Source organism: Pseudoalteromonas sp. 13-15 (assembly GCF_001468205.2).
Lineage (GTDB): Bacteria > Pseudomonadota > Gammaproteobacteria > Enterobacterales > Alteromonadaceae > Pseudoalteromonas > Pseudoalteromonas marina.
In genome coordinates, this window is record NZ_CP019163.1 from 230,686 (window position 1) to 288,356 (window position 57,671).

Annotated in this window: 55 protein-coding genes (2 of these 55 only partly in view); 25 read left to right on the forward strand and 30 right to left on the reverse strand. The window is 40.2% G+C overall.

Going from position 1 to position 57,671, the window contains the following annotated elements; translation table 11 throughout:
* On the forward strand, positions 1-1,834 hold the 3' portion of the coding sequence (locus ATS72_RS16560; RefSeq protein WP_058429308.1) for a S9 family peptidase. Its footprint begins 500 nt before the window's first position; the window shows 1,834 of its 2,334 coding nt (coding positions 501-2,334); the start codon falls outside the window, past its left edge; it ends in the stop codon at positions 1,832-1,834.
* 168 nt (positions 1,835-2,002) lie between these two features.
* Here the strand turns inward: ATS72_RS16560 and ATS72_RS16565 are convergent, their stop codons facing one another.
* Positions 2,003-2,977, reverse strand: a complete 975-nt coding sequence (locus ATS72_RS16565) for an alpha/beta hydrolase (protein ID WP_058429309.1) — start codon at positions 2,975-2,977, stop codon at positions 2,003-2,005.
* Between the two features lie 437 nt (positions 2,978-3,414).
* Positions 3,415-3,726: a hypothetical protein gene (locus tag ATS72_RS16570; protein ID WP_058429310.1), complete on the reverse strand. Its 312-nt coding sequence runs from the start codon at positions 3,724-3,726 to the stop codon at positions 3,415-3,417.
* Positions 3,727-3,835: 109 nt separating this feature from the next.
* Here ATS72_RS16570 and nhaR point away from each other — a divergent pair, with 109 nt between their 5' ends.
* The 3 genes from nhaR (at position 3,836) to ATS72_RS16585 (ending at position 7,283) form a co-directional block, all read left to right on the forward strand.
* Positions 3,836-4,729 (forward strand): transcriptional activator NhaR, encoded by an 894-nt coding sequence (nhaR, locus tag ATS72_RS16575; RefSeq protein WP_058429311.1) that lies wholly within the window; start codon positions 3,836-3,838, stop codon positions 4,727-4,729.
* Positions 4,730-5,236: 507 nt separating this feature from the next.
* The gene (locus tag ATS72_RS16580; RefSeq protein ID WP_058429312.1) at positions 5,237-6,211 is read left to right on the forward strand and encodes a DUF1852 domain-containing protein; all 975 of its coding nucleotides are present in this window, start codon (positions 5,237-5,239) and stop codon (positions 6,209-6,211) included.
* Between the two features lie 31 nt (positions 6,212-6,242).
* A complete protein-coding gene (locus ATS72_RS16585; protein ID WP_058429313.1) occupies positions 6,243-7,283 on the forward strand; it encodes a methionine synthase in 1,041 nt (346 codons plus the stop codon).
* 512 nt (positions 7,284-7,795) lie between these two features.
* Here the strand turns inward: ATS72_RS16585 and ATS72_RS16590 are convergent.
* Positions 7,796-8,602: a collagen-like triple helix repeat-containing protein gene (locus ATS72_RS16590; RefSeq protein WP_058429314.1), complete on the reverse strand. Its 807-nt coding sequence runs from the start codon at positions 8,600-8,602 to the stop codon at positions 7,796-7,798.
* A 454-nt stretch (positions 8,603-9,056) separates the two neighbouring features.
* Between ATS72_RS16590 and ATS72_RS16595 the strand changes: the two genes are divergently transcribed.
* Positions 9,057-9,728, forward strand: coding sequence for a haloacid dehalogenase type II (locus ATS72_RS16595; RefSeq protein ID WP_058429315.1), 672 nt, complete (start codon positions 9,057-9,059; stop codon positions 9,726-9,728).
* Between the two features lie 74 nt (positions 9,729-9,802).
* On the opposite strand, the gene ATS72_RS16600 is transcribed toward ATS72_RS16595, so the two are convergent.
* Positions 9,803-10,669 carry a LysR family transcriptional regulator gene (locus ATS72_RS16600; RefSeq protein WP_058429316.1) on the reverse strand — a complete coding sequence of 289 codons (867 nt, stop codon included), beginning with the start codon at positions 10,667-10,669 and terminating at the stop codon, positions 9,803-9,805.
* Between the two features lie 114 nt (positions 10,670-10,783).
* Between ATS72_RS16600 and ATS72_RS16605 the strand changes: the two genes are divergently transcribed.
* The 3 genes from ATS72_RS16605 (at position 10,784) to ATS72_RS16615 (ending at position 12,473) form a co-directional block, all read left to right on the forward strand.
* Positions 10,784-11,284, forward strand: a complete 501-nt coding sequence (locus tag ATS72_RS16605; RefSeq protein ID WP_008130525.1) for a lactoylglutathione lyase family protein — start codon at positions 10,784-10,786, stop codon at positions 11,282-11,284.
* 199 nt (positions 11,285-11,483) lie between these two features.
* Entirely contained in the window at positions 11,484-11,927 is a 444-nt protein-coding gene (locus ATS72_RS16610) for a GNAT family N-acetyltransferase (RefSeq protein ID WP_058429317.1), read from the forward strand.
* 57 nt (positions 11,928-11,984) lie between these two features.
* Entirely contained in the window at positions 11,985-12,473 is a 489-nt protein-coding gene (locus ATS72_RS16615) for a GNAT family N-acetyltransferase (protein WP_058429318.1), read from the forward strand.
* Between the two features lie 208 nt (positions 12,474-12,681).
* On the opposite strand, the gene ATS72_RS16620 is transcribed toward ATS72_RS16615, so the two are convergent.
* From ATS72_RS16620 to ATS72_RS16635, 3 genes are all read right to left on the reverse strand, one after another.
* Entirely contained in the window at positions 12,682-12,888 is a 207-nt protein-coding gene (locus ATS72_RS16620; RefSeq protein ID WP_006793268.1) for a zinc ribbon domain-containing protein, read from the reverse strand.
* Between the two features lie 325 nt (positions 12,889-13,213).
* On the reverse strand, positions 13,214-13,903 hold the full coding sequence (locus ATS72_RS16625) for a hypothetical protein (protein ID WP_006793269.1): 690 nt from the start codon (positions 13,901-13,903) through the stop codon (positions 13,214-13,216).
* A gap of 993 nt (positions 13,904-14,896) precedes the next feature.
* Positions 14,897-15,577 carry a hypothetical protein gene (locus ATS72_RS16635; protein ID WP_058429319.1) on the reverse strand — a complete coding sequence of 227 codons (681 nt, stop codon included), beginning with the start codon at positions 15,575-15,577 and terminating at the stop codon, positions 14,897-14,899.
* A 107-nt stretch (positions 15,578-15,684) separates the two neighbouring features.
* On the opposite strand from ATS72_RS16635, the gene ATS72_RS16640 reads away from it, so the two are divergent.
* The 3 genes from ATS72_RS16640 (at position 15,685) to ATS72_RS16650 (ending at position 18,522) form a co-directional block, all read left to right on the forward strand.
* Positions 15,685-16,560, forward strand: a complete 876-nt coding sequence (locus tag ATS72_RS16640) for a LysR family transcriptional regulator (protein WP_058429320.1) — start codon at positions 15,685-15,687, stop codon at positions 16,558-16,560.
* 461 nt (positions 16,561-17,021) lie between these two features.
* Entirely contained in the window at positions 17,022-17,645 is a 624-nt protein-coding gene (locus tag ATS72_RS16645; RefSeq protein ID WP_008130517.1) for a fused MFS/spermidine synthase, read from the forward strand.
* Entirely contained in the window at positions 17,638-18,522 is an 885-nt protein-coding gene (locus ATS72_RS16650) for a spermidine synthase (RefSeq protein ID WP_058429321.1), read from the forward strand. The genes ATS72_RS16645 and ATS72_RS16650 overlap by 8 nt, the downstream gene beginning before the upstream one ends.
* 53 nt (positions 18,523-18,575) lie before the next feature.
* Here ATS72_RS16650 and arfB read toward each other — a convergent pair whose 3' ends face one another.
* Entirely contained in the window at positions 18,576-18,989 is a 414-nt protein-coding gene (gene arfB, locus ATS72_RS16655; RefSeq protein ID WP_006793276.1) for an alternative ribosome rescue aminoacyl-tRNA hydrolase ArfB, read from the reverse strand.
* 211 nt (positions 18,990-19,200) lie between these two features.
* On the opposite strand from arfB, the gene ATS72_RS16660 reads away from it, so the two are divergent.
* Positions 19,201-19,770: a hypothetical protein gene (locus ATS72_RS16660; protein WP_058429322.1), complete on the forward strand. Its 570-nt coding sequence runs from the start codon at positions 19,201-19,203 to the stop codon at positions 19,768-19,770.
* A 62-nt stretch (positions 19,771-19,832) separates the two neighbouring features.
* On the opposite strand, the gene ATS72_RS16665 is transcribed toward ATS72_RS16660, so the two are convergent.
* Genes ATS72_RS16665 through ATS72_RS16685 form a run of 5 tightly spaced genes read right to left on the reverse strand, consistent with a single transcriptional unit; the run spans position 19,833 to position 24,431 of the window.
* Entirely contained in the window at positions 19,833-20,579 is a 747-nt protein-coding gene (locus ATS72_RS16665; RefSeq protein ID WP_170865589.1) for an SDR family oxidoreductase, read from the reverse strand.
* A gap of 10 nt (positions 20,580-20,589) precedes the next feature.
* Positions 20,590-21,294 (reverse strand): histidine phosphatase family protein, encoded by a 705-nt coding sequence (locus tag ATS72_RS16670; RefSeq protein ID WP_058429323.1) that lies wholly within the window; start codon positions 21,292-21,294, stop codon positions 20,590-20,592.
* Positions 21,294-22,367: a phosphotransferase family protein gene (locus ATS72_RS16675; protein ID WP_058429324.1), complete on the reverse strand. Its 1,074-nt coding sequence runs from the start codon at positions 22,365-22,367 to the stop codon at positions 21,294-21,296. The genes ATS72_RS16670 and ATS72_RS16675 overlap by 1 nt, the downstream gene beginning before the upstream one ends.
* Positions 22,368-22,379: 12 nt before the next feature.
* Positions 22,380-23,201: an SDR family oxidoreductase gene (locus ATS72_RS16680; RefSeq protein WP_058429325.1), complete on the reverse strand. Its 822-nt coding sequence runs from the start codon at positions 23,199-23,201 to the stop codon at positions 22,380-22,382.
* A gap of 9 nt (positions 23,202-23,210) precedes the next feature.
* The gene (locus ATS72_RS16685) at positions 23,211-24,431 is read right to left on the reverse strand and encodes an acyl-CoA dehydrogenase family protein (RefSeq protein WP_058429326.1); all 1,221 of its coding nucleotides are present in this window, start codon (positions 24,429-24,431) and stop codon (positions 23,211-23,213) included.
* A 115-nt stretch (positions 24,432-24,546) separates the two neighbouring features.
* Here ATS72_RS16685 and ATS72_RS16690 point away from each other — a divergent pair, with 115 nt between their 5' ends.
* Positions 24,547-25,455 carry a LysR family transcriptional regulator gene (locus ATS72_RS16690; RefSeq protein WP_008132852.1) on the forward strand — a complete coding sequence of 303 codons (909 nt, stop codon included), beginning with the start codon at positions 24,547-24,549 and terminating at the stop codon, positions 25,453-25,455.
* A 58-nt stretch (positions 25,456-25,513) separates the two neighbouring features.
* Here ATS72_RS16690 and ATS72_RS16695 read toward each other — a convergent pair whose 3' ends face one another.
* From ATS72_RS16695 to ATS72_RS16705, 3 genes are all read right to left on the reverse strand, one after another.
* Entirely contained in the window at positions 25,514-26,386 is an 873-nt protein-coding gene (locus tag ATS72_RS16695) for a bile acid:sodium symporter family protein (RefSeq protein WP_058429327.1), read from the reverse strand.
* Position 26,387: 1 nt separating this feature from the next.
* Positions 26,388-28,379 (reverse strand): AMP-binding protein, encoded by a 1,992-nt coding sequence (locus tag ATS72_RS16700; protein ID WP_058429328.1) that lies wholly within the window; start codon positions 28,377-28,379, stop codon positions 26,388-26,390.
* Positions 28,380-28,505: 126 nt separating this feature from the next.
* Positions 28,506-29,312 carry a class II aldolase/adducin family protein gene (locus tag ATS72_RS16705; protein WP_058429329.1) on the reverse strand — a complete coding sequence of 269 codons (807 nt, stop codon included), beginning with the start codon at positions 29,310-29,312 and terminating at the stop codon, positions 28,506-28,508.
* Positions 29,313-29,402: 90 nt separating this feature from the next.
* Here ATS72_RS16705 and ATS72_RS16710 point away from each other — a divergent pair, with 90 nt between their 5' ends.
* Positions 29,403-30,332, forward strand: a complete 930-nt coding sequence (locus ATS72_RS16710) for a LysR family transcriptional regulator (RefSeq protein ID WP_058429330.1) — start codon at positions 29,403-29,405, stop codon at positions 30,330-30,332.
* On the opposite strand, the gene ATS72_RS16715 is transcribed toward ATS72_RS16710, so the two are convergent.
* From ATS72_RS16715 to ATS72_RS16730, 4 genes are all read right to left on the reverse strand, one after another.
* Positions 30,316-32,700, reverse strand: a complete 2,385-nt coding sequence (locus tag ATS72_RS16715) for a TonB-dependent receptor (RefSeq protein WP_058429331.1) — start codon at positions 32,698-32,700, stop codon at positions 30,316-30,318. The genes ATS72_RS16710 and ATS72_RS16715 overlap by 17 nt on opposite strands.
* A 162-nt stretch (positions 32,701-32,862) precedes the next feature.
* The gene (locus ATS72_RS16720; protein ID WP_058429332.1) at positions 32,863-33,600 is read right to left on the reverse strand and encodes a phytanoyl-CoA dioxygenase family protein; all 738 of its coding nucleotides are present in this window, start codon (positions 33,598-33,600) and stop codon (positions 32,863-32,865) included.
* Positions 33,600-34,187, reverse strand: coding sequence for a uracil-DNA glycosylase family protein (locus tag ATS72_RS16725; protein WP_058429333.1), 588 nt, complete (start codon positions 34,185-34,187; stop codon positions 33,600-33,602). Before ATS72_RS16725 ends, ATS72_RS16720 begins: the two co-directional genes overlap by 1 nt.
* A gap of 150 nt (positions 34,188-34,337) precedes the next feature.
* Positions 34,338-34,694, reverse strand: coding sequence for a VOC family protein (locus ATS72_RS16730; RefSeq protein WP_058429424.1), 357 nt, complete (start codon positions 34,692-34,694; stop codon positions 34,338-34,340).
* 222 nt (positions 34,695-34,916) lie between these two features.
* Here ATS72_RS16730 and ATS72_RS16735 point away from each other — a divergent pair, with 222 nt between their 5' ends.
* The 3 genes from ATS72_RS16735 to ATS72_RS16745 are packed head-to-tail and all read left to right on the forward strand — an operon-like array spanning position 34,917 to position 37,184.
* Positions 34,917-35,255, forward strand: a complete 339-nt coding sequence (locus ATS72_RS16735) for a hypothetical protein (RefSeq protein WP_058429334.1) — start codon at positions 34,917-34,919, stop codon at positions 35,253-35,255.
* Positions 35,252-36,850 (forward strand): PepSY-associated TM helix domain-containing protein, encoded by a 1,599-nt coding sequence (locus ATS72_RS16740; protein ID WP_058429335.1) that lies wholly within the window; start codon positions 35,252-35,254, stop codon positions 36,848-36,850. The genes ATS72_RS16735 and ATS72_RS16740 overlap by 4 nt, the downstream gene beginning before the upstream one ends.
* Positions 36,843-37,184, forward strand: a complete 342-nt coding sequence (locus ATS72_RS16745) for a DUF3325 domain-containing protein (protein WP_058429336.1) — start codon at positions 36,843-36,845, stop codon at positions 37,182-37,184. Before ATS72_RS16740 ends, ATS72_RS16745 begins: the two co-directional genes overlap by 8 nt.
* 238 nt (positions 37,185-37,422) lie before the next feature.
* On the opposite strand, the gene ATS72_RS16750 is transcribed toward ATS72_RS16745, so the two are convergent.
* Complete coding sequence (locus tag ATS72_RS16750) at positions 37,423-37,944, reverse strand: lipocalin family protein (protein ID WP_006793295.1); 522 nt, start codon at positions 37,942-37,944, stop codon at positions 37,423-37,425.
* A 120-nt stretch (positions 37,945-38,064) separates the two neighbouring features.
* Here ATS72_RS16750 and ATS72_RS16755 point away from each other — a divergent pair, with 120 nt between their 5' ends.
* Genes ATS72_RS16755 through ATS72_RS16765 form a run of 3 tightly spaced genes read left to right on the forward strand, consistent with a single transcriptional unit; the run spans position 38,065 to position 39,474 of the window.
* On the forward strand, positions 38,065-38,520 hold the full coding sequence (locus ATS72_RS16755) for a YaiI/YqxD family protein (RefSeq protein ID WP_004588273.1): 456 nt from the start codon (positions 38,065-38,067) through the stop codon (positions 38,518-38,520).
* 1 nt (position 38,521) lies between these two features.
* Positions 38,522-39,064, forward strand: coding sequence for a DUF6942 family protein (locus ATS72_RS16760; RefSeq protein ID WP_058429337.1), 543 nt, complete (start codon positions 38,522-38,524; stop codon positions 39,062-39,064).
* A 17-nt stretch (positions 39,065-39,081) separates the two neighbouring features.
* Positions 39,082-39,474: an ACT domain-containing protein gene (locus ATS72_RS16765; protein ID WP_058429338.1), complete on the forward strand. Its 393-nt coding sequence runs from the start codon at positions 39,082-39,084 to the stop codon at positions 39,472-39,474.
* A gap of 71 nt (positions 39,475-39,545) precedes the next feature.
* On the opposite strand, the gene ATS72_RS16770 is transcribed toward ATS72_RS16765, so the two are convergent.
* The 7 genes from ATS72_RS16770 to ATS72_RS16800 form a co-directional block, all read right to left on the reverse strand.
* Positions 39,546-39,938 (reverse strand): hypothetical protein, encoded by a 393-nt coding sequence (locus ATS72_RS16770; RefSeq protein WP_006793298.1) that lies wholly within the window; start codon positions 39,936-39,938, stop codon positions 39,546-39,548.
* A 128-nt stretch (positions 39,939-40,066) separates the two neighbouring features.
* Entirely contained in the window at positions 40,067-40,513 is a 447-nt protein-coding gene (locus ATS72_RS16775) for a hypothetical protein (RefSeq protein WP_058429339.1), read from the reverse strand.
* A 145-nt stretch (positions 40,514-40,658) separates the two neighbouring features.
* On the reverse strand, positions 40,659-41,318 hold the full coding sequence (locus tag ATS72_RS16780) for a class I SAM-dependent methyltransferase (RefSeq protein ID WP_058429340.1): 660 nt from the start codon (positions 41,316-41,318) through the stop codon (positions 40,659-40,661).
* A gap of 20 nt (positions 41,319-41,338) precedes the next feature.
* Positions 41,339-44,989, reverse strand: a complete 3,651-nt coding sequence (locus ATS72_RS16785; protein ID WP_058429341.1) for an AAA family ATPase — start codon at positions 44,987-44,989, stop codon at positions 41,339-41,341.
* On the reverse strand, positions 44,986-46,233 hold the full coding sequence (locus ATS72_RS16790) for an exonuclease SbcCD subunit D C-terminal domain-containing protein (RefSeq protein WP_058429342.1): 1,248 nt from the start codon (positions 46,231-46,233) through the stop codon (positions 44,986-44,988). Before ATS72_RS16790 ends, ATS72_RS16785 begins: the two co-directional genes overlap by 4 nt.
* A gap of 78 nt (positions 46,234-46,311) precedes the next feature.
* Complete coding sequence (locus ATS72_RS16795) at positions 46,312-46,548, reverse strand: hypothetical protein (RefSeq protein WP_006793303.1); 237 nt, start codon at positions 46,546-46,548, stop codon at positions 46,312-46,314.
* Between the two features lie 133 nt (positions 46,549-46,681).
* A complete protein-coding gene (locus ATS72_RS16800) occupies positions 46,682-46,918 on the reverse strand; it encodes a hypothetical protein (protein WP_039037299.1) in 237 nt (78 codons plus the stop codon).
* A 284-nt stretch (positions 46,919-47,202) separates the two neighbouring features.
* Between ATS72_RS16800 and ATS72_RS16805 the strand changes: the two genes are divergently transcribed.
* The 4 genes from ATS72_RS16805 to ATS72_RS16820 all read left to right on the forward strand — a co-directional run bounded on the left by ATS72_RS16805 (position 47,203) and on the right by ATS72_RS16820 (position 51,931).
* Positions 47,203-49,650: a M1 family metallopeptidase gene (locus ATS72_RS16805; RefSeq protein WP_058429343.1), complete on the forward strand. Its 2,448-nt coding sequence runs from the start codon at positions 47,203-47,205 to the stop codon at positions 49,648-49,650.
* Positions 49,650-50,144, forward strand: coding sequence for a DUF6702 family protein (locus ATS72_RS16810; RefSeq protein ID WP_058429344.1), 495 nt, complete (start codon positions 49,650-49,652; stop codon positions 50,142-50,144). Before ATS72_RS16805 ends, ATS72_RS16810 begins: the two co-directional genes overlap by 1 nt.
* A gap of 312 nt (positions 50,145-50,456) precedes the next feature.
* A complete protein-coding gene (locus ATS72_RS16815) occupies positions 50,457-51,074 on the forward strand; it encodes an HAD family hydrolase (RefSeq protein WP_006793307.1) in 618 nt (205 codons plus the stop codon).
* Between the two features lie 131 nt (positions 51,075-51,205).
* Positions 51,206-51,931: a YebC/PmpR family DNA-binding transcriptional regulator gene (locus ATS72_RS16820; protein WP_008132889.1), complete on the forward strand. Its 726-nt coding sequence runs from the start codon at positions 51,206-51,208 to the stop codon at positions 51,929-51,931.
* Between the two features lie 272 nt (positions 51,932-52,203).
* Here the strand turns inward: ATS72_RS16820 and ATS72_RS16825 are convergent, their stop codons facing one another.
* The gene (locus tag ATS72_RS16825) at positions 52,204-54,384 is read right to left on the reverse strand and encodes a malate synthase G (protein ID WP_058429345.1); all 2,181 of its coding nucleotides are present in this window, start codon (positions 54,382-54,384) and stop codon (positions 52,204-52,206) included.
* 234 nt (positions 54,385-54,618) lie between these two features.
* Between ATS72_RS16825 and ATS72_RS16830 the strand changes: the two genes are divergently transcribed.
* Positions 54,619-56,220 (forward strand): isocitrate lyase, encoded by a 1,602-nt coding sequence (locus tag ATS72_RS16830; protein WP_006793310.1) that lies wholly within the window; start codon positions 54,619-54,621, stop codon positions 56,218-56,220.
* Positions 56,221-56,821: 601 nt separating this feature from the next.
* Here ATS72_RS16830 and ATS72_RS16835 read toward each other — a convergent pair.
* Positions 56,822-57,671, reverse strand: the end of a protein-coding gene (locus tag ATS72_RS16835; RefSeq protein WP_058429346.1) for a S9 family peptidase. It continues 1,175 nt past the right edge of the window; the window shows 850 of its 2,025 coding nt (coding positions 1,176-2,025); its start codon lies beyond the right edge, outside the window; it ends in the stop codon at positions 56,822-56,824.

A 57,671-nucleotide genomic window follows, 5' to 3' on the forward strand; every position in this document is an offset into this window, starting at 1 on the left:
TAACCAATTACAGCAACTTGGTGGTAAAGACGTTGAGCCAACTACGTTAATGTTTGCTAAGTTCTCGCCAGATAGCTCAAAAGTAGCTTACGTTCGCGACAACAATATTTATATGCAAGCGGTTGGCAATCACGATGTAACCGCGCTCACAACCGATGGTAACGCCACCATTGTTAACGGTAATTTTGATTGGGTATACGAAGAAGAATTTACTATTGCTGATGGTTTTCGTTGGAGCCCCGACAACAAATCAATCGCCTATTGGCAGCTTGATACCAGTGACGTTAAATTTTTCACTATGATCAACAACACCGATGAGCTCTACCCTACCCTTAAAAAATTCCCTTATCCTAAAGCGGGTGAAACCAACTCTGCCGTGCGTGTTGGTGTGGTAAGCCTTAGCGACAAACAAACCCGTTGGGCTGAGCTTGAAGGCGATAACCGCGACCGTTATATTCCGCGTATTAGCTGGGCAGGCACCGGTAATGAGTTAATGATCCAAGACTTAAACCGCCCACAAAGCCATAACAAAGTGTGGTTGTTTGATTGGAAAAAGCAGCAACTGACCAAGATTTTAGAAGACAAAGACGATGCGTTTATAGAATGGTTTTATAAAGCCAACTGGTCAAAAGACGGCGAGTTTTTTATTTGGCATAGCGAACGCGACGGTTGGCGCCATCTTTACCGTGTATCGCGCGATGGCAAAACTATTATCGACCTAACCCCAGGTGATTACGACATTATTGATATGCTGAGCATCAATGAAGACAAAAACGTAATGTATTTTATTGCCTCGCCAAACGATCCTGGTCAGCGTTATTTATACAGCACACCGCTTGATGGCAGCAGCAAACCGGTACGGGTAACACCTGCTGAGTTTGAGGGCTCAAACAGCTACTACATGTCAAAAGATGCCTCGTGGGCTATGCACACTTACTCAAAATTTGGTACGCCACCGACTAAAGAGATCATTAAAGTAAGCGATCATAGTAATGTAAAAACCTTAGTTGAAAATACAAAGCTCAAACAAAAGCTTGCTGAGCAAAGCTTACCAAAGCATGAATTTTTTAAAGTAAACGCGCAAGATGGCACCGAGCTTGACGGCTACATTATGTTCCCAGAGAACATGGATAAAAGTAAAAAATACCCGATTGTTTTTTACGTATACGGCGAACCATGGGGCTCTACTGTGCAAGACCGCTGGGAAGGCAACAGTTACCTGTATAAATCACTGTTAACGCAAAAAGGCTTTATTGTGGCATCGGTTGATAACCGTGGTACACGTGCACCAAAAGGCCGCGATTGGCGCAAATCGATTTATAAAAAAATTGGCTCAATTACCGTGCAAGACCAAGTAGACGCCCTAGATGCTATGGCTAAACGCTGGGATGTAATAGACACCGACCGTGTTGGCGTATGGGGACACTCTGGGGGCGGTAGTTCAACCCTTAACTTACTTTTCCGCCATGGTGATAAATTTAAAGTGGGGATTGCTTCAGCACCCGTGCCAGATATACGTTTGTACGACACCATTTACCAAGAGCGTTATGCGGGCAACCCAAACACAGACCCAGAGAGTTACGATAACACCTCGCCGATTACCTTTGCTAAAAACCTAACTGGTAAGCTATTGCTTATTCACGGCACTGGCGATGATAACGTGCATTACCAAGGCTCAGAGCGCTTAATTGACGAGCTCGTTAAACACAACAAACAGTTTGAGTTTTTCTCATACCCAAACCGCTCACATAGCTTACGTGAAGGCAAAGGAACCACCTTGCATTACCATACTATGATGGCTGACTTTTTTGAAAAGCACTTACTAACCAAGTAACCGCTTTAAAAAGTAAAATACTAAAGCCGCACACTCATTATTAGTGTGCGGCTTTTTTAATCAAAATGGTGCGGGGGTTTACAAAGCGTAAGTTGGATAGAGTACAACGAAACCCGACAACAATAAAAAATGACTTATACACTCAATGTCATCTAAAATAGCGAAGGCTCACCATGTTATTAGCCAGTTTTCAATTTCGATAACATCATCACGATCAAACACCATTAAACTTGAATGAGAGCGAGCATTAAAAGTTATTTTTTTTACTAACTCATTTTGTATATATGAAAAGTAAGCCGGTGGGGATAGAGAGTCAACATCTGAGTTAATTAACAATACAGGCTTTTTAGTCTCAGTTAATTTAGGCAGTAAATTTGTTTCTTGAATGGTTACTCCTGCCTCAAACATTGCTTGGTTAACAATATTATCAATCTCGCTATGAAAAAAATGACTAAGCAAAGGCGATTTATAAGGTAAGTACTCCTTAGCTGCAACCTCAAAACTCATCATAGGGGCAAGTAAAATAGCAGCGTCAACATACTCTGATGATAATAAGTTGCTTGCAGTAAGTGCTCCCATAGAATGGCCGACTACAACAGTCGGGTTATTTGTTTGATTTAAAAGTGGTTCAGCAAGCAGCTCATTTAAAATGCCGTGCTCTTTTGTTGCAAATACAAATGCTTCAGTTGATTCACCATGGCCAAAAAGATCTGGAATAATAACGTTCATACCAAGCGCTCTAAAATAGATAGCTGAAGCCATCATTGCTTCTTTACTGCCTCCATAGCCATGAAGTAATAAAGCGGTGCCTTTAAAACGATTAAATGTATCTGGTGCCATTCTGTGTGAAATTGTATTTTCTACATTATTACCAGTTGCATGAAGGTTGTAATAAACAGAACTCTCTTGCGAAAATTCGGCTGCTTGATAAGGTTCAGCAGTCAGATATGTTATGCATTGAGTGGTACTAAAAGAGCAAAATGTATGTTTTTCAAAGCCAATGTCGCTAGGTTTTGCTTTTATAAACTGTGCTTCAGAAAGATAGATATCGGGGTTTGACATGACGTAACTGCCAATTGAAGTACAGCCAGACAAAGAAAATATATAAAGTGTAACGGCTAATAGTTTGGTGAAATTTTCCATTTTCGCTTCATTAGTTAAATTTGAATATTAATACTTTAATTAAGCAGATAACGTCCTATGAGGTGGAGGAGGTTTTAGCCGTTAGTTAGGCATTTTTTATTATTTTAAAGTACCTTAACAGTATCCTCTATCTACCTCAATTTTCTCAAGTAAATAAATCTGTTTGGCATTAGGTAGACACTTTCTTATTAATCTAAACCCAAATTTAGTGCTTAATTACGAGTTTGAGTTACTTTTTTATCTAAACTTTATGGATTTAGGGGCTGAAATTTCACTCTCTTTTTAATCAAAATAGTGCGGGGGTTACAGCTGGATTGAAAGATTAAAGGAACAAGAATACTGATCAATAGGTAATAATTGAATCGTTTAATACTAAACACAGCTTGGAATTAGAGAGGTATTAAAAAAGTAGCATCCTTGCTACTACAAGTGCGATATTAAGAGCTTGGTTGCGAAGGTTGATACTTATTAACGAGAATATGCTGCAAACTTTTAAGTGCCCGCTTTATCGCTTGCAGCATACTTCGTCCTTTTGTATTTACATTAATACTGGGTAGCCCAGGTAAAAGAATATTAATTTTACACTGCTGTAAAGTGCCGTGGCGATCACTCGAAAGATCATTTATTTGAATCTCAACTTTACGAATATTTAAAGCATGTATTGCCAATTGTGTTTTGATCAACTTTAAAAGCGACATCTTTTCACTTGCGTTAATTATCTTGTTTTTAACTGTAAGTTTTAGCTTCATGCAATTACACCTTTTAATAGTACCTATGTTGCAGGCATGACTGTAATCTACTAACTTAGAGTCAAAGGAAAAAGCTGATTATTTCTTACTTTAAAACAGGTATTTTCGAATGATTACCAACATCAACTACAATCACTTATATTATTTTTGGCAGGTAAGTAAGCACGGCAGTATTGCAGCGGCCAGTAAAATACTTAATTTAACGCCGCAAACGGTCAGCTCACAAATTACTAACTTAGAGCAACGACTAGGAAAACCACTGTTTGTTCGCCAAGGGCGAGGCCTACAGTTAACGGAGTTTGGCCATGTAACCCAGCAGTACACCAATGATATGTTTGCTATTGCCCACGAATGGCTCGAAACCACGCAAGGTGATACCACGAACTATTCACGAACGTTAAAGGTCGGTATTTCAGATGTGTTGCCCAAATCACTGGTGTCAAAGTGGCTAGCCCCTTTAATTAATAACGACCGTATTACCAACTTACACTGTATTGATGGCCAACAAGATGAACTGCTTGCACAAATGGCGATTCATAAGCTTGATTTAGTGTTAGCCGATAAACCGCTCGATACCACTTTATCGTTTAAGGCGTTTTGCCATGAAATAGGCAAAAGCCAAATCGCTCTTTTTGGAAACAAAACATGGCATTCGCAGTTACATAAGCAGTTTCCGCAATCTTTAAATAACAAGCCTTTAGTGCTGCCTGCAAAAGAAAGCCCCGTTGCGCGTGCTATGTATTATTGGCTGCAAGAACACAAGATTGAAATGACAATAGCTGGTCATGTTGACGACAGCGCATTAATGAAGTCGTTAGGTGAACAAGGGTTTGGCATATTCCCTGCGCCTATTTCGGTAAGAGCCGAAGTAGAGCGTCATTACGACGTTAACTATATTGGTACAATTGAAAATGTTTATCAGCATTATTATGCCTTTACGCCCGACAGGCTTATTAAAGACAGCATTTACGATGAATTTATAAAGCACGCTCAAACAACGTAAGCTTAGCGCTACTCGTCACGTAGTTATCAATGTGTTTAACTAAGCGCCCTATTTTTAAATACTAAATTGTATTTAAAAAATAAACATTTCCTCATTTAGCTTTATATTAAATTTTTAACGTGGGTTGTGACTTTTAAGTTATTAAATTGATTAGACTTTATTAAATAGCATACCTACCAGTACAAACGATAAGCGTGTTCTAAAAGCGTTGAATATTATTCAGGTTTTATATGAATAAACTGCATAGCTTACTTTATTAAATAGAAATCTAGACGTCTAAATCGGGTTTTACCTCTCATCAGCAACTAATCAATATTACTAACTTAATGAATTCACTCAAGCGTGAATCTGTCTCATGTTTTACCTGAAATAAACCCGTTTTTCTTCATGCTACATACCGCGTATAAATTCATTAACTCTGCAAAGCATCACTACTGCTTAACCGTTATGTCGGTTTAACAACCAGTTAATAAAAGCAGTAACTACTCAAATTGAAAGGATACGGCTATGAGCACTGATCTTACATTTACTATTAAAAGCACTAACTTGGACGAAAACTACCACCCATCAAACAACACACGTATTACGACCAACTTCGCTAATTTAGCAAGGGGTGAAAGCCGCCAACAAAACCTGCGTAATACCCTAAAAATGATCAACAATCGTTTTAATGCACTGGCCAGTTGGGATAACCCACAAGGGGATCGTTACGCGGTTGAGCTCAAGATCATTTCGGTCGATTTAGACATTGCAGGCAGTGGTCAGGCATTTCCGTCAATTGAGGTATTAAAAACCAATATTATTGACCGCCAAACCAACGAGCAATTTGAAGGCATGGTGGGAAATAACTTTTCATCGTATGTACGCGACTACGACTTTAGCGTGTTATTGCTTGAGCATAACAAAAGCAAACCGCAATTTAGTATCCCTGATAACTTTGGTGACTTACACGGCAAGTTGTTTAAATGCTTTGTAAACTCAAATACCTATAAACAGCACTTTAAAAAGCCACCGGTTATTTGTTTAAGCGTGTCTGATAACAAAACCTATCAGCAAACCGAAAATTTACACCCTATTTTAGGCGTAGAGTATCAGCCTAATGAGTCGTCGTTAACAGAGCAATATTTTAAAAAAATGGGCCTACAAGTGCGCTACTTTATGCCACCAAACAGCGTTGCACCGTTAGCGTTTTACTTTTTTGGTGACCTACTTAACGACTACAGCAACCTTGAACTAATTAGCACCATTAGCACCATGGAAACGTTTCAAAAAATTTATCGTCCAGAAATTTATAACGCCAACGCCGCCGCAGGTAGCCGTTATAAACCTAATTTAAAAAATGACGATCATTCATTAACGCAAATTGTGTATGACCGCGCAGAGCGAGGTCAATTAGCGGTTGAGCAAGGTAAATTTACCGAGCAGCACTTTATTAAGCCTTATCAGTCAGTGCTGCAGCAGTTCTCGGCAAGTATCGCTTAATCACACAACAAAATTAAAGGCAGCATTTATTATGAAAAAACTATTACCCACATCATCAGCAGGCAGCTTGCCAAAACCGTCATGGCTTGCCGAACCCGAAACCTTATGGTCACCGTGGAAATTACAAGGCAATGAGCTGGTTGATGGCAAACACGACGCCCTGCGAATTGCTCTGCACGAACAACAAACCGCAGGCGTAGATATAGTCAGCGACGGCGAACAAACCCGCCAACACTTTGTAACTACCTTTATTGAGCACTTAAATGGCGTTGATTTTGAAAACCGTAAAACGGTTAAAATTCGCGACCGTTACGATGCCAGCGTACCCACAGTGGTTGGGCCTGTGTCTCGCACTAAATCGGTATTTGTTGAAGACGCCAAGTTTTTACGCCAGCAAACCAGTCAACCAATTAAATGGGCACTGCCAGGGCCAATGACCATGATAGACACCTTGTATGACGATCACTATAAAAGCCGTGAAAAACTAGCATGGGAATTTGCTAAAATACTCAACCAAGAAGCCAAAGAGCTAGAAGCCGCAGGGGTTGATATAATTCAATTTGATGAACCCGCTTTTAACGTGTTTTTTGACGACGTAAACGACTGGGGTATAGCCTGCCTAGAGCGAGCCATAGAAGGGTTAAAGTGCGAAACCGCCGTGCATATTTGTTACGGCTACGGCATTAAAGCCAACACCGATTGGAAGAAAACCCTTGGTACCGAGTGGCGACAATACGAAGAAGTATTCCCTAAGCTGCAAAAATCGAATATAGATATTATTTCGCTAGAATGCCAAAACTCACATGTACCCATAGAGCTACTTGAACTCGTACGCGGTAAAAAAATAATGGTAGGCGCAATCGATGTAGCCACCAACACTATAGAAACCCCTGAAGAGGTGGCAAAAACCCTACGCGAAGCGCTTAAATACGTTGATGCAGACAAGCTCTACCCCTGCACCAACTGCGGCATGGCACCCCTACCCCGCGATATTGCAAACGGCAAACTCAACGCTCTTAGCAAAGGTGCAGAGCTAGTACGTAACGAACTATTAGCAGCGAATGTCGCTTAATTTTTAGTTATAGCTGCTACAAAAAAGCCACACTTTAACACATGTTGAGGTGTGGCTTTTTTAATCAAAATGTAACGGGGGTTTACAGTTAAAATGCAAGGTGAAAGGCAAAAGGTGCTAGGGAAAAGGTTTTAAGTTTGTTGAATATTGATCGGGTTGAGTGCAACAAAATCTAGCGTAATTAAATAAATTTAACCAAGCCGCTAGTTTTTTCAATGGGCTGGAGAGTGCCATCAGCAGACAGGTAGAAGCTATAATATCTGAAGTTTAGATTTACACTTCTAGCCTCTTTGGTTCTTCATTTTTAAACTCCGAAAATAATTTTTACTTCAATTTAGATGTTGGAAATCCAATTACTTATTAAGTAGAAAGTCGGAAAAAGATGAATCGCTAATACATCAGGTTTGAAGTGCCACTTTGCTCATCACTTTCAGATTCAACGATGCTCCTTGATGAGCATTGTTTAACCTAGCTTTATTGTCGTGCTCACTCGTATAAAAAGTTTTAGAGCACTACTCACAAACACTAATGACGCCAATATATATCGGACTATTTTGAATATTTGCCGAAGCGAAACCTATTTCTTCAGTTTGAAATCCGGAAAACTCTGTCGCACTGTCTATCTCAAATCCCACATCACGCAGCAGTTTACAATTCAAAGAGTTGTCAGTGCCGTCCTCTACAGAGTAAAACGCGCCAGTACAGTTATTATCTGATAAGCATGCATTTTGACATTGTTCAAAACCAAAATGTGCATCTTCTGCTGGATCTGCTGAATATAATGCAATTGCAAGCATATGCCTAACGTTATAAGCCACTGCATTTTCTGCTTGTAGTTTATAAGACCTTCCAGGTGTACTTTCCCATTTCCATAGCCCACAAGGATCTTGGATAGGATCTGCTGCTAAATTGTCTAGTGCATGCCAATTGCCGTCGACGGTCGCATTTTCATAGTCCTCACTTGAACCTGTAAACAATGTAATGCCTAATGCAAATGCAGAAGAATAGGATTGTCGAGTGTGTTGATTTGTTATTGTTTGCGTAGTGCTATTTACAAGAGTATTTGTAGGGCTTAAATCTATAATGGTACGACAGTCATATACATCGATAACGCCGTCGGAGTTTGTATCTTCATCAGGCATGGTTTTATTTCCATCTTCATTTAAATCCCAACAACTCAGCCCTGCTATACCCTGAGGACCAGGCTCTCCCTGAGGACCAGATTGCCCCTGTGCTCCGGAAACTCCATCATCTCCCTCGAGTTCACACCCAACAATAAAGAATGTTAAAAACCATATGGTTACTACCTTATATTTCATAATAAGAATCCAACGATAAAGACAATACTTATTTATAGTTTAGTTTATAAAATTAATATAGTTTTCAAAATGTATAAGAAGCAAAAGGGGTAAAGTCTTAGTTCTGACATCAAATTTATTGACCGACCCGTTATCCTTATTTTGCCTATTAGACAAAGTCTAAAGGAATAAGATAAATCAGTAACCCTCTACTTTTAGCTATTACTTAATTTGATTTATAACTAGCACTTATAAGCTCAACAGCCGTTTTAGCCATTCTAAAACGAGCGAGTATCTCGGGTTTGAAAGTGCTGTTTCCTTAATTAAAATGTTGCGGGGTTTCTGTTAGCGTTTATGGCGCGGGTGTTGTTGCTGCACCTTCTTATATAACAAATTAATAACGTTGAGCAGTTGTTCAAAGTAAGTTAAGCTCGAAACAATTAGGCTACAAGTAACTAAAATTTTGGGAGCAAACATGGCAACCACACTCGCATTTGACGTATACGGCACGCTTATAAACACCCACGGCGTACTATCTTTACTTGAAAATATGATTGGCGATAAAGCGCAAAATTTTTCAAATACATGGCGTGAAAAACAGTTGGAGTATTCGTTTAGGCGCGGCTTAATGCAAAACTATGTTCCGTTTTCAGTGTGTACTAAACAGGCGTTAGACTACGCTTGCCTAGCGCACAAAACACCACTCTCTGATGATCAAAAACAGCAATTGCTTGAACAATATAAAATTTTACCCGCCTTTGACGATGTTAAAAAAGGGCTTGAGCAACTTAAAGCACAAAATTACAGGTTGTTTGCATTTTCTAATGGCGCTGCTGATGCGGTAAATACTTTGCTCGAAACGGCAGGCATAAGTAATTATTTTGAAGGTGTTGTAAGCGCCGACGATATGAAAACATTTAAACCAAACCCAGGTGTTTACAGCCACTTTTTGCGCGAGGCAAATTCAACGGGTGCAAACACGTGGCTGATTTCGAGTAATCCGTTTGATATAACCGGCGCTATTTCGCATGGCATGCGCGGTGCGTGGATAAAGCGTTCTGAGGATTCTATTTTTGACCCATGGGAAATTCAGCCAACCACCACAGCAACCGATTTAGTTGATTTAAAAGCCAAATTGATAAGTTAAAAACGAGCCCCTTTTTTTGAGGCTTATCAAAAACCAACGCTGTAAAGGGCTTTACGGGCGCCGTTATACGCGGCCTAGCCTGCTTTTATTGCTTCAATTACTGTATTCATGCGCTTTGCCATTGGCCTATTACGGTGATGGCACACATAAATATTTTCGCTAATCGGATTAACTAAGTGGTGCGTTTTAATAAGCGCAGGTTTATTAAATGCGCTAACAGCATGCGCAGGTAAAACCGTAAAACCCAACCCTAAACTTATCGGCTCCAGTATTAAACTTATTTGGTTAGAAAACCCCGTACGCTTAATTTGATCAACATGCTCAAACTCACTGTAGTTTTCGCTAAGTAATAGCTGCGCGTGGTGTTTTGCATCGGGGTGGCCAATAAAGCCAAGCTCACATAAAACCTCCCACGTTGGGTTTTTAATATGTGCAGGTGTTACTAATAATAAAGCTTCTTTACCAATTTTGTGGCTAGTAACTTCGCTAAGTGTTGGCGCTTGAGTTAAAAACCCAATATCGGCACTATGATTTGCCACCGCTTGTTCAACACTGGTATTTGGAGCAAAGCGGTAATCTATAACTAGCTCCTTGTGCTCTACCTGCATTGCTAATAATTGATTGTAAAACTTTAGCCCACAACTACCAGGCGATTGTATTTTTACTAAACCGCTGTAAGGTGAATCATCTTTTAATTGCTGTTCTAAAAATTGCCATTCTTTTAATAATAAACTGCCTTGCTGATACAAATTTTGCCCATGTACGGTAAGGGTAAATTGTTTGCCGTGGCGCTCTAATAGCGCGCAGTTTACTTGCTGCTCTAGCTTTTTAATATGCTGACTTACGCCAGATTGGGTCATAAATAAGCGCTCGGCGGTTTGGGTAAAATGATTTACCTCAACCAACGTGCAAAACGTGTTTAACCATGTCGGGTTTATCATTACAGAACATACTCAAAATGATGATTAATGATAATTTTACTTAATAACGCATGGTTCGTAAACTAACTCCATCAACTCGTTACAAAACAAGCCACACGTTAAAGAGGACAGATTATGAGTCATACATATCCACGTAGTTTTTCGCACATTGGTATTTCAGTACCAGATGTTGAAAAAGCCGTAGAGTTTTACACTAAGGTGATGGGCTGGTACACCATAATGGAGCCTACCGTGATCACTGAAGATAACAGCCCTATTGGCGAAATGTGTACCGATGTATTTGGTCCAAATTGGGAAAAATTTAAAATAGCGCACCTTTCAACAGGCGACCGTATTGGTGTAGAAATTTTCGAATTTAAAGACCAAGAAAACCCTAAAGACAACTTTGAATACTGGAAAACCGGTATCTTTCATTTTTGTGTACAAGACCCAGATGTGGAAGGCTTAGCGGACCGTATTGTCGCTGCAGGTGGTAAAAAACGTATGCCAGAGCCACGTTACTACTACCCTGGCGAAAAGCCGTACCGCATGATCTACATGGAAGACCCGTTTGGTAACATCCTTGAGATTTACAGCCACAGCTACGAGCTTATTTACAGCGCAGGCGCTTACTAAACATAGCTAATCTAAAAAAGTTTAGCTAAAAACAAAGGCCGCAGTATTTATTACTGCGGCCTTTTTGTGTTAAATCGGCTTGTAGATTATTAATTTGGCTAATTTAGGGGGTTATAAAAATCAATCTATTCATTTGATTGATTATAGGTACATTCATTGGTAGCTTACTAATTACACTAAGTTGTTCTAAAGGAAAAACATGAATCTGTCACTGGAAGACATCACCGCCGATAACTACGAAGCAATATGCGAATTGGATGTTACTAAAACGCAAGAAGAATACGTAGCGTGTAATATGTGGTCGTTAGTTGAGGCGCACTACAATAGCGGGTATACCTGTAAAGCTATTTACTTAAATGGTGTACCAGTAGGCTTTTTTATGTGGGTACAAGAAATCCCTGCAAAGGTTTCTATTTGGCGCTTTATGGTAGATCAAACTCATCAAAATAAAGGCATTGGGCGCAAAGCACTGGCTATGGCAATTGAAGAGATTAAAGCAACTCCTAAGCTTGAACAAATCGAGATTTGTTATAACCCGCAAAATCCTGTTGCTAAAAACTTTTATACAAGTTTTGGGTTCGAAGAAGTAGGCCTCGATGAGGATGACGACGATATGTTAGCGGTTATTAAAATTAGCCGTTAACTCATTGATAAGTAGACCGCTAATTTTACGGAATAATAATAGTTGAAAGGAAATACTGTGATCATAAGATCATTTTCAGAGAACGATTTTTTAGCCGTTCAAAATATTTATCAGCAAGGTATTGATACCGGCAACGCGACCTTTCAAACTGAAGCGAAAAGTTGGCAACAGTGGAATAGTTCTATGCTCAACTATTGTCGTCTTGTAGCAGTTGAGGATGAAAAGGTGCTTGGCTGGGCCGGGTTATCTGCCGTTTCTAGCCGTGAGGTATACTCGGGCGTTGCCGAGGTAAGTGTATATGTTGCAAACCAAGCCCAAGGTAAAGGTTTAGGGCACGCATTGCTTTGTGAACTCATTAATGAATCAGAAAGCAACGGTATATGGATGCTACAAGCCAGTATCTTCCCTGAAAATATTAATAGTATTGCTTTACATGCTCGCAATGGTTTTAGGCAGGTTGGAAACCGAGAGAAACTAGGTAAATTGAATGGTGTGTGGCGCAATGTAATTTTAATGGAAAGGCGCAGCGCCATAGTGGGTTTATAATCACACAAACAGCGCAATAAGTACGTATGTGCCTTTGACTAGTATTAAACCATATTAGCGGCCATTGTGGCCGCCGAAAAAACTAATCACTAAAGCAAAATATCTTGCCAATTATTATCAGTATTCTAGGTTATCAAGTGACTGCTGAGTGCGATGAGCAGACATCGAAGGTTTTTAATGTCTGAAGTCAAGATTTGCTCCCATTCACTTAATTAGTAAATAAATCAAATACATTACCTAGCGTACTAGCTTTACCACGATAAAATTCAGTGTAAGTACAATTAGAACAAATAACTGCTGTAAACTTGCGATTTTGCATATCAAAAACTTTAGACCAACCACTACCTGTGGTAGCAATTGTATCTGTGTCGTAATCAGTACAATCACATTTCGGGCATTTCCAATTCTTCGACATAGTAACTCCTTGTTTGATGAAAACACTAATACTTATAAAAAGCCTGTAGACTAACTCGTTTTTTATTTGTTTTTGTTAGTGAAGCAACCATAGCCGAGTTCCTATTTTGGTTCAATCAGTTATCGCTATTTTACATCAAATATAAGATGACAATGTGTAGTTGTTTTAATTGGCGTTTTGGAAGGAATTGCGGCGTTTGCGTGGCTTTATTTTAGGTTAAAAGGGCTTTCTCTCATACATGCAGCCTGTATAAAAGCCGAGGGGCAAATCTTGACTGCAGACAATATGAAGCACGAACAAAGCCAACTGTTTTTTGTCCACGCTTTTAATTTGCCTTGTTAGCAATACATTGCACACGTTTCATATAGCCATTCTTAGTTAAAACCTGAGAGCCCGATGGGTAACTATTAATAAGAAGAGCGCCACTTTCCAGATGCCATGTTGATACGGGCATACCGACTAAGCTATATAACTTTTCAATTTCAAAATCTGAGTTTATGAAATGAATATCACCATAATTCCACGATAAATGGGCTAAGCCTGATGTGACAACTAAACCGAAAGGCATTTCAAAAATATCTTTTACATTCATACGCTCGATGAGTGTGATCTTATCGTTTTCATCGATTAAAAGTAACTCACCTCCGAATTCACCATTATTACTACCTGTGATGCTCTTTTTCCCCAAGTTTATAACTACATGTGGCTGTATTATTTGGTGCTCAATAGCCGTTTTTTCATCGGAGTAAGGTGAGCTTCTAGGAAAAGACTTTTTGTACTTACCTGTCGCTCTATCCAAAAGTTCAAGCTTCCATATTCTTGGCTTTGAATCATTTTGTGTAGATTCAAGAAACTCTTTTACGCCAACCTCTGTAACCTCACTTTTAACAGTACCTTTTAATACTGTTTTATTAAGATATTTAGTAGGTTCATAAGAGGCACAATTTATCTTTTCGAATACATTAGCAAATGAATTGAAGGATAATATGAGTGCAATAATGGTAAAGTATTTCAAGAAACATCCTTGTTATTGCTAACAGTTTTATTAGAAGACACTTTCCCTATTTTAGCGCGAAAACATCCTAATGTTGTGAGCTCATATTAATAACAAATACTATAAGTTATTACCAGATATATATATTATGCTTTCTGTAGCTTATATAAACATGTAAAAAAGAGGAAAGTTTCCTCTTATTATTACTAAACAAATGATGACTCAACTGAATGACTGCTTCTCGCTCTTTGCCGAGGCTCAGCTAAGTGCCAATTGCAGACATCGACTTTAATGTCTTAAGTCAAGATTTGACCCCATTCACTTCATTCACTTATAACCTGTGTTGGCCGCTCTTGCCAACATCCGGTTGATAGATTTGTTATGAGCTGATTTCAAACCTTAGTCCTTTCCATTTGATTCTTTCAGTTGCTCTTTAGCACTGGAAAAACCATCGTTAAAACCTTTAGAGAATGGCTCTACCGCGGTCGCAATTACCAAACACATAGCGCCTAGAAGCATAGTGTTTCGTTTGTTTTTTACATACCCATAGATAGTTAGAAAAACAAACAATATTGAAAATACTAGCTGCAAATAAAACACTTAAAATTCCTTTTATTTAAAATTAACACGACGACTAAAGCTCATAACAATTTAATAGTGCACTCGTCGCGCATATTTCTGCCGACGCTACGCTCATTTTTCTACATTATATAGTTTTAACAAATTACCTAAGGTATTACTATCGCAAAGTTTTCTAAAGTTTTCTAAAGTTTTTAGGTAAAGTTAAATTAACCAATATGCGCGCAGCGCTTACTTTCATGAATATATGCGCAAAGAGCAGTTTAAAAAATTAATTAACGACGAGATTTAGCCAATATCAATGAACGCTTCTCGCTCATAACAGCCAGTCATGCATTTATAATCTTTCCATCTAAACGCTAACTTCAGGTATCAGCCACTACATGTCACACTTCAATATTGAGCAGTGGCTGTCATTGTATATAGGGCTATAGATTAATTAACTGCAAAATCGCGAGTTTCTAAATAGCTTGGAACGATTTTAAAACAGGCCATCAGCTTACTTGCAAGCGCTGTGTTTACTGGCGCATCACACTTTAATTCTCCGCTATATTTCCCGTTAGTTAGTGTTACTAAAATTAACGAGTCATAGCTTGGTTTACTTTGTATTTTATGAATTACCACCCCTTGCCCTGCAGATAACTTTATTAAATCAAACTCTGCTTTTGTGGGTTTTGTTATAGCGAGCTTTTTTACATATAACGGGTTTTTAAAAGTCAGCTTTGTCGAAAACAGAGCCGTACCTCCGCGCTCAAAATGGCCATTAAACACAGTGGTATTTAATGTGGGTGTCAGCTTATTTATTAATAAATTCAAATCAAATTTGGTTGGTAAAATGGTGATCTGAGTTTGTTTTTTTAGTGACTCGTTCAGTGCTTTTTTAATTATTTTAAGGTGGGTGTCATCTGTAGTTACTTCGTACACTATTTGGTAGTTGTGTGGGGGGGCGTATAAAGGCATGTGGCTGGCAAGTACTTTATCGCCGGCTAATATAAGCGCCATGCCATGAAAACCCACATAACTGTGGGTTTTATGTGTGTTGTGTGCATTGTGCTGAGGGGCGCTTGCAAGTGCTGCGCTCGACAATAAAATAAAAATTAGCAGTATGTGTTTCATGTTAATGCTCAAAAATAAATATAGCGCCACTATAAGCTGATTTTTATGTATAAATAATTGATAATAAGTTGCTAGTTGTTTCCTTTTAATCAATACGGTTTGGTGCTGTGCATTTAGATGACATTGAAAAAGTAATTCATATGGCGAGTTCGCAAAACCTGCACACAACCGCTAAACATTTTAATATTACCCCAGGGGCGCTGTCTAAAACGCTAAAAAAGGTTGAGGCAAACTTAGCCACTGAGCTGTTTAATCGTGTTGGCAAAACCTTAGTACTTAATGATAAAGGCAAAGAGTTTGTTAAGCACAGTAGCGATTTAGTTCATAATTACCAGCAGCTTACTAGCCGTTTTAAAAGCGATAATCATAAATTTAATGCAGTTATTGCAGGCCCTGCCATTTTACTTAAAAGTGGCTTAAAAAAGTTACTTCCCCCTCTTGGCAACCTGCCCTGTTCGGTACGTATTAATAATGTGTTTGAAGGTGAAGCTATAAGCCAAGTGGCGTCGGGCGCTGCACATATTGCGCTAGTAACTCGTGAGGCATTAAATAACAGCTCTCACGCTAATTTAGTGGCGGTTGATGTATTTAATACAGGGTTTAGTTTGGCTGGAGCCGCTGATCATCAGCTAGTACAAACTGGTTCTTTAACGCTTAATAAAAATCAATTACTGCACGCAGCTTTTGCATGCCCGCTGTTTTCGCCATTGTGCGGCCTTGAACAAGGAATAGGCTCCGACGGCTGGCAAGACGATATTGCACCGCGCAATATTGTATTTAGATGTAGCGATTACAGTGCATTAATAGAGGTAGTACAAAGTGGCTTGGCGTTGGCGTATTTACCAAATTTTGTGATTGATGATTTAGGGTTTACAAAATTAACTGTAAAGGGGGTTAACAGTCATTACAATGAAGACATTGTGTTAATTTATAAACCATCGAAGGCCGATGGGTGGCTTAATAAACTCATGTATTCGTTATAAAAAGCGCTTTAGCCACTACACTAAAGCGCTTTAGGATGAAAACTACATTACAAATAGCAAGGTGGTTAAAAATACTAATCCGCAACAATACTTAATCGCTTTGCGGGGCTAAAGGTGGAAATACCTGCGTAAAAAAACTCTTATTTACGACTGCACAGATGCAGAAGGTAGAGCAAAGCAGGAGCAATTGCCGAGAGCAACTAAATAACAAATATTTTGGCTGGCTATCAACGCGTTTTTCCACACTTAAGTAGATCACTTAATCAAGCGAAATGGTACAAGTACAATTAACCGACAATACAACAAAGTAAACTATGTTATATTATAACAAAAATGATAGCACAATAAATTAATATGCAATACTTTTTTTTATTCCTACAAATGGCTAATTATTACACTGGCGACTCTGGTGGCATCACGTTAGTATGGTGCTCTACTTATAGTTACATAACGATAAAAACATGACTTTAAAAACAAACGCTTTGATTTACTTTTTAGCCTTTTGCAGTGGCTTTTGCATTATGGGGATTGAGCTTTTAGGAGGGCGTATTTTAGCGCCTTATTTTGGCAGTAGTGTACATATTTGGGGCAGTATTATTACTGTGTTTATGCTTAGCTTGTCGTTTGGTTACTTGCTTGGCGGTAAGCTTAGTACAAAAAATGCGTCGCTGACTAAATACGGATTAATATTTTTAGTTGCGAGCATTATGGTTGTGCCTATTACGTTGTTTGCTGAGCCCATAATGGCATTTATTTTTACCCATATTGAAGATAGCCGTTATGGCTCGTTACTCGCTTCTACTGCGTTGTTTTTTATTCCAACCATTATACTAGGTATGATTTCGCCGTACTCAGTAAGGTTGCTGGTTACCGACAGCGAAAGAAGCGGCCAAGTTGCGGGCATTTTATATTTTGTAAGCACGCTTGGCAGTGCCTTGGGCACTATTATTACCTCTTTTTACTTTGTACTCGCGTTTGATGTAAACACCATTATTAGTGCCTTTGCTACTACGTTGGGTGTGTTAGGTGTTGTTGCAATTGCTGTAAACAGTGTTGCTAATAATAAGGAGCTTGCGCATGCTTAAATATGTATTTTTAGCACTTAGTGTGTTTTCAGGCGCTGCTTTAGCTAATGTTATTCATGAAGAGCGCTCTTTATACCGAAATATTATTGTTGATGAAACTCGCGATTTACGCTGCTTAAAATTTAACACTAAAAGTAGCCAAACAAGTCAAAGTTGCATGTACAAAAACGACCCCGACAAGCTCGTTTTCAACTACACAAAGCTTACTTTTGCGAGTTTATTAGTAACCGAAAACCCTAAAAATGTATTAATTATTGGGCTTGGGGGAGGCACATTGTCGAATGTTATTCATGAGTTATACCCTGCGGCTAAAATACACAATGTAGAAATAGACCCCGCTGTATTGAGTGTGGCTCGCGACTACTTTAGCTTTATTGAAAACGATAAAGTGACATCTAGTGTTCAAGATGGCCGTATTTTTATTAAACGCGCGGCTATTAAAAAGAAAAAGTACGATTGGATCATTCTTGATGCGTTTAACGGTGACTACATTCCTGAGCACCTGTTAACCAAAGAGTTTTTTGAAGAGGTTAAAGGTGTGTTGGCTGATGGCGGCGTAGTTGCTGCAAATACATTTTCGAGTAGCAAGCTATACGAGCACGAGTCGGCAACTTACCATAGCGTGTTTGGCGATTTTATTAACGTAAGCCGCGCTAATCGAAGCAACCGTATTATTTTAGCGGGTATTAAAGCTATGCCAACTAAGGCTCAACTTAACAAACGTGTTAAAGCGCTTGGGCCCAAGCTTAAAAAATATGATGTAGATATAAACGCCATAAGCAATTACATGCAGTACACACAAGATGAGCAAGATTGGCCTAAAAACACCAAAATTCTAACCGACCAATACTCTCCTGCTAACCTACTTAACTTTTAATATGTAATGCGCCTTGCACTAATATAGCTAGGCGCATCCATTTAGGTTTATTGCTAAAACTTAATATTACCGCGCAATGCTTTTGTTTGGCCGTGTTTAGTTTTTTTATCCATGCGTTTACGCTGCGAATTACGGCTTGGTTTAGTTGCACGGCGGGCTTTATTGACCTTGGTAGCGCTTAATATGAGATCTTTTAAGCGTTTTAACGCGTCTTCGCGGTTAAGCTCTTGGGTACGGTGGCTTTGTGCTTTAATGATGAGAACACCCTCTTTGGTGATCCTCGAATCGTTTAAAGCAAGTAAACGTTCTTTGTAAAAGTCTGGTAATTTAGAGCGATTAATATCAAAACGTAAATGAATGGCGCTGGCGACTTTGTTAACGTTTTGGCCACCGGCACCTTGAGAACGAATAGCGGTGAGCTCTAATTCCCACTCATCAATAGTGACTGTATTAGAAATTGTTAACATTGCGTTCAGTTTCCGTTGCTAAAAATGCATTGTACCATTTGTACATTGACTTAGGGTGAATAAGCTAAATAGGCGGTTAATGCAAAGTTGAGTATACATTTACGCCAATAAATAAATTTAGATTGGCATAGGCAATTATTTAGTTTTTAATTGCGCAGCCTTTATACGGGCCTAATATAATAATCGATTTTCGATAATAGGAAGTACCAGCATGAAAAAATTACTTGTATCACTGAGCTTGTTAGCAATGAGCTTTTCTGGTTTTGCTAAAGATATCACCGAAGGTGATTTACAAAGCTACATGAAAGCCTTACCTGCTATAACAAGCTGGGCGAGCTCTCAAGACGCGTTAAAAAACGTAGACTTAGGCAGCATGCTAGGTGCAACCGCAGATCAAACTACAGCAGAGCAAGGCGCGCTTGCAAATACAGCCCTCAATATGATTAAAGAGCAATCACTGTATAAAAGCTTTGCGAGCGTAACAACTCGCTATGGCTTTACGCCTGAGCAGTTAATTACCGTGGGTTCTGAAGTGTCTATGGCATACATAGAAAACCTTAAATCGGGTTTGTCTGATGAAAATAAAGAAACAGCAAACAAATTAATGGGTGGTTTTCAAAGCATGAAAAGCGCTAAAGATAAAGGCGCTACATCGTTAATGGGTTCGTTAGGTAATGCGTCAAGCGCTGCTGATACAACCGAGTCACTTGTTAGCGAAAGTAATTTAGCATTAGTAAGTGAATACATGCCACAGCTTAAAAAGTTGTTTGCACTTTTATAAGTATTAAACAATTAAAAAAGGTGGCATTTGCCACTTTTTTTAATACCCAAAATTTATAACACTCACGACATTTTACGAATTGTACTCAGCGGTGCTATGCGTAAAATCCAATGCAGAAATGCCCAAGGCCAGCTTGGCACAAAGCTGTTGGCTTTTTCTTTATTTATTGCTTTTACCAGTGCTTTGCAGCCAGTTTCGGTATCAACAATAAACGGCACTGTTTTTACTTTTTCGTTTATTTCGCTTCTTATAAAACCTGGATGTACACAGCTTACTTTTATAGGCGTGTGCATTACATCTATGCGTATCCCCTCACTTAATGAGGTAATAGCCGCTTTAGTGGCGGCGTAAACGGTCATGGCGCGCCTAAAACCACGTACAGCACTAATAGATGAAATAGTCACTAAATGACCATGGTTTTGCGCTCTAAAAATTTCCATTGCGGCCTCAGCTTGCGCCAGTGCGGCCACAAAGTTAGTTTGTGCGGTTTGTTTATTGGCATTAAAGTAACCCGTACCAATAGAAGCCCCCTTGCCCATACCAGCATTTATAATTACTCTATCAAGGCCGTTAAGCTCTTCTTTAAAGGCATTAAATACGCTAAATACTTGTTCGTGGTCGTTAACATCAAGCACTTTTATGCTAATGGTTATATTTGGGTTTATTTGTTCAAGCTCACTTTTTAGCTGCTCTAACAGCTCAAAGCGCCGAGCACATAAAGCAAGATTACAACCTTGTTTTGCAAACTCTTTTGCCATGCCTTTGCCTAAGCCTGAACTTGCACCTGTTATTAGTATGTTTTTGCGCATAATTAGATCCTTAGGTGTATGTAATTAATTTTTGTTGTGGGTGGCACTCTAAAAAGTGATGTTCGTTTAAACTGCTAATGCTTAACTGACGGTTTGCCCCTTTACCGCGCGCCACTACTTTGGTTACGCCTGCGTTTACTAAGCTCCAATTAATATCAATAAAGCGCTCGAGCTGTAGCCCCATTAAATGGCTGGTTATAATGCTAATAGGCCCGCCAGAGGTGTAAATAAGTACTTTTTTACCGTGGTTTTCATTGGCTATTTGTTCAAGTGCGCCCAGTACACGCGCAGTAAATGCATTAAAGCTTTCGTTATATTGAGTGCTGTCGGGATTGAGTACCCATTCCTGTATGGCGCTAATAAATACCGTTTTAAAGTATTCCATAGGCTCGGCTTGCTTGCTAAGTACCGCCCGAACTTGGCTTGGGGTGGCAAGTTGTGGGTTATAAACGGCTAAAATATGCTCGTGATCGTATTCGTTTAATCGCGCATCGTTTATTACCACAGGCGTATTATTAGCACTTGCTAAACTAAGCTCTGCGGTTTGATTATGACGCAGCATACTGCCTGCAAATACAGCATCGGGCGTAAGCTGCTTTTGTGCTAAATATTCACCCAATAGTGTGGCTTGCTGTTGCCCTTTTGTTGAGAGCGTATCGTAATTATCAGCCGAAAAACTGGCCTGCCCATGGCGTACTAAATATAAAATACACATTAGACTTTACCTTGGTTGTTAATGGCTTTTTTACAGCGCCATAAAAGGTAATGTACAAACACCCAAAAGTGTTTAAAGGCGGGGTTTTTAGTTTGCCCATGGTGATAGCGGTAATAAATTTGCTGCACAATGCCGGCAAGTCTAAATAGTCCGTACACTTCGTAAAAGGTAAAGTCATCTACGGTTATATTCATTTTTTTACAGTAGTAGGCCACCACTTCTTTGCGCGTTAGCATACCCTCTAAGTGAGTGGGTTGACGGCGCGTGGCTTGGGCTAAAAAGTCATCTCCTGGCTCTACCCAGTAAGCCAGAGTATTACCCAAATCCATAAGTGGGTCGCCAAGGGTGGCAAGTTCCCAATCTAAAATACCCAGTACGTTGGTGTAGTCGTTTGCATCAAGCACAACGTTATCAAACCTAAAATCGTTATGTGTTATGCAAATGCGCTCGTTACTTGGCATGTTGTTTTCAAGCCATTTAATTACTTTTTTGCCGCTGGGTACATTCCAAGTTTTGGCTTTAGTAAAGCGCTCGCTCCAGCCGCTAATTTGGCGCTGTGTGTAGCCTTCGCCTTTGCCTAAATGGCTTAAGTTGGCCTGTTTGTAATCTACTTTGTGTAACTCTACTAGGCAGTCGAGTACGTTTTCGCACAGCTTTTTGGTGCGCTCGGGCGTGGGGGTTAATCCGCGTGGTAAATTTTTACGCGGAATTATCCCCGTAAGCTTTTCCATAACGTAAAAATCGGTGCCGAGTATGTTTTCATCGTCGCAAAACGCCTCCATATTTGGCACATAGCCGTAAACTGGTTTTAGCGCTTGCTGTAATTTAAACTCGCGGCCCATATCGTGTGCGCCTTTGGCTTTGGTGCCTTTGGGCGCACGGCGTAAAATAAGCGATTGCTCTGGGTACTCTAGGCAGTAGGTCCAGTTTGATGCCCCCCCTGCGTATTGAGTAACACTTGGCTCGCCAGTTAATTGTGTAATGTGTTGCTTAAGCCAGGCATCTACTTTTTGTGTGTCGAGCTCTTCGCCTTGGCGTACGTTTTTGGCTTGATCTAATAATTGTGTGTTCATTGCTAGCCTTTATTATTTTGATTTTAAACGTTGCATAGAGCGTGTTTTTTTCAGCATGCTTTTAATGTACCACTCAACGGGGAGTAGTTTTTTCATTAAAAAGGCCTGTTTACCTAATTTATGGGTCAAAATTAAAAATGGGCGTTTGAGTGACTGCGTATAAATAATATCGGCAACTTGCTCTGCGTTTATGGGGGAGCGCTCAAAGGCACGGTTAAGCATGGTTTTCATGGCCGGCTCGCTAGTGCGCATTGATTCATCAAGATTGGTTTTAAAAAAACTTGGGCACACTGCGCTTACATCTATATTATCGTGGGCGAGTTCAAGTTTTAAGGTTTCGCTAAAGCCAATAACCGCCGCTTTTACGGCGTTATAACTGCTCATAAACGGAATAGGGGTAAGCCCTGCTTGTGAGGCTATATTAATAAAGTAGCCACTGCCTTGTTGCTTAAATACGGGATAAAACGTTTGGCACACCCGCACCATAGAGAGCAAATTAATATCCATAATCCACTTCCATTGCTCAAGCGATTCGCCCTCAAGCGAGCCGCCCGTTGCTACACCTGCATTATTAATAACAATATCTACGCCTTGCCACTTAGTTTGGATAATATCGTAAAGCCCCTTTACATCTGCTTGCTTGGTTACATCGCAGGCATAAAAAAAAGCATCGGCTTTTAGTGCTTGCAGCTCACTAATGGTTGTGGCTGCACGCTCGGCGTTTATATCTGCAATACAAATTTGTAAGTTAGCGCCCAAATTACTTGCATAACTCAGGGCTAACGCTTTACCCAGCCCTGTGGCTCCACCTGTTATGATTAGTCGTGTTTTCATGGTGTTGCCTTAGCGGTATTTGTTAAGTTCGAGGCGCGAAACCATGCCCATATGTACTTCGTCTGGGCCATCTGCAAGGCGTAAAATACGCCCCATTGCATTAAACGAGGCAATAGGAAAGTCGCTCGACACCCCAGCGCCACCAAACACTTGTATTGCCATATCTGAGACCATTTGCAGCATATTAGGCACGACTACTTTTATGCTCGATATTTCGGTCATGGCATGTTTAACGCCTTGAGTGTCTATTTTCCATGCCGCGTGTAGGGTTAATAAACGGGCTTGATCTATTGCCATACGCGCTTGCGCTACACGTTCTAAATTACCGCCTAATTTAAGTAAGGGTTTACCAAAAGCGCTGCGCGACAGGCCTCGTTTAATCATGAGCTCTAAACAGCGCTCTGCTGCGCCAATTGCGCGCATACAATGATGAATTCGCCCAGGCCCTAAGCGCCCCTGTGCAATGGCAAAGCCTTTGCCTAACCCTAAAATAAGATTTTGTTTTGGTACGCGTACGTTATTAAACTCCATTTCACCGTGGCCGTAGGGGGCATCAAAATCGCCACAGGCACTTAGCATACGCTTAATGTTTACACCGGGTGTGTTTAGCGGCACAAGTACCATTGAATGCTGGCTGTGTTTATCGTTTTCGGGGTTGGAAAGCCCCATAAAAATAGCCACCTGTGCATTAGGATGACCAAGGCCGGTGGTCCACCATTTTTTGCCATTTAAAATAAGCTCGTCGCCATCAACATCTATGGTTGCTTGCATGTTTGTCGCATCTGATGAAGCGACATCGGGCTCGGTCATGGCAAATACTGAGCGAATATCGCCATTTAATAATGGGGTTAACCATTGCTGTTTTTGCCCATCGTTTGCAAAATGATAAAGCACTTCCATATTGCCGGTGTCGGGGGCGTTACAATTAAATATTTCTGAGGCAAATAAGCATTTACCCATTTGCTCTGCAATAGGGGCGTATTCTAAGCAGGTTAAACCTTGTGCTAGTTCTGCATCGGGTAAAAATAAGTTCCACAGGCCAGCGGCTTTTGCTTTCGCTTTTAATGGCTCAATGTGCTCACTTAGTTGCCAAGTGGTCCAATCGTTTGAATTATTTTTAGCATGGTTATGCGCAACTACTGCTTGCTCAATAGGCAAGATGTGTTCATCCATAAAGGCGGTTACACGCTTTAGGTAGTCTTGGCTTTTTTGGCTTGGCTCGAAGTTCATTAGGGTTGCCTGTTTATTTTTTAGTTAACCCAGCATAAAACATTCGCCTCAATGAATTAAATGAAATATATTACCAGTTAAATGTGAATTACATTCATAGTATGGGCGGGTAATAATGATTGAAGCTAAAAATATTCAACAGTTAGATTTAAATTTACTTAAAATATTTGAATGCCTATACCGTGAAAAAAACATGAGCGAAACCGCAAAGGTGTTGTACATAACGCCCTCAGCAGTTAGCCATGCTATAAAACGTTTGCGCACTGTATTAAACGATCCGTTATTTGAGCGCCAAGGGCAATTAATGCTGCCCACCCCTGCGTGCCAACGTATGGCACCCGAGCTAATAGATTTACTCGAAAAATTACGCCAAGTGCTACAAGCCTGCGGTGATTTTAATTTAGAGACCACTGCGCAAACCTTTAAAATAGCTCTGCACGATGCAATAGAACCTATTGTTTTGCCTAAATTGCAACTTGCACTGGCAAAACATGCTCCCAATGCAAGCTTAGCGAGCGTAAAATTAAGCCGTGAAGATATGCATAAGCAATTAGCTAATCATCAAATAGATATGGCAATTGATGTAGCACGGCCAATAAAAGCGCCCATTAGCCACGCTGTTCTCTCAAGCGATCACTTTTGTGTACTCATGAAAAAAAACCACCCGCTTAAAAACCAACTCAATATAGACAATTATTTAGCGGCTAAGCATGTGGCGGTATCTAACCGGGCAACAGGTACTGTTATTGAAGATATTGCGTTATTGCAATTGAGTTTTAATAGGCAGGTGGCTATACGTTGTCAAAATTATTTTGCCGCGAAAGAGGTAATAAAAGACGCGCCTTTTTTACTTACTTTACCTTCAATGGTTGCCAGTCAATTGTTGGATGACACGCTAATAGCAAGGCCTGTGCCCACCACTATGCCTGCTATTTATCAGCATTTATATTGGCATCAAAGTACTGATAAAGACGACGCTTTAGTATGGTTACGCGGGCAAGTACAACATATTTTTAAACGTTAATAGCTATAAAAAAAGCGCCAAACTTAGTGAACTAAAATTTGGCGCTTCACATTATTTTTTAAACGTTTACAAGGCGTTTGTTTTTAAACTTAAGCCCAGCAATTAATAACAGCGGCCCAATAAACATGGCAAGGCCATATACACCACCAGTTACGGCATACTCAGGCTTATTTAAAAAGCTTATAGCAATTAAAATAGCCAGCGATGCGTTTTGAATTCCTACTTCAATGCCAAGTGTTAACGAATCAGTTAAAGATAGTTTTGAAAGCTTTGCTATTAGCAAGCCAATGATCATTGAACCAATATTAAGTGCTATACACGCCCAAAACACATCGTTAAACGAGCTTGCCAGTAAGGCGCGTTCTTTTATTACTAGCGCGGCTATCATGGCGAGCATAAAAAATAACGAAAAACGCCTAAAAAACGGCTCGCTTTTAATCGCAAATTCGCTTTTAAAATGGCGCAGGCTTATACCTACGGCTACAGGCACTAAGGTGATTACAAATAGCCCAAGTGATGTAGTTAATATTGAAAAGCTGGCATCGTCTTGCGGCGCAAATTGGTGCATGGCAAAGCCAATAATAAACGGTGTAGTAATAATGCTAATAGCAGTTGAGGCAGCGGTTAAGCTTACCGAAAGCGCTAAATTAGCCTTTGCTAGCTGGCTCACTACGTTTGACATAGTACCGCCAGGGCATGCGGCTAAAATCATTAACCCTATTGCAATTGGTGTGGGTAAATTAAGTAAATAGCATAAACCTAAAGCCAGTAGCGGCATGGCGATAATTTGGCCTACCAAGCCCATAGCAATTGCTATGGGCTTTTTAAAAAGTCTTGTAAAGTCAGTAGTTGTAAGCCCTAAACCCATACCAAACATAATGAGCGCTAAGGCTAGGGGTAATATTATTTCTGTTAAAAAAGATGCATTCAAATTAGGCGACCTCGTTAGTTATTGTTTTTATAGCGAGTACTTCATAGTTAAATGAAAACGGGGTTAACAGTGCCTTTATTTGAGGCTGTAACTCGTTTATTTCGTTTTCATTCACAAAAATATTTGCTTTTATGCCTAACTTTTTATCAGCAAATACGTTTATTTGCACGGCTTTGTTTTTTAAATGCGCGTTAATTGCCTCTGTAATGGTTTGTTTTATTTCTAGGCAAACCAGTTCGGGCTTATAAATTTTACCTACAGCAGTAAGCGGTATTTCGTCAATTATATAAATAGCTTTTGGTATTGCTGCTCGCTCAGGTATGTTGGCGCTAACATATGTGGTGAGATCATCAAGCTTAAGCATGCTCTGTGGGCTTAGCATGACGTAAAGTACCGGCACTTCGCCTGCGTAGCTGTCTGGGCGTGGCACGGCGGCTGCAAGTGTTACATCGGGGTGGCTGGTTGCGGCATCTTCAATCATTTTGGGGTCTATATTGTGCCCGCCGCGTATTATTAGCTCTTTTTGCCTACCGCATAACGATACATACCCGCTCTCATCAATTTTTCCTAAATCCCCGGTTCTAAAATATTGTTGGCCGTTTTCATCAACTACCCATGCGCCTTGGTTATGCGCATCTTCTACGTAACCCGGAAATACGTTATTACCGGTTATTATTATTTCGCCAACATCGATTGTATCGCACATTTTAACAAGCGTGCCTTGCTCGTTTATATCGGCAATTTTAAGCGTAATCCCCGGTATTGGTAGCCCTACAGAAGCCTCTTTATTAATTGGATTTACAGGCATTAACGTACTTACCGAGCTGCCCTCAGTTGAGCCATAACCCTCTACCAGTGGGGTCTTGGTTAGTTTAGTAAACAGGGCTTGTAAATCTGATGAAAGCGGCGCGGCCCCACAAATGGCAAACTTCATTTTAAGCGGTGGTACAGTCGTTTTTTGCGAAGTAATTTGCTCAACCATAGCAGCGTAAACCGTAGGTACGGCGGTCATAACGGCTACATCGTAATTATTAATTAGGGTGAGCAAGTTTTGAATGATGTTTTTACCCCTAAAGCCAGATGGGCTTGCGAGTAAAATTTTACAGCCTTTCATAACCGAGGCTATGCCCGTGGCTACCGCCGCATTTACATGAAATATGGGTAAGCCTACTAGCATGGTGTCGCCTGCGTTTATTGGCGAAAGTAAATTAACCTGCCCTGCATTGGTGAGCTGGTTTAAGTGCAAGTGCTTTGCAAGCTTTGGTAGGCCGGTGGTACCACCCGTATGAAAATACGCGCACACATCGCTTTGCTCAGGCAAAGTAAAATTAGCTGCTTGCGTATTTTGCGCAGCCAGTAACTTTTTAAACCCATACACGGGTACTTTATTATTTTGCGAGCACGCTATGTCGTCACCAAATAAGCTAATAACCGCTTTTAGGCCGGGTATATGCTCTTTAATTGCCATTACTTTTTGCCAAATATCGCTACCAGGCACTGGGCCTAGGGCAATAATTACTTTGGTATTGGCTGAGATCATAATTTCTTTCATTATGGACTCATCAAGCAAGGGGTTTATGGGGTTTGCAATGCCTGCGGCCTCTGCTGCCCAAAGCGAGACATAGGTTTCTGGAAAGTTAGGTAACACCAGCGAGGTTACCTCGGTTTTAGTAATACCCAACGAGTGCAATGCATTGCCAAGGCCTGTTACGTTTTTTGCGAGCGCTTTGTAACTCATTTTACGGTGCGGATTAGCAAAGCTTTTGCCTTTAAAGGTCATTAAAATGCGGTGAATAAGTTTTTTTGCAAACGGAATTTGCGCTTCGCTAATACAGTCGCCATCTAAAATGTATTCAATAGCGGTTGCATCACCAAAGTTTTGGGCCGATTGTAAAATGGCATGATAAGTAGAGCGAGGAAGTTGCGCTGGTGATATTTCAGCAAGGTTTAAATTGCCAACATCGGCGTGGTTTTTAATTGTTGTTATAGTCATAAAACTCTCAACGTATTTTTATAATGTGTGTTTGCGTGTGAGTGCATGGTGTTTAACGCAGCTTTGGGTGTGTGGGCCATTACCGCGTAAAATTTAGTCCATCAAAAACTAAGTTATTGCCATTTTTTAATCTAAAAAACTGTTATCTTGTGCAGCAACTACCTGATACATCGGCTGAAAGTTCCCCCATGTAACCAGCTCTGAGCCATTGGCTTGTTTTGTATGTAGTGCTACCTCGTGTGAGATAAGCTTAGGCTCGCCTGCGGCTTGTGCTAATAACTGGCTTTGGCAGCAGCTATCTAGCAATACAAAGTTGGCAACTGCGGCATCAACCGACGAACCAGCGGTAAGTAAACCATGGTTTTGCAAAATAACAGCGCAGTGATCAGCCAGCGATTTAGCTATCATGTCGCCCTCTTCGCTGTCGGCTACTACGCCGCTAAATACATCAAATACACTGTGGTTTTCGTAAAATACGCAAGCATCTTGCGAAATTGGTTTAAGTAACTCACCTAATGCCGAAAACGCACGGCCATAACGTGTATGCGCATGGGCTACTGCGTTTACGTCGGGGCGCGCCATATGTATGCGTGAATGAATAGCAAACGCCGCATTATTAATCGGTGTGCTGCCTTCAATAATATTACCTTTATGATCAACCCGAATAAGATCTGACGCTTTAATATGCGCAAAGTGCATACCTACGGGGTTTACCCAAAATGTATCGGGCTCTATGCAGTCGCGAAGTGTTATGTGCCCCGCAAGCCCTTCATCAAAACCGTACATAGCAAATACTCTAAAGCCCGATGCTAGGCGTTGTTTTTCGTAGGTGCGTTGCTCGTTTAGGGTGTTAAATTTAGGCGGCATAATAAGTTTAAATTTATCGCTGCCTATAGTCATTTTTGCGGCTTGCTGCTCTAGTGTATTGCTCATAATAATCCTAAATTAAAGTCTATTGACTTTAGTTTAGTCTCGCTTAAGATAAATAGAAGTGATGTTAATTAATGGTTAAACATAAATGCTATGCATGGAAAGATAGATTTAAACCTGTTTGTAATACTTAAAACGGTATACCAAGAGGGGAGCATTACCAGTGCTGCAGATAAGCTGCATTTAACGCAACCAGCAGTTAGCCATGCGCTTTCGCGCCTAAGAGATAAGTTTGACGACCCCTTATTTATTCGCCATGGTCGGCGTATGGTGCCCTCGCCTTTTTGCCAAAAAATAATAGCCCAAGTGATTGAGTCGGTGCAGGCATTAGAGGCAACCATGAACAACGAGCGGCTTTTTGATATAGCCGCCTTTAAGCGCGAAATTAAATTTGGCTTTAGAGATATTTTAGAATCGATATTTTTTCCGCCACTAATGAGCGACCTACTTACAAACACCCCTAATATTACAATTAACAGCCGACAGGTTTCGCATGTTGATATGGAAAAATCACTCGAAAACCAAGAGCTAGATATAGTCATTGATGTGCTTACCCCAACGAGCAACCACATAAAAAATACCTTTATTTGTAATGAACATTTTTCGCTAATTTGTAGGCACGATCATCCCATATTAAATGACTTAACCGTACAAAATTACGCAAAGGCATCGCACGCGTTGGTGTCGTTAAAAGGTGCGCAGGTAGATATTATTGATATGGCGCTGGCAAAGCATGCACTTGCCCGTAATGTAGTGCTTAAATGTGAACATTATTTTGCGGCGACTAAAGTGATTAGCCAAAGCGACATGATAATGACCATGCCAAACGCGTACGCGCAGGTACTAAAAGAGCAAATGCCCGTGCATGTTACTAGCTTGCCGTTTGATGTGCCGTTAATGCCAGTGCACATGTATTGGCACGAACAAGCCGATGACGATTTAGTAAATAGTTGGATGCGAGAAAAGCTGCTAGGTTTAGCCCAGCAACTTATCCCTGCTGACAAACTTAAAAGCGATAATTAAATTGTGCGTGATAACTGCGCCCACGCTCTGATAAAAAACGGTGTGCGTAGCTAATTACTGGCACATCGTTGGCCTGTGAAAAAGTTTGCTTATCGGTTAGGTTTTTAGCTAATAACGACACCGACCAATCTCCTTCACTGCTGCCTAGTTCTATGCGTAAATTTAGCTTTTCAAAAGCGCTTTGCTTGGCTATTGGGTCAAGATCTTGCTCTAAAAAGTAATCGTCACTAAAGTTAAGTGCTAAATTGCTACTTAAAGTAAGATTTGAAAATACCTTGGTATTGTAATCAATTGCTATATTGCCTGAGTAGTCGGGAGCAAACGCGCCCGTTTGCCCGGTTAAATCTTGGAATGCTTGGCCAAGTAGTTCGCTTTGCATAACTGTTGGCGAGGCACTGGCGTATTGCTCGTATTCAAAATCAAGCACCGCAAGGTTTGCCGAGAGCTGCCAACTTTGATTTATTGCCCAGCGCGAATCGAGCTCAATCCCTTTTACTTTGGTTTCGGCAGCATTTTTAACTACAAATGCATTACCATTAAATTCAGATACTTGTAGGTCATCGTACAGGGTGTAAAACAGTGTAGCGTTTACTTGTAGAGTATTTTTAATTGGCTCGGCTTTAATACCAAATTCAAAATTAGTGGCTTTTTCGTCGTCAAACTCAAAGCCTGAATTTTCATCAACCGTATTACCTTGCGAGCCATTTAAGCCAGAGCCATCAAAACCACCGGCTTTGTAGCCTATGCCAGCGCTTGCAAATAACATGGTGTTGTTAAACCCTAAATACTGCACACTAATATTGGGTGATAAGTGCGATTCATCACGCTTAGCGTTAAGGTCATGTACCCCCGCGCCCGAAAGCTGCCCTGCAATAGTGGGCGCAGCGGCATTGGCAAATTGTTGTACGGCTTGCGGTGTGTTGGGCTCAAATACGCTATACACACTTTGTACGCTGCTCACTTCTTTTTCTTCTTTTTGATAACGCAGGCCAAAATTAGCGCGCCATTGCGCGTTTACATTCCAAGTAAGGGCGGTAAATGCGGAGTAGCTTTGTTGGCCTTGATCAAACAGGGCATTTACGCCCAATGATGTACCTACTAAATCAGGAATAAGTAACGATGCACCAAATAAAATATCGTTTGGGTGTTCAAGCTCGCTGCTCATGTAAAAAATGCCCGCTACGTATTCAAGCGTGCGCCCTGTTGGCGAGCTTACTCTGAATTCTTGCGTAAACTGGTTATAGGTTTCTAAGTAGTCTTGTTTTATAAGCGGGACTTCTGAAAAGTCGGCATCAAAAGTTGAGTCCCAATCATACTCGCTATACGTGGTTACAGAGGTAAATTCGTATTCGCCATGGTTATAGGTTAATTTAAGTGATGCGTTATCAAGCGTGGTTTTACTTTGCTCATTAAGCCCGCCTGGGTGCCCATCGCCCGATACCGTACTTGTGTAATCAAGGCCTGAGTTGTCGCTTAGTAAAAGTGAGCGATAGCCCACGTTTCCCGGGTTTGTTGGATCGCTTGCTATTTGTAAGTCGCGGTTGGGAGTATCGATAATGTATTGATAGCGTGAACCGTACGACTCAAACTCACCGTGTTCCCATTTAAATAATGTATTTATATCATCGTTTATTTGCCAATCTATTGATAAACGCGCACCTGATGAGTCGTTAGATTGCTCGTCGCTTTTGCGCGCTTGGTTATATAAAAAGCCATCAACAGAGTGGTCAAACGCGGCAATACGTATGGCTAAATCATCGTTAATAGGAATATTTATAACGCCTGTAAAGCGCTTTTCGTTATCAGAGCCAAACTCTGCCGATACGGTGCCTTCAAGTGCATCGGTTGGCGAATTTGAGATCATACTAAAGGCACCTGCTGTGGCGTTTTTCCCAAACATAACCGACTGCGGGCCTTTTATAAGTTCAAGGCGCTGCATATCTAAAAATGGAAATTTAGCCTGATGCCCGCGCCCTAAATACACGCCATCTTTATACATAGCAACCGATTGCTCAAAGCCTGAGTTAGTACCCGAGCCTATACCGCGTACAAAAATACGTTTACTGCTTGAGGTTTCGGTTATATGCACGTTAGGTAGGTTTTCGCTTAGGGCGAGTAAATCGTCAACACTGTTTTGCTCGAGGTAATCGCCAGAAAGCGCTTGAATAGAGGTAGGAATATCTTGTAGCGATTGCACCCGCTTTTGCGAGGTGACGGTAATGGTTTCAAGCTCACTTTTATTTATTTTTTGCTCGCCAGCTTGTGCCATACCCACGCTTAATGCGCTGAGCGTAAATAAAGTAAGTGTTTTTTGTTTTAAAAAAGCAGGTTTTAAACGTGTGTGTGATTGTGTGTGTTCAGTTGTCATAGCTGCAACTCCATTATAGAGGTTATTTTTATTGGATAATTTTGCGTCTATTTCATACTGACGACTCTTAAAATAAATAACAGTGATGTTTATTTATTCAGCACTATTAGTAATATTTATAGTTAAGCGAAAAAGTGTTGTGTTAAATGGGTTATAGCGGGTTTAAAGTGGGTTAAAAAATACTTGTGGATTAGCGGTTTTATTTGCGATTGCCGAGCTTGGAGTGTTTGCCTTTTTGATAAAGGCAGTAAGCTGTGGTGCATTTTCGCAAAAAATAACATCCAGTGCTAAACGGTTTTTGCCGTATAAGCCTCGGTGAATCATATTGGCTGAAAACAACAGTAAGTCACCCGCATTAAGTTTAATAACTTTGCCTGTAGTTAGGTTATCGCTTGGCAGCTTATTATTTTTTGCAAGACGTACATTTAGCTCCTCTGGTGTATCCCAATTTTTATGCGAGTGGGGCACAAGCTCTATACCTGGTTCGTCTTCAAGGGCTAACCGGCAGTGCACTACGTCGGGCCCGTTTAACGCAGCTTGTTGCTCTTGCACATTTAAATGGTATTGCATATCGCGATGCCAATAATTTTTTTGTGTAACATTAACGGGATTAAAAAATAACTGAGTATTTAAAAACAGTGGCTCACTAATCGCCTGCTTTACACACTTAATTAATTTATCACCAGCAATTAAATTAAATAAAAACTCATTTTGCTGCGCTGTTAAATACTCACTATTTGTTATGCCTGAACTATTAATGGCACGGGATTTATAAAGCTCACGGTTATTAGTCTTCCACTTTGTATAAAATGCATTAATTGCTGGCTTAATTTTACTTAGCTCTTCGGTGCTGTAAAGCCCCTTTACAAGCATGTAACCGTTTGATTTATAGCTGTTCATTATGGTTTTTTATTCAATATTGCAGCAACGCGTTCAGCAAGTTCTGGCAGTACATCTTGTGCAAACCATGGATTTTTTTTAAGCCAAATATTATTGCGTGGACTTGGGTGTGGTAGCACCAAATGCTCCGGCCAATACTCACGCCACGATTTTACTAACTCGGTTAAGGGCCTGTTTTTAGTATGCGGTAAATGATAAGCCTGCGCGTATTTACCGAGCACTATTGTCAGTTCTAAATTTGGCAGAGCGGCCAGTAATTGCGCTCTCCATGCGGGTGCACATTCTTTACGCGGAGGTAAGTCGCCCGACTTACCTTTACCAGGGTAACAAAAGCCCATAGGTAAAATAGCTATTGTTTGCGGATCATAAAACTCATCAACACTTAGCCCAAGCCATTCGCGTAGGCGGTTTCCGCTAGCATCGTTAAAGGGCTTGCCAGTTTCGTGTACTTTTATGCCCGGTGCTTGGCCGGCAATTAAAATACGCGCATTGGCATTAAATTGTATAACGGGGCGAGCACCTAACGGTAAATGAGGTTCACAGATCACGCATTTACTAACTTGCTCAATTAAATTGATGGGAACCATATAAATTTGGCCTTAAATGCTTGAATTTTGTTCTAAATGGCCATTTAGACCTAATGAGTTGGTAAAAAATCGGTTTATTTTACTCAAACTAGTTATTAGTTGGTAAAATCGTGATCTCATCTAAAAATAACAACTAATCACTTGATATATTTATTGTTTTTCTGACCATACGGCAAATTCGTTACCACTAGGCTCGGTAAAATGAAAGCGGCAACCACCGGGGAACTCAAAAATAGGTTTTACTATTTTGCCGCCATATTGCGCTACTTTTTTATAGGTTGCGTGAATGTCGTTACTGTAAAACACCAGCAGTGCGGCTCCATGTTGAGTAAGTGATTTAAGCGGTGCTTTAAAAAAGCCACCATCAAGTCCTTGGCCGCTAAACGCCGTATACTCTGGGCCGTAGTCGGTAAATTGCCAGTTAAACACGTTAGTAAAAAAGCTTTTTGTGGCTGTTAAATCGCACGCGGGTAACTCTACATAATTTAGTTTTTCGTGGTTGCTCATTTTAAATTTACTCTTTGGCTTGCCAGTATTGACCACTGTAAACCTTCGTTATTAGCTAAGCAATAACCCTAAAACGGCAGAGATCAGTATTTTACCAAAATGCTAGGCACTAATGTAAAATTATCTACAATATACAAATGAGAATCACTATCTTTTGTATTTGTAAGCTTTATAATAACCCCTTATTTTTATCCTCGTATTTGAATAAGGGATTTGTTAACTATGCAGGCACCTCTGCACATAGCACCTTTTACAAAAACTAACCTAGCTGCGCTTTTAAAGGTGGCCCAAAGCTATAGAGTGTTAGTATTTTTGCGTTTTATTATTGCCATAGTGGGTGGCTATGCGTTTACCTCAGCGTGTATTTCATTATTAAGTGTGCTGCTGCCCATTCCTAAGCAAGATGCCGTATTACTGTGTGTGTCTATCAGTATTTTAATTTTCGCCGCTGTGTTTATTTATGCGTTTTCGGTTAAGTCGTTAAAAACTGCATGGATCAGTATTTTACTAAGTACCGGTTTTTTTGTTGCTGTATTGGCGTTACTGAAGGGTTGGCTATGAAAGACAGCTTTTTTAGGTCGATGACCTGGCTGCATACCTGGGTGGGCTTACTTACCTGTTGGATTATTTATGTAATATTTTTTGCAGGCACAGCGAGTTTTTTTAGAGACGAAATAAACCTTCGGAATCAACCTGCTATTCACAATGTGCAAGCTCAAACCGACAGAGTGGCCGCGCAAAGGCAGCAAATTATAAAGAGCTTTGATTACTTAAATCAGCACGCTGCAAACTCCCCTAGTTGGCGTATTACCTTGCCCGAAGAGCGAATACCGTATTTAGTATATGGCTATGCAAAACCTAAAGAGCCAGGACAGCGCCGCAGCCAGTTTGTAAATACCCAATTAAACCCAAACACGATGCAAGCGCTGCCCGCTTTTGTTGAAACCAAAGGCGGTAACTTTTTTTATAGGTTGCACTATCAGCTTTATTATTTAGATGCCATAACAGGGCGTTGGGTGGTGTGTTTTGCCAGCTTTTTTATGCTGCTGGCAATAATTTCGGGCGTGGTTATTCATAAGCGCATATTTAAAGATATGTTTACTTTTAGGCGCAATAAAGGGACTCGTAGCTGGTTAGATGCGCATAATTTAAGCTCGGTACTTGCCTTGCCGTTTCATTTAATGATTACCTACACAGGCATTATTACGCTTATATTTATGTTGTTCCCCTACCCTGCGTTAACGACGTACGACAAGGGTATGCGTGGCTTTTTTAACGATGTAACACCTAGCAATAACGTGACTAATAACGCCCAAGGCAGTGCAGAATTGCTCCCTATAAACACTATTTTGGATCAAGTTTATACTAAGTGGCCTAGTGCAGATATTACGCGTGTTCAGGTTAGTAAACCGAATATGGCCGCTTCAACAGTAACGGTATTGGTAAGCTCTGCAAAGGCGCTTCGCGATCAATCTCCGCGGCTTTTGTTTAGTGGTGCTACTGGCGAATTAGTGGCACAGACTGATGACGAACTTAGCAGTAGTAAAGCACTTTATGAGTCACTTAACTCTATGCATACAGGGCGCTTTGCTACGCCTTTACTGCGCTGGTTATACGTACTTGGCGGTATTGCAGGCTGCGTAATGATTGGCTCTGGCTGCATAATGTGGGCTAAACGCATACGCGAGCGTAATAAGGGTAAAGACTCATTTGGCTTACAATTAGTCGAAGGTTTAAACCTTGCCACTATTATGGGTTTACCACTGGCTACTTGCGCCTTTTTTATTGCCAATAGATTACTTAGTCCGACCTTAGCAGGGCGTGGTGAAAAAGAAGTTACAGCGTTCTTTTTAGCATGGTTAGTGGTTGCCCTTATGGCACTTTTAAAGCGCGATAGGCTGCTATGGCGTGTAATGGCTGCCATAAATGCCCTCGCGTGTTTGAGTGTACCGGCAATAAATGCGCTTACCACACAGGGTAATATAGTGAGCTACTTACTTAATAAACAATGGGCCTTGTTTATTTTCGATGCGGTATTTTTACTGTTTAGCATACTGTTTTTAGTACAAACCGAAAAATTACGTACTGCTTCTAGCGCATCTAACAAAACAGCTAATAACCTAACCAATAATAAAAAGAGGCAAAAGCATGATTGATTTACTTAGCTTTAGCCTCTGTTTGTTTGCCTTTAATGGTTTTGCTTTGGCAAAACCAGCGCACTTTAAAACGGTGTTTACAACGCGTCCCTCTAAGCTGCAAAGTAATTTGCTGCTAATAGTTGCTTGGATCAGTATTTTACTAAGTTTATTGTTCTGTGTTGTTACGCAGCAAGGATATGGAGCTTTACTGTTTTGTGGTTTTATGGGGTTAAGTGTATTAATTATAACGATTTTTTATAATTTTATAGAAAAGTTGATTAAGCCATTTAGCTTTTTAAATATGTTACTGATTGGCTTATCAGGGCTATTATTAGTAGTAAACTCACTGTAGTTAGTAAAAATCTGATCCAAAAAAAGCCATTAATTTTAGGCAAAAAAATGGCAAGCTATAAAGCTTGCCAACAATAGGGGGGATATTCAGTATGTCCAACACTTGCATGTCTCGTTGCAAGTGCAGCTAATATAGCCCGAACATATTTAACTTACCTTACAGTAAGGTGATCGTTTTATTACAGCTGTAACAATCATATGCACTACAATTGTAAAGCCCCTTTACATAGCTAAATAGCCTACTGTTTAACCCAAATAATTTGTTCTGTGGCAAAGCCTAGTTTGTTTGCTTTAGCTATAAAATGTTGTTTAAGCTTATCACTAACGGTAGGCGTACGTGATAAAAACCATAAAAAGTCTCGGTTGTAACTGGTTATAAACGCATATTGGTAGTCGTCTTGGTCTAATTCAAAAATTACGTAAGCACCATAAAATGGGCCAAAAAACGAGACTTTAAAATGGCCTGTGTCAGTCCCTTCTACAAATTTTGCTAAGCCTTCTGCTTCATCCCACTTTTGCTCTTTAGTTATGAAACCTTTGTTGAGCACTTTTACTGTGCCGTCGTCGTTTACTGTGTAAGTTGCGGTTACTTGCTCCATGCCCTCTTCAAATGAGTGATCTAGGCGGGCGATTTCGTACCACTTACCTTTGTATTGCTCAAGGTCAAAGTTTTTAACGGGGGTAATTCCTTCAGGTGCGCTTGTGCAGGCAGTGAGTAAAAATAACCCTGTAATAAGTAAAATAGTCGTAATGGCCTTCATGAAAGCTCCTTTTTAAATGTGATGCAGTTTGTACGGCTTTAACCAAATAAAGTTTGCTAGCCGATTAAAATAAATTGCTATAGGATCAGCTAAATACTAGAGCAATTAAAAGATTTAAGCATGAAAATATGGGTAGATGCCGACGCATGCCCTGTGGTAATAAAAGAAATACTTTTTAGAGCCGCTGAGCGCACGCAAACACCAACCATTTTAGTGGCTAACCATGCAATGCGCATTCCGCCTTCAAAATTTATAAGCCGCGTACAGGTTTCGAGCGGGTTTGATGTGGCCGATGACGAAATAGTAAAGCGTGTAGAAAAAGGCGATTTAGTTATTACTGGCGACATCCCCCTAGCCAGTGAAGTTATAGATAACGGTGGCCAAGCACTTAATCCGCGCGGTGAGCTTTACACGCCAGAGAATATTCGCTCGTTATTAAACGTGCGCGATTTTATGGATACCATGCGCTCAAGCGGCGTAGAAATGAGTGGCGGGCCACCACCGCTTAGCCAAACCGACCGCCAAAACTTTGCCAATAACCTAGACCGTATCTTAGCGCAAAAAAAGGCGAGTTAGTGTGAGTGAGCAACTAATTGGCTTAGGTGAGCAAGCCTTTAGCGTAGCCGTTTATGTGGCAAAAGCGCCGCCTATGCCCTACTTTGAAACCCTACAAAGTGTTGAGCCTGTAATAAACGAGCAAATAAATACCATAAACCAGCACTGTGGTAATGGCTGGCGTAAAGTGTTTAACGTATACGCTAAAGTGTTGTTTGCGCTACCGAGTGAGCATTATAGCTTTGCTAAACAAGCCGCTAGCTGGCAAGCGTATCGCGATACATTTTTACTGCAAAAAAACAGTAAAACAGCGCTGCTATTTAGTGTCCCCATTATTAACGGCACTAATAAAAACCAGCTGCATATTATTGCTGGGCGAACCCATGCTAAAAACTTATTACAACAAGGTAAGCTTAATGCGCAATTTAATTGGCTAGACGATGAGTTTGCAATTGATACAACGAATAACATTATTGTGTGCCCGTACTTTGATTACAGGCAGTTAAGTAATATTAAAATAGCCCGATTAAGCGAGCTTGTAGCTAAGCTTAAAACAGCTAATTAAAAATGTAAGGAGTCAACATGGTGGGAATTTTAGAGCTAAATACGTTATTAAAATCAATGAACCCCGAGCTTAAACAGGGTGAATATATATTTTGCTGTTTAGCAGGCGACCTTGCTGAGTACGCTCATTTAAACCCGCTTGCTAGTTACGTTGAAGAAGAAGGCCTAACCCTTATTTTAAATGCAGATACCGCCGATAAAGCCGGTATTACTTACGAAGGTAAATATAATTTAATCACCCTTAATGTGCATTCAAGCCTTGAGGCTGTTGGCTTAACCGCTGCGGTATCGGCCAAATTAACCGAGCATAATATTAGCGCCAATGTAGTGGCTGCGTTTTATCACGACCATATTTTTGTACAAATAGATAAAGCACAGGCGGCGCTATCTGCGCTTAAAGAGATTGGTTAAACTTAATTTCATTAAAAGTCCCCGGTTCTGGGTTGTTTAACGTTCAGAAACCGAGCTTTTAATATTTTTAATTACACTATAGATTCAACAATTTTCAATGCTTTAAGTTCGTTTTCGTGGGTTATGCCATCAGCTTCAATTACTTGCTTAAGAAGCTCTAAAACAAACACCCTCATTGGTTGGTCAATAATGTGCGACATACGGTGTTGAATAAATGACTCTATTTCGTTTGTTTGCACCGCTGAAACACATTTTTTAGTCATTTCTATTATGTAATTGTCTATTTCTATTGCTGAGTTCCATTCAATTTTTTGTGCCCAAGCACTCACTACATTTAGCTCTTCGTCAGCAATAGAACCATCAACAGTGACAAAAAGTAAAGCGAGGTCTAATAACGACTCTTTTTGAAGTTGCTCAACACATACGCCCATATCAAAATTATTTAATAACTGTTCAAACTTCATAGTGCTTCCTTGATGGATAAAAATACTGCTAAAGAGCTTATACCAAAGCACACCAAAAAGTAATTTTAATGGGTTTGTTTAATTGCAACATTTTGTAAGTAATTAATAATACGAGCCTTGAAGCTAGATTAGCTTTTGGTGTTATTTATATTTAGGCATAAGCTGTCATTAGCCGCTTCTAGCTTTACTTTATTTCCTGTTTTTACTCTTACACAGCGAGTACTTTTCGGCAGTTTTGTCTTTTGAATTACATTAAATTCGCCGTTATCTACATCGTTAAGTGTGTATTGGTATGCTGTGTTACCGCCTTCAAATAATGCCGTAAAAAGTCCGCCAATCAATGCTCCGGCAATTGCACCGCTGATCATATCTTCGGTGTTACCATCTAAATCCTCGGCTAAACCAATGCCTGCACCAACCATGATTCCGGTTCCGATTTCTGATGACAGCTTTACCTTTTCAATTGATTCGACCGTAGCATAGTAATGCTTAATGATATGACCTTGGTCATCGCGATCAACGCCCTGAGAGGCACAGCCAGATAGTAATAAAAGGGCAATTAAACTTTTTTTCATGATTATTCTCTGTGTTGGTAATGAGTATAATCATATTCACTAATTAGTAATAAAACTGTGAGAGCTTTGTTTGTACCTGTTAGAAGATGTAAGAATGTGTTCAAAGGAAACACCGACTGAAGCCAGAACGGTGCTAAGGTTAAGACTATTTAACAACGTATCCGCTAAAACCAAGCGCTTTAAAATAAAGCTTAGGAATACCGTATTTGCACTCGTTAAGTAATTCACTTAAGCGCATTCTATCAAGTGGGTAAAACTCACTTTCTAAATTTTGAGCTGTGTAGGCTTGCCCTGCGTCACTTAAGCCTAAATCGGCACACACAGTAATTTGTGCTTCGCGCTCAAAGTCGGTTTCGGGTTTCATTAAATCGCTAATAAATAAGTTTGCGCCTTTATTTAAATTAGCTTTAATGTTTTTGAGTAGCTGCTTTTTGGTGCCGTCGTCTTTTAAAAAGTGCATTACGAGTAGGCATAGCACCGCATCGGCCTTAGTAGATAGTTTATCAAGCTCGCCTTCAATAACGTTAATGCGCTTTGCTATGCCGTGCTCTTCAAACGCTTGTTTAGCAATTGCGAGCATATCACTTGAGGTATCTTGCGCGGTAAATTGCCAAGTAGGGTTAAGCGCGGCAAGGGCGAGTATTTCTTTACCTGTTCCGGCTCCTACTACTAAAATATGGGCGTTGTCTGCTAACGTAGCGAGTAGTTGTGCATTGGTAAGTTGGTGTAATAGCTCATAACCAGGTACTAAGCGGGTAATGCGACTATCGTAATGTGTTGCTTGCTCGCCTGTAAATGTCGGCATTTTTAACTCCTTTAATCAGCTTATAAAACTTCAATAGTGGAGTATCCACCACTTTGCTTACTTACATGAACTTGCGTGGCTACACGTTCGCTCATTTCGCTCACATGCGATATAACCCCTACTTTGCGGCCCTGTGCTTGCAACGAATCGAGCGCGTCCATAGCAACGCTGAGTGTTTCGCTATCTAACGTACCAAACCCTTCGTCAATAAACAAAGAGTTGATTTGTACTTTGTTTGACGAAAGGGATGCAAGCCCTAATGCCAGTGCTAGTGATACTAAAAACGATTCACCGCCAGAGAGTGTATTAACCGAGCGTTGTTCGTCGGCCATGTCGCGGTCAATAATCGCAATATCGAGCGATTGCGTAATGGCTGTAAGCTCGTAGCGTTTATTAAGGGTTTTTAAGTGGCTATTAGCGTAATGCAGTAATATTTTTAGTGTTTGTGTTTGCGCTAAGTTACGCATGGTTTTACCGGTTGCATCGCCTAGTACTTTATTAAGTAAGTGCCATTGTTCCACTCGCTTTTTAAGGGTGGCTAGCTCAGCTTGCTTACCCTCAAGTGATTTGGCATTTTGGTTGTGCTGTTCTATAGCAGTATTGGTGGTAAGTAAACTGTTTTGCTGCTCAGTTTGCTTTGCATTTAATGCCGCTAATTGCTCGGTGAGTTCAATATGGTTTTGTGATGGCTTGTTAGTATTTTGGTGATCTGTATACGCACTTTGTTGCTGTTTAAGCGCTGCATTTGCATCAGTAAGTGCAGCTGAAAGCTGCTCAAACTGGGTTAAATGGGCTTTAATTTGCTCACTGCTTAACGTTAGTAAAATTGTGATCTGCTCGTGCGTTGCCTCACTGTACTGGGCTTTAAAGTCGCTAAACCATTCGTTGTAGCGCTCTTCAAGTGTTTTAAGCTCCGTGCTTTGCTCGGCTAAACGCAGCTCTGCGTTTTTAAGCTCAATTGCATGCTCGTCTCGTTTTTTTACAGCGTTATCGTAAGTTTGCTGGCTGTTAGTTAACTGAGCTTGGCATTGCTCAAGCTGGGCATTAATTCTTGTTTGGTAGTCGTTTACGCTTATTTGCTCGTTATTAAACAACGCAAGGCGCTCACTTTGGGTTGTATTTTTTAGCTTTTGGGCATTGTCTAAATCATCTTTTAGCGTTTTAAGTGCACTTTCGCTTTTAGTTATTAATGGCGTAAGCTGCTGTATTTGCTGATTGGCTGTGTCTATTTGTTTTTGACTTTGCTCAAGTTGCGCATATGTATGCTGATACTGCTCAACCTGTTGGCTTAAATCATTTAGGTTAAGCGAGCCAGTTTGCAGCTGCTGCCAAAAGTTGCTGTTTTCAAATTGTGCATTAAGTGTTGTGGTTAGATCGCTAATTTGCGACGTTAGCTCAGCGTGCTTTGTATTTACTTGGCTTAGTTTATTGGTTAGTTCACTGTTTAAATTATGCAATTGCTGTTGTGTTTGTTGCTCTGCTTTCAAGGCGTTTGTTTGCTGATTTACCTTTTCTTGCAAGGCTGATTGCTGTTTTTGCGACTCAAAATAGTGAGACTTTTGGTTGCTGAGCTGGGCGTGGGTTTCATCAAGCTGCTGCGCTGTTAAATCGTTAAGCTCTGTGCGAGTACCTTGCATTGTTGTTTTAATTTCTAGCTGTTTGGCCTGTGCGCTTTGTATGGCCTGACTGTGCTGGGCGTGCTCAGTGACAAGTATAGCATGTTGTGTTTGATGCTGATGCAGCTTAGTTTGAGCGCTATCGTGTAGCTGTTTAGCCTGATTATAACTTGCTTCAAAATCGGCTATTAAGTTAATTAATTGCGGGCTTTGGCTGCTTGCATACGGGTGCTCTTTTGCCCCGCACACTACACATGGCTCGTTTGGAATAAGCTGAGTGCGTAAATGTTCTACGTTTTCGCTGGCACGCAGGCGTGCTTGGTTTAATGCGTATTCGCTGTGTTTAAGTGCTTGTTCGCATGAAGCTAAGCTTTGTTGCAATGTTGTTTGCGTTTGCTCACTGTTTACAAGTTTGGCTGCAACCGTCGCTTGTTGTTGTGAGCTGTGTTTTATTTCTTGATTAAACTGCTGGTAGCGCAAGCGCTGATCATTTAAATATTCAATATTTTTAAGTTTGCTATCGCATTGCTCAATATTGAATTGACGTAGTTGCTCACTTAGTTGTTTGAGATCTTTCTGCTCATGCGCAAGTTGTTGTTCTTGTAGCTCTACTTTTTTAGTTTGATCTGCTAACTGTGTCGCGTGTTTAGTTTGCTCTTCTAGCAGTTGTTTGCTTTGAGAAGCGGTTGCCTTTATTTGCTCATTGGCACTTAAATACGTATTAAAGCTGTGTTGGTAAAAATTCCAATCATTCGCGAGCGGTTTAAGCTGCGTATGTTCAGTAAGCCATTGCTGATGCTGCGTATTTAGCTTAGTTGCTTCATCAAGCGCGGTTTGGCTGTGTTTAAACTGTATTTGTAATTCGCTAAGTTGTTGCTGCTCTTTTTCACTTTGCTGAGTAAGGCTAGTAATGCTTTGTGTGTGAATAGCAAGCTGGTTGTCGAGCTCGCGGGCTTTTGCAATAATTGGCTCAGCAGATTGCTTTTGCTCTTGCGCTGTTTTTAATTCGCTTTGTTTTGTTTTAAGTGCCTTTACTTGCTCATCAATAAGCGTTGCATGGTCAATAGTTTTTAAGTCACTTATTTGTTCATTTAGTGTGTTATTTTGCGCTGTTAAATACTCATGTCGTTTTCGGTTATCTTTTATCTCAAGTGCGCTTTGTGCTTGTTTTGCTTGCTCACTCTGTTGAGCAATTTTTGTAAGCTCGTTGGTAGCATGCTGCTGACTTTTTGTTGCCTCTTCAAGTGCTAGCTCAAGTGCACTTGCTTGCTTGTACCAATTTAGGTTTTGTTCTGTGCTTATTAGCGTTTTTTTAGTGTGTTCTATTTGCTGTTTTAGCTCATTAAGTGTGGTGTGTTTTATTGCTAATTCGTCTTCACTCAATAAGGTATAACTTGAAAGGCTTGCTTGTAGTAAATCAAACTTATCTTTTAACTCTTTGTTACGTTCAAAAATACGCTTACCAATTAGGCTAAATTTGTCGGTGCCTGTTAGGCACTCCAATAATTGCGCGCGTTCATCGCCAGTTGCTTTTAAAAATGCAGCAAATTCGTGCTGCGCTAATAATACCGCACGCGAGAATTGCTCAAAGCTTAAACCTATTTTACTTTCTATTTGTTTTAAGGTTTGGCTTTTGTCGGCTATGAGGGTTTCATCGGGCAAGGTAACTAACGTGTGCTCGGCGACTTTTAATTTACCGGTTACTTTTTTATGGGTGCGCTGTATAGAATAACGAGCGCGGTAAAGCTGTTTGTCTTGCCCTACAAAGTCAACCTCAGCAAAGCCTTCCCACTTTCCACGGCGTAATAAGTTACGCGCATCGTTTAATTTGATGCTGTCGCCATTAAAATCAATCAGGTTACCTTTATCGCCTTTTAGGCGTGCCGTTTTTGTGTAAAGCGCCAAACAAATTGCATCTAAAAAGGTACTTTTACCCGCGCCGGTGTCGCCGGTTATGGCAAATAAGCCCGCATCTTTTAGTGGGGCTTGAGTAAAGTCGATTTCGGCGTCTACTATTGATGCTAAGTTATGAATGCGTACTGCGGTTATTTTCATAGTTGCTCTTGCTCCGTCAGTTCATTTATTACATCGTTTAAAAGCACTTTTAGTTCATCGGGTACGTTCTGCCCTGCCATGTCTTTATCATTTGCAAAGGCTTGTTCTAATAAATTGAGCGGATTGAGCATTTCAACTTCACTTAAATCTTCAAATACTGTGTCGTTGTCGGTTTGGGCTGTTTGTTCACGAACGCGTTCGATACCGCAAAATTTTACGTGCTTACCTTCTAATGCTTGTTCTATTTGTTCTCTGAAGGTGGTGTCGGTATCACTTGATTTAAGCTTTACGCGTAAATAAGGGGCAATAGCATGTTGTGATGTATCGAGTGCTTTAATTTGTTCACATAAGTCATTCAGTGGCACACACTCCCCTTTTGGTAAAATAATAACGTCGGCTGAGCGCGGAATGTAAAGGGGGTTTACAGTTGTGCTAATGCTCTGTTTTTTATCGCTTTTAAATTCGATAACATTAACTTGGTGCGTATAGTTACGCTCTGAAAACGACATGGGAATAGGCGTGCCGCTGTAGCGAATAGCCTCGTTTTTAGCAACTTGTTGCGCTTTGTGTAAATGGCCTAGAGCAACATAGTTGGCTTTATTGCCAAACACATTGGCTGAAATAGACTCTTCACCACCTATCACTAAGTTGCGCTCTGAATCGCTTGATATGTCGCCGCCTTTAGCGTGTAAGTGCCCCATTACAATTAGCGGCGAATTTTGCGCGTTAATGCTATAGGCGTGATCAAGGGCAAGCTTATAGGCATTTGCAACGCCCTGTGCATAGCTAGGGCCGTTTTTTGTCTGGCTTAGTGAGCTGACATCGCTTGAGCGCAAAAAAGGCATAGCAGCAATTACAGCGCGTTTATTATTAGTATTTATTTCTATAATAATATCGCCAGGCGCTGATACATCAAAACGCCCTACTACGTGGGTATCAAATTGAGCAAGTAAAGGCTGAGCCGCTAAAATACGATTTGCAGAATCATGATTGCCAGCAATAATTACCACGTGCATGTGTGGGCAATGTTTTTTAGCGTCTTTTATAAACTGGTAAAGTTGGTTTTCGGCGCTGGCACTGGGTGTTGCCGTATGATAAATATCGCCTGCAACTAATAACAAATCTATTTGCTGCTCAACAAGTGTGGCAAGTAACCAGGTAAAAAATGCTTGATGCTCAACACGGCGGTCGTGTTCGTAAAATTGTTGGCCAAGGTGCCAATCGGAGGTATGAAGGACTTTCATGTCGCGCTCTTAAAAACCAGTAAGAGCGCCAATATACCCAAGGCTGCTAAAGATGCAAGCCTCAGTATAACTAAACAGTTAGCTTAAGCTGTACCAAATGCCAAAAATTACTGGCAAAGCAATCAATGCGATGAGTAGAGGTTTTTTTAACGTTTTAGTTTGTTTGGATTGTAGTCTTTTAAGTGCGTTCGTTTCGTTACAAGCAGCTACTTTATCAATGTAAAAATAACCTGAATCTAGGTACTGCTTACAGCTATTTTCGTTGGCTGGGATTGCAATTAGTTCTTGTTGTTTTTTTAGGATATAAAAATCCATGAGCCCACCGCATTTCTTACTTGTAATCGATAATATTTGAGGATAAATAGTCGTTATTTATTTGCATCAAATAAAAAGGTGGGCGATTTTAAATACAAATGACTACAAAGATCAACCAAAAACTACGGTAATTTCAATTTATCGTACAAATAATTAAAATTAGTGAAAACACGGCAATATTTACGCCAATTATGAGCTGTTTTTTACTGTGTTTTTGTTCAGTGGTTAGCCGTTTTAGGGCATCTTCTTTGTTGCAGGCCGACACAATATCTACATAAGAATAATGGTCAGCTTTATAGCGCTCAAGTAGTTCTTTTTCAGCAGGAATTGCGTCTAGTTTGTTTGCCTTTTTTACAATATAGAATTTCATAGCGTGGACCTTTAAAATCTCACTTAACTCCACTGTAATCTCATTTGATGAACTTGACCTGAAGTTGGCTAATACGTGAGTGTTTTAATGCTCTAGTCGGTTTAAAATTTGTAAACCCCCTTTACATTTTTAAATGAATTAAAATAGCTAACAAATTATTGTTATTTGTGCGTACAAAACTTTAGTGAATATCACCCTAAAAATAGGGTGTTTGGTCGCTATTTAATTGAAGAAAACGGCTACATTTGACACAGTATGATCACAAAATTATTTTAGGACTAACAATGAAAAAAATAAGTCTTACGCTTAGTGCTCTTTTATTGCCAATGGTAATGTCGGGTAGTGCTATTGCGTCTTCAGTTGAACAAACAAAAGGCTCGTTTGTTGATAAGTTTCGTCAGTTAGATGAAGCATTGCCGACACCAAATGTTTACCGCAGTGCTGCGGGTGAACCAGGTGAAAATTACTGGCAGCAAAAAGTTAACTACGATATTGACGTGAAGTTAGATGAAAAAAAGCGTCGTCTTAGTGCAAGCCAGAGCATTGAGTATAAAAATAACTCACCGCATACATTAAAATATTTATGGTTACAGTTAGACCAAAATATTTTTAAAAGTGATTCAATTGCTGAAACCACTAAAACCTTTAAAAGCACGTTACAAAGCCTGCCTGCGCAAAAGCCTGCAAAACTGAGCCTAGGTCAGTTGCGTCGCCAGCAATTTATGAGTGACAACGAGCTTGGCTTTGCAATAAGCAATGTTAAAGACGAAGACGGTAAAGCACTACGTGTAACAATTGTAGATACATTAATGCGTATTGACTTGAATGAGCCGTTAAAGCCAGGTAAAGAAGTTGAGTTCAGCATGGACTTTGCGTTCAATATTGTTGAAGAAGATGCTGTTGGCGCACGTTCAGGTTATGAGCATTTTGAAAAAGATGGCAACGATATATTTTTACTTGCCCAGTGGTTTCCGCGTTTAGCGGCGTACACAGATTACGAAGCATGGACGAATAAAGCCTTTTTAGGCTCAGGTGAATTTACGCTTGAATTTGGCGATTACGACGTAGAAATTACAGTACCCGCTGATCACATTGTATCGGCAACGGGTAGGTTAGATAATCCAAGCAAGGTACTTACAAGCACGCAGCGTAAACGTTTAAAGCAATCTGAAACTGCTAAGCGACCTGTGTTTATTGTGACCGAAGAAGAAGCACTCGAAAACGAAAAAGAAGGCACCGACAAAACGAAAACATGGCGATTTAAAGCCGATAATGTTCGTGATTTTGCATGGGCGTCTTCACGTAAATTTATGTGGGATGCAAAAGGCTATCAGCAAGGCGGTGATGTTCAACCACTTGTTATGGCCATGTCTTTCTTCCCTAAAGAGGGTGGCGACTTATGGAAAAAGTATTCTACTGAGTCTGTTGTGCACACAATGGAAGTGTATTCAAAGTATTCGTTTGATTACCCTTACCCAACTGCACAATCGGTAAATGGTCCGGTAGGTGGTATGGAATACCCAATGATTACTTTTAATGGTCCGCGTACTAAATTACAAGATGACGGTACACGCACCTATTCTCAGTCTGAAAAACGCTTTTTGATTGGCGTTGTGATTCATGAAGTTGGCCATATTTACTTCCCAATGATCGTTAACTCTGATGAACGTCAGTGGACGTGGATGGATGAAGGCTTAAATAGCTTTTTAGATGGTGTTGCCGGACGTGAATGGGATCCTACTATTCCGTGGGGTGTTGAGCCTCGTGATATTGTTTCGTATATGAAATCTGAAGTTCAGGTGCCTATTATGACGCAATCAGATAGCGTACTTCGCTTAGGCCCTAATGCTTACACTAAACCTGCTGCCGCGCTTAATATTTTACGTGAAGTGATTTTAGGCCGCGATTTATTCGACTTTGCATTTAAAGAGTACGCACAGCGCTGGAAATACAAGCGCCCTACCCCCGCTGATTTTTTCCGTACTATGGAAGAAGCGTCAGGTGTTGATTTAGATTGGTTTTGGCGCGGCTGGTTTTACACTACCGACCATGTAGATATCTCGTTGGATAAAGTGTATCAACTGCGTTTAGATACTAAAAATCCAGATATAGATTACAGCCGCCTACGTGATATTGAAGCTGACAAACCAACATCGTTATTTGTTGAGCGTAACCGTGCAGAAGGTAAAAAAACATGGGTTGAGAAAAACCCTGATATTACTGATTTTTATGACGAAAATGACCGTTTCACGGTAACGAATAAAGAGCGCAACGCGTACAACAAGTTTTTAAAAGGGCTTGAGCCGTGGGAGCGTAAAACGCTAGACCGTGCTTTAAGTGACGATCAAAACTATTACGTGATGGAATTTTCAAACTTAGGCGGTTTGGTGATGCCAATTTTACTTGAGCTCACGTATGAAGATGGCACTAAAGAAGAGCGTTACATTCCTGCTGAAATTTGGCGTCGTAATCATAAAAATGTACAAAAGCTTATAGTTACTGATAAAAATAAGCCGCTTGTATCAGTAAGTGTTGATCCACGCTGGGAAACTGCAGACGTTGATGTAGAAAACAATAACTACCCACGTCGCATTATTCCTTCACGTATTGAAGTATTTAAAAAGAGTAAGAGTAAAGCTAAAGTGAGTCGCGATATCATGCAAGATATTAAAACAGAGCTTAAAAGCGATGAGAAAAAAGACGCAAAGGATGAAGTAGAGGAACAGCAATAATGCGTTTTTTGCTTATTGTTGTTTGCTTTTTAATTGCTGCGCCAAGTATGGCGCATCAATTAAAATCATCAGTAACGACTGTGCTTTTTAACAAAAGAACGCATAATGTTGAGCTTATGCATCGGTTTTACTTACACGATACTGAGCATGCCGTTAGCAGCTTATTTGAAGGTAAAATTGATATAATTAGCAATAAAACTGATCAACAACGCTTTGCCAAATATGTTGAGTCACATGTGGCTTTGCAAACATTAAATGGTGACGTTGTGCCGCTTAACTTTGTTGGCGCTCAGGTTGATGGTAAGTTTTTTTGGGTTTATCAAGAAGCGCCTATCCCAGAGGGAATTCAAGGGATAAAAATGAGTAATGGTGCGCTGCGTGATTTATGGCCATCACAAGTAAATATGGTGAACGTTGAAGGCAAAGGTAAAGTTAAAACCCTAAACTTTGCTCAGGATGATACCTGGCTTGAAGCTCGCTTTGAGGCTAACTAATTCACTATTAATATAAAATACGCGCTTATTTAAGTGCGTATTTTATTACACTATTTAACGTGCGTTCATAATTGATCGGTAAAATACCAAGTTACGTAAAAAATTGGGTTGTTTATATTTACCTTGTTTTGCGCAACATACAACTAGCTGCTAAGCTTTTGTTCATTGGTAGTTGCAGTGAAGTTACTGACCACCTCGCACTATTAATTTAAATATAATTAGTATTAATTGTTCCCATTTAAGGGTGTAAGCTCAGAGTATTTTTATGTTTGAAAAAAGCTCAACTAATTATTTTCACAAACAAGGATTGGTATGACGACTCAGGTAGAGGCTATCCATGGTGTTATTTTTGATTTAGATGGTACTTTGGTATCGTCAGAACTCGACTTCTCACTTATTAAAGCCCAAATTGGCTGTCCCGATAACGAAGATTTACTCGACTTTATTGCGCAACTTCCTTCTCCTTATATGCGCGAAGAGGCAATGAACATTGTTCACCAGCACGAATTATTAGATGCGCAACATGCCACGTTGTTGCCAGGTGTAAGTGAAGCTATTGCACTATTAAATGAACGAAATATTCCTATGGCAATAGTGACGCGTAATTTTGACAAAGCCGCTGCACTTAAATTAAAAAATAACCCGCTTCCTATCAGCACAGTACTTACACGAAGTGACGCACCAGCAAAACCCGATCCAAGTGCATTAAATGCTATTGCCACGCTTTGGAATATTAGCGCAGATAACCTATTGTACGTAGGCGATTACTTATACGATATTCAAGCTGCACACAATGCTAATATGCGTGCCTGCTTATATGCTCCCAATGAAACGCCTCCTTATGCTGATCAAGCTGATTATGTGTTGCATGATTTTTACGATTTGGTTGCTTTAGTTGAAAGCTACTCCAAAAAAGTCGAGTTATGTTAAATTGACGCTATATTAGTTTTAATAAATTTACCTCTCACAATATGGGCGCTCATTCACTAAGGTTTACTAGCCCAATACGTTTTGAATTGGTAAAATAACAAAAAATGTAATGTATTTATTAGAGGCACAAAATGGGTAGAGCATTTGTAGTTCGTCAAAGTTCTATGATCAAAACAGCTAATGCAAAAACAAAAGTAAACTCAAAGTACGGTAAAGAGATTTACGTTGCTGCTAAAAATGGTGAACCCGATCCTGAAGTAAATCAAACTTTGCGTCGTCTAATCGAAAAAGCTAAAAAAGACCAAGTTCCTGCGCACGTTATCGAAAAAGCAATAGAGAAAGCCGCCGGTGGAGCAGGGGAGGATTACTCGGTTGCTCGCTACGAAGGCTACGGGCCGGGTAATTGTATGGTGATTGTTGACTGCTTAACTGATAACCCCAACAGAACCATTAAAGATGTGCGCTTACCGTTTACTAAAACTGATTCAAAAATAGGGACGCCTGGTTGTGTAGCCCATATGTTTGATCATTATGCAGTATTAGGCTTTGCAGGCGATGACGATGAAGTTGTTTTAGAAGCGCTAATGATGGCCGACGTTGACGTTGCTGACGTAGAAGCTGAAGATGGAAAAATTTCTGTTTTTGCACCGCCTACAGAATACTTTAAGGCTAAAACAGCTCTTGAAGACGCATTTGAAGGTATTAACTTTGAGGTAGACGAAATTACTTTTATCCCTCAAGTTAATATTGAAATTGATGATGAAGAGGTTATTGCTAACTTCGATAAATTTATAAATATGCTTGAAGACTGTGATGACGTACAAAATGTGTATCACAATGCAATAATAAAAAAATAACCCTAACGTCATTTTTATAGCAAATACAAATTAAAAAGCGTGTTTTGTGTATACAAAACACGCTTTTTTGTATTTACAGAAATGTTAGGTATTCATAGAGGTTATTGATTTATGTGTTTCTACTTTAAATTGAGTTGTTTTAATTATGTTTAAACACATTTTTATGAATATTGGTGTGCTTATTTGTTGATTTAAAAATAAAAAACCAGCCCTAAGGCTGGTTTTGACACGAAATAAACAATTAAGATACAGCGTTAAACATTTGGAGTGTATTAACTTTGCTGTAACTTATACTGTATACGGTAGCTATGTAATAACGGTTCAGTATAGCCGCTAGGTTGTGTTGTTCCTTCAAGTACTAAGGCGAGGGCTGCTTGAAACGCAATACTATTTTTTAGTGTTTCAGGGCTGCTTGCCATTGGGGTGTAGGCTTTATCGTGTTCGTTTTGGCCGTCTACTACCTTGGCCATTTTTGCCATAGTGGAAGTAATTTGCTCTTGTGTACATATGCCATGTAATAACCAGTTAGCCATATGTTGACTAGATATTCTAAGTGTTGCTCTGTCTTCCATTAGCCCGATATGGTTAATATCGGGTACTTTAGAGCAGCCTACACCTTGGTCTATCCAGCGTACTACGTAACCCAAAATACCCTGTGCATTGTTTTCAAGTTCGCTTTGTATGTCTTCTTTAGAGAGTGTTGATGGGTCTTGCATGAGTGGCGGAGTAAGTAAGTCGTCAAGGCTTGCTATTGCTCGCTCAGCGATTGCATGTTGCTCAGTAAAAACATTAACATCATGGTAGTGCATAGCATGCAGCGTTGCGGCAGTAGGAGAGGGCACCCAAGCTGTATTAGCACCCGATTTAGGGTGTGCTAACTTTTGCTCCATCATCAGCGCCATTTTGTCAGGCATAGGCCACATGCCTTTGCCTATTTGAGCTTTTTGGCTTAATCCACAGGCAAGGCCAATATCTACGTTGCGATCTTCGTAAGCACTTATCCAAGGCTGTTGTTTTATTTCAGCTTTAGGGAGCGCAACACCTGCTTGCATTGAGGTGTGAATTTCATCGCCTGTACGGTCCAAAAAGCCGGTGTTAATAAATACAACACGTTGTTTTGCTTCATTTATACATGCTTTTAAGTTTACAGATGTACGGCGTTCTTCATCCATAATACCCATTTTTAAGGTGTTTTTAGGTAAGTTTAAGGCTTCTTCTACATGGGTAAATAGTGTGCTTGTAAAAGCAACTTCTTCTGGGCCATGCATCTTAGGTTTTACAATATTAATGCTCTGCGCGCTGCTGTTTTTTACGCCAGAATTTTTATTTAAGTCGTGCAGGGCTGCTGTGGCAGTAAACATTGCATCCATTATACCTTCAAAAACAGGCTCGCCGTAAACGTCTGTAATGGCTGGGTTTGTCATTAAGTGGCCCACGTTTCTTACAAACATCATGCTTCGGCCTTTAAGCGTTATGGTACCGCCATCAATAGAAGTATACGTTTTGTCGCTTTGCAACGTACGTTCTACAACTTTGTCGCCTTTTTTAAACGATTCGACCAAGTTACCTTGCATTAAACCAAGCCAGTTTTTGTAAACTTGCACTTTATCTTGTGCATCTACGGCGGCTACAGAATCTTCACAATCCATAATAGTAGTTAGGGCTGCTTCAAGTACCACATCTTTTAAACCCGCTTTGTCAGCTTGGCCAATAATATGATGGTGATCTATCTGTAATTCTATATGTAAGCCATTGTTTTTAAGCAATACAACGCTTGGATTTTGGGCTTCGCCCTGGTAGCCAATTAACTGAGAGGGGTCAGCTAAAGTGGTTTGAGAGCTATCACGCAGCGTAATAACTAATGCGCCGTTTACAACAGAATAATTGGTGCTTTCAATATGTGAGCCGTTTTCAAGTGGCAGTGCTTTGTCTAAAAACTGGCGTGCGTATGCCATTACTTTAAAGCCACGAACCGGATTATAGGTAGTGCCTTTTTCTGCCCCGTCATCTTCACTTAACACATCTGTGCCATATAAGGCGTCGTATAACGAGCCCCAACGTGCGTTAGCTGCATTAAGTGCAAAGCGTGCGTTACTTACTGGAACAACCAACTGTGGGCCTGCTGTAACTGCTATTTCGGGTTCAACCTGTTGTGTTTCAATTTTAAAATTTGCAGGCTCTGGCACTAGGTAACCAATGTCACTTAAAAAACGTTGGTATTGCTTGCTATCCCACGTTTTATTTTTAATGTGGTACTGATCAATTTGTTGTTGCAGTTGTTCGCGTTTGGCCAACAGCGCTTTATTTACTGGCGTGAGCGTTTGAACAATCTTTGCAAAGCTTTGCCAAAATTGTTGTTCTGATAAGTGTGTACCAGGTAATAGTTTAGTTTTAACAAAGTCAGCAAGCTCTAAATCTACGCTGAGTCCTGAATGTGTGAGAGTGTGGGTCATAATTGCCTTCCTTAAACGGTCGCCATAGTATTTGTGCGTTTGAGCAACAATAACGTAAAAAAGCCATGTTGAGTGTGTTTTTGATATTCACAAAAAATATAGTCGTAATAAAAACTATAAATTTACTAAATCTAAAAAATAAGCCTAATGTTGAATTAAGCGCTACGGAGCACTAGCAACGTCGCCACTCTCACAACATTAAATTATTTATATACCCGTTCGAAGGACTTTATTATGACAACATATCAACGCGAAACCGACACACTTTCTACTTTATGCCAATCTCAAGGTAATGCATGGCAGGCAATTAACCCAGAGTATGCAACTCGCATGCGTTTACAAAATCGCTTTCGTACTGGGATAGAAATTGCACAATACACAGCTGACGTAATGCGTGAAGATATGGCCGCTTACGATAAAGATACAAGCCAGTACACACAGTCTTTAGGGTGTTGGCATGGATTTACTGCCCAGCAAATGATGATGGCTATTAAACGCCACCAAAAAACAACTAAACGTAGTTATGTTTACTTAAGTGGTTGGATGGTTGCTGCACTTCGCTCTGCGTTTGGTCCGTTACCTGACCAAAGTATGCACGAAAAAACATCTGTTCCAGCGCTTATTGAAGAAATTTACACATTCCTAAAGCAAGCTGATGCCCGTGAGCTTGACCACTTATTTAATGACCTAGATGAAGCCAAAGCGAATGGCGGCGACGTTCAAGCTGTACTTGATAAAATTGACAACTTTGAAACACATGTTGTGCCAATTATTGCTGATATTGATGCAGGTTTTGGTAACGAAGAGGCAACTTACCTACTTGCTAAAAAAATGATTGAAGCAGGTGCATGTGCTATTCAAATCGAAAACCAAGTATCTGATGCCAAACAATGTGGTCATCAGGCGGGTAAAGTAACCGTGCCTCACGAAGACTTTTTAGCAAAAATTAATGCGGTTCGTTATGCATTTTTAGAGTTAGGTATCGACAACGGTATTATTGTTGCGCGTACTGATTCGTTAGGTGCAAGCTTGACTCAAAAAGTACCGGTATCACAAACTCCAGGTGATTTAGCAAGTCAGTACAATGCCTTTTTAGAGACTACACCTATTAATGGCGTAGAGGACTTAAACGAAGGTGATACGGCAATGAAAATCAACGGTGAGCTGTGTAAACCTACTCGCCTTGAAAATGGCCTATACCAGTTCCGTGAAGGAACAGAGAAAGACCGCGTAGTACTTGACTGTGTAACTAGCCTGCAATCTGGCGCTGATTTGTTGTGGATTGAAACAGAAAAGCCACACGTAAAACAAATTGCTGAGCTTGTAAACCGGGTTAAAGAGCAAGTACCAAATGCTAAACTAGTGTACAACAACTCACCTTCGTTTAACTGGACGCTTAAGTTCCGTGAGCAAGTGTACCAAGAGTGGCAAGAAGCGGGTCGCGATTTGAGCGCTTACCCAAGCCTTGGTGATAATAAAGGCCTAATGGCACCAGAAATGGATGCAACAGAGCTTGCAGCCGCAGCTGATGTATTGGTACAAAATTTCCAACGTGATGGTGCACGTGAAGCGGGTATCTTCCACCACTTAATTACGCTGCCTACTTACCATACTGCAGCACTTAGCACAGATATTTTATCAGAAGGCTACTTTGGTGACTTAGGCATGCTTGCTTATGTACGTGATGTACAACGCCAAGAAATTCGCCGTGAACAAGCATCTGTTAAACACCAAGACCTAGCAGGTTCTAACATTGGTGATACACACAAAGAGTACTTCTCTGGTGATAACGCTTTAAAAGCCGGTGGTGAAGATAACACCATGAACCAGTTCTAAAAATTTCTAGATAGTGTTACTCAAGGGCCGTAAGGCCCTTTTTTATGTGTCATAAATATTTTTACTGCACTCACTAATAGCAAAGCCTTTATTAGTGCTAAAAGCGGATAGTGTATGAGAAATAAAAACTTACATTAGGTTACTTAGTTAGTTGAGATCAGGTTTTAACCAACTATAGATATGCGGATCACGTTTTAACTAGCTAACCGAATTTGTAGATCAGAGTTTAACTAACCCTTTAATAAAAGCGTTTTGTAAGTGCTTTTTTGCTTTAAAGGGGCCTTAAAGAGCTATTAAAGTAATCAAAAACGTTATTTTTTGTTTTTTTTGGTGTTTAAATTCGATTTATAAACCGATTTTTTACTAACGTATACCTTTCACAAAACAAAATTTTACCAACTGAAAGGCTATAAACAGTGACTCAAACCGATTTTTTACTAACTCAAACTATAAAAAAGCTATAAACCGAAATTTTACTAACTGAGAAATAGACTAAGTCCGATATTTAATATGCCCTAAAAGTGTAAAGGGGGTTTACACTTTGCACATACGTAAAAGCCACTTTTAAAAAGTGGCTTTTAGTAACTTAATTAATGTAATGCTATTTACTGTGCTTATCAAACCACCATTGAATGTAAGCAACTTTAGTCATTAAATTAGAAGGGCGAGCTGTAATACCATGCGATGCATCTGGTATGCGAACCATCGCGGTGTCAACACCTTGTAATTTTAGTGCTTGGTAGTATTGCTCTGTTTCAGAAATAGGTGTGCGATAGTCTGCTTCACCTGTAAGCAGCATTGTGGGTGTAGTAACATTACCTACATAGCTAATTGGCGAACGTTTCATGTAATGCGCTAAGTGATCCCATGGTTTGCCTGGGAACCAGTAATCAGCAAAAAATGGATAAAAGTCGGCAGTTAGTACAAAGCTGATCCAATTTATAACAGGTTTAGCAACAACAGCTGCAGCAAATCGATCTGTATGTCCAACAATCCATGCTGTTAGTACACCTCCGCCAGAACCACCGGTAACAAATAGTTTAGACTCATCAATAAACCCTTTTTTAATAAGCGCATCAACCCCAGACATTAAGTCATCAAAGTCATTACTTGGGTAATTATGATGAATGGTTTGTGCAAACTCTTTCCCATACGAATCACTTCCGCGCGGGTTCATGTATAACACCACATTACTTTTTGCTGCAAAAAGCTGAACTTCGGCACTAAAGTGAGGGCCATAATTAGCGACCGGCCCGCCGTGAATTTCGAGCACTAGAGGATACTTTTTAGTTTTATCAAACCCTGGCGGGTAAGCAATCCATCCTTGAATAGGTAATTGGTCGTGGCTTGATTTAAGCCAAATATCTTCCACTTTTGCCAGTTGTTTATCACCTAGCGCATCGCTATTAAGCGTGGTTAAGCGCTGAGTTTTACCGCGTTTAATGCTCGCT

Coding starts and splice junctions, on each gene's coding strand:
- ATS72_RS16650 (WP_058429321.1), top strand. CDS start 17,638: ATGCTTAAATATGTATTTTTAGCACTTAGTGTGTTTTCAGGCGCTGCT.
- ATS72_RS16745 (WP_058429336.1), top strand. CDS start 36,843: ATGATTGATTTACTTAGCTTTAGCCTCTGTTTGTTTGCCTTTAATGGT.
- ATS72_RS16610 (WP_058429317.1), top strand. CDS start 11,484: ATGAATCTGTCACTGGAAGACATCACCGCCGATAACTACGAAGCAATA.
- ATS72_RS16790 (WP_058429342.1), bottom strand. CDS start 46,233: ATGAAAGTCCTTCATACCTCCGATTGGCACCTTGGCCAACAATTTTAC.
- ATS72_RS16635 (WP_058429319.1), bottom strand. CDS start 15,577: ATGAAACACATACTGCTAATTTTTATTTTATTGTCGAGCGCAGCACTT.
- ATS72_RS16770 (WP_006793298.1), bottom strand. CDS start 39,938: ATGAAGTTTGAACAGTTATTAAATAATTTTGATATGGGCGTATGTGTT.
- ATS72_RS16620 (WP_006793268.1), bottom strand. CDS start 12,888: ATGTCGAAGAATTGGAAATGCCCGAAATGTGATTGTACTGATTACGAC.
- ATS72_RS16775 (WP_058429339.1), bottom strand. CDS start 40,513: ATGAAAAAAAGTTTAATTGCCCTTTTATTACTATCTGGCTGTGCCTCT.
- ATS72_RS16825 (WP_058429345.1), bottom strand. CDS start 54,384: ATGACCCACACTCTCACACATTCAGGACTCAGCGTAGATTTAGAGCTT.
- ATS72_RS16780 (WP_058429340.1), bottom strand. CDS start 41,318: ATGCCGACATTTACAGGCGAGCAAGCAACACATTACGATAGTCGCATT.
- ATS72_RS16795 (WP_006793303.1), bottom strand. CDS start 46,548: ATGGATTTTTATATCCTAAAAAAACAACAAGAACTAATTGCAATCCCA.
- ATS72_RS16595 (WP_058429315.1), top strand. CDS start 9,057: ATGGCAACCACACTCGCATTTGACGTATACGGCACGCTTATAAACACC.
- ATS72_RS16565 (WP_058429309.1), bottom strand. CDS start 2,977: ATGGAAAATTTCACCAAACTATTAGCCGTTACACTTTATATATTTTCT.
- ATS72_RS16645 (WP_008130517.1), top strand. CDS start 17,022: ATGACTTTAAAAACAAACGCTTTGATTTACTTTTTAGCCTTTTGCAGT.
- ATS72_RS16685 (WP_058429326.1), bottom strand. CDS start 24,431: ATGAACTTCGAGCCAAGCCAAAAAAGCCAAGACTACCTAAAGCGTGTA.
- ATS72_RS16765 (WP_058429338.1), top strand. CDS start 39,082: ATGGTGGGAATTTTAGAGCTAAATACGTTATTAAAATCAATGAACCCC.
- arfB (WP_006793276.1), bottom strand. CDS start 18,989: ATGTTAACAATTTCTAATACAGTCACTATTGATGAGTGGGAATTAGAG.
- ATS72_RS16805 (WP_058429343.1), top strand. CDS start 47,203: ATGAAAAAAATAAGTCTTACGCTTAGTGCTCTTTTATTGCCAATGGTA.
- nhaR (WP_058429311.1), top strand. CDS start 3,836: ATGATTACCAACATCAACTACAATCACTTATATTATTTTTGGCAGGTA.
- ATS72_RS16660 (WP_058429322.1), top strand. CDS start 19,201: ATGAAAAAATTACTTGTATCACTGAGCTTGTTAGCAATGAGCTTTTCT.
- ATS72_RS16730 (WP_058429424.1), bottom strand. CDS start 34,694: ATGAGCAACCACGAAAAACTAAATTATGTAGAGTTACCCGCGTGCGAT.
- ATS72_RS16580 (WP_058429312.1), top strand. CDS start 5,237: ATGAGCACTGATCTTACATTTACTATTAAAAGCACTAACTTGGACGAA.
- ATS72_RS16585 (WP_058429313.1), top strand. CDS start 6,243: ATGAAAAAACTATTACCCACATCATCAGCAGGCAGCTTGCCAAAACCG.
- ATS72_RS16665 (WP_170865589.1), bottom strand. CDS start 20,579: ATGCGCAAAAACATACTAATAACAGGTGCAAGTTCAGGCTTAGGCAAA.
- ATS72_RS16830 (WP_006793310.1), top strand. CDS start 54,619: ATGACAACATATCAACGCGAAACCGACACACTTTCTACTTTATGCCAA.
- ATS72_RS16820 (WP_008132889.1), top strand. CDS start 51,206: ATGGGTAGAGCATTTGTAGTTCGTCAAAGTTCTATGATCAAAACAGCT.
- ATS72_RS16675 (WP_058429324.1), bottom strand. CDS start 22,367: ATGAACACACAATTATTAGATCAAGCCAAAAACGTACGCCAAGGCGAA.
- ATS72_RS16715 (WP_058429331.1), bottom strand. CDS start 32,700: ATGACAACTGAACACACACAATCACACACACGTTTAAAACCTGCTTTT.
- ATS72_RS16680 (WP_058429325.1), bottom strand. CDS start 23,201: ATGAAAACACGACTAATCATAACAGGTGGAGCCACAGGGCTGGGTAAA.
- ATS72_RS16700 (WP_058429328.1), bottom strand. CDS start 28,379: ATGACTATAACAACAATTAAAAACCACGCCGATGTTGGCAATTTAAAC.
- ATS72_RS16710 (WP_058429330.1), top strand. CDS start 29,403: ATGCATGGAAAGATAGATTTAAACCTGTTTGTAATACTTAAAACGGTA.
- ATS72_RS16800 (WP_039037299.1), bottom strand. CDS start 46,918: ATGAAATTCTATATTGTAAAAAAGGCAAACAAACTAGACGCAATTCCT.
- ATS72_RS16705 (WP_058429329.1), bottom strand. CDS start 29,312: ATGAGCAATACACTAGAGCAGCAAGCCGCAAAAATGACTATAGGCAGC.
- ATS72_RS16740 (WP_058429335.1), top strand. CDS start 35,252: ATGAAAGACAGCTTTTTTAGGTCGATGACCTGGCTGCATACCTGGGTG.
- ATS72_RS16750 (WP_006793295.1), bottom strand. CDS start 37,944: ATGAAGGCCATTACGACTATTTTACTTATTACAGGGTTATTTTTACTC.
- ATS72_RS16810 (WP_058429344.1), top strand. CDS start 49,650: ATGCGTTTTTTGCTTATTGTTGTTTGCTTTTTAATTGCTGCGCCAAGT.
- ATS72_RS16755 (WP_004588273.1), top strand. CDS start 38,065: ATGAAAATATGGGTAGATGCCGACGCATGCCCTGTGGTAATAAAAGAA.
- ATS72_RS16570 (WP_058429310.1), bottom strand. CDS start 3,726: ATGAAGCTAAAACTTACAGTTAAAAACAAGATAATTAACGCAAGTGAA.
- ATS72_RS16815 (WP_006793307.1), top strand. CDS start 50,457: ATGACGACTCAGGTAGAGGCTATCCATGGTGTTATTTTTGATTTAGAT.
- ATS72_RS16600 (WP_058429316.1), bottom strand. CDS start 10,669: ATGATAAACCCGACATGGTTAAACACGTTTTGCACGTTGGTTGAGGTA.
- ATS72_RS16690 (WP_008132852.1), top strand. CDS start 24,547: ATGATTGAAGCTAAAAATATTCAACAGTTAGATTTAAATTTACTTAAA.
- ATS72_RS16670 (WP_058429323.1), bottom strand. CDS start 21,294: ATGTGTATTTTATATTTAGTACGCCATGGGCAGGCCAGTTTTTCGGCT.
- ATS72_RS16725 (WP_058429333.1), bottom strand. CDS start 34,187: ATGGTTCCCATCAATTTAATTGAGCAAGTTAGTAAATGCGTGATCTGT.
- ATS72_RS16735 (WP_058429334.1), top strand. CDS start 34,917: ATGCAGGCACCTCTGCACATAGCACCTTTTACAAAAACTAACCTAGCT.
- ATS72_RS16720 (WP_058429332.1), bottom strand. CDS start 33,600: ATGAACAGCTATAAATCAAACGGTTACATGCTTGTAAAGGGGCTTTAC.
- ATS72_RS16590 (WP_058429314.1), bottom strand. CDS start 8,602: ATGAAATATAAGGTAGTAACCATATGGTTTTTAACATTCTTTATTGTT.
- ATS72_RS16605 (WP_008130525.1), top strand. CDS start 10,784: ATGAGTCATACATATCCACGTAGTTTTTCGCACATTGGTATTTCAGTA.
- ATS72_RS16785 (WP_058429341.1), bottom strand. CDS start 44,989: ATGAAAATAACCGCAGTACGCATTCATAACTTAGCATCAATAGTAGAC.